We start from the raw sequence: 57,671 nt of genomic DNA on the forward strand, positions 1-57,671 counted from the left end.
GAATTGTCGATAATAACTTCCTCGCCAAAGGCATTAATAAAATGCTTTGTGCGTCCGGTGATCACTATTTTATGTGGGTGTTTTGAGGTAAATTTAACCGTGTCGCCCAGGGCATATCGCCACAATCCACCATTGGTTGATATTACAATGGCGTAGTTGGTTTCCAGTTCAACATCCTCAATAGTTAAAGCTTTAGGATGGGCTTTATCCCATTCATCGATGGGTAAAAATTCATAAAAAATTCCGTAATCGAGCATAAGCAACATGGAATGCGAACTGGGGTCGTCCTGGATAGCAAAAAATCCCTCAGAGGCATTGTACGTCTCCATGTAGTGCATTTGATCGGAGGGTATCAGTTTTTGATATTGCTCACGGTATGGGTCAAAATTGATGCCTCCGTGAATAAAAAGCTCCAGCTTAGGCCATATTTCTAATAGATTTTGTTTGCCCGTATGGGCAAGTAAGTGTTTTATCAGCACTAAAAACCAGGATGGTACACCGGTTAAGGAGGTGACGTTTTCGTTGAGTGTAGCCTCGGTCATTTTAATCAGCTTCTCTTCCCATTTATCCATAAGAGCGATAGACTGGTCCGGAGTGCGGATAAAATCAACCCAGAAGGGTAGGTTGCCAATTAATATGGCTGACAGGTCGCCGTAAAAGGTATCGTTATTGTATTGATTTAATTGTTGACTACCACCCAAAGTAAGTCCTTTTCCTCTAAACATTTCGTTTTCGGGATATAGTTCGTTGTATATGGCCAGTACATCTTTACCGCCTCTAAAATGGCAACATTCCAGCGACTCCTTTGAAACGGGGATAAACTTACTTTTTGAAGAGGTGGTACCGGATGATTTAGCAAACCATTTTATTTCGCCGGGCCACAGTACATTTTTTTCACCATGTTTTACCCTTTCGATTAAAGCTTCGGTTTGCTCATATTTATGCACGGGAACGCGCTCCTGGTAATCTTTAATGGTTTTTATAGAAGCAAAATCATACTTTTTACCCAGCTCGGTAGCGTTGGCTTTTTTTACCAATTCCATTAGTTGTTCCTTCTGTACATCTTCGGGGTGAGCCTTAAAGTGGTTGATCTGCGATAACCGGCGGCTGTTTACTAATGATATGATAGAATTCAATATTGGCATACGGTACGGTTTTAAGGGCTAAATATAAAGTATTTTTCCTGAAAAAATAAGATGTACAATAAGGTAATAATAAACCACTGTTTTGTTATTTTAGCAAAAAATATATCGTGTTGATGAATTATTTCGATATTGTTGTAGGCGTACTCTTAATTATTGCGCTCGTTAAGGGTTTTAAAAATGGTTTAATTATCGAGTTTGCCGCTCTGGCTGCTCTGGTTTTGGGTGTTTTGGGTGCCATAAAATTCTCCGCTTTTACTGAGGTATGGCTCATGCAATACTGGCAAAGTGATTATATAAATATTATCGCTTTTTTTATTACTTTTATTGCGATTGTGATAGGCGTGCACCTGTTGGCTAAGCTGGTGGATACCCTGGTTAAGGCGGTAGCATTGGGATTAGTAAACAGGGTTCTTGGAGCCGTTTTTTCCTTGTTTAAGTATGGCTTTGTTTTAAGTGTTTTATTAGCCGTATTTACTACTTTCGACAAAAGCTTTGATTTGCTCCCCGAAAAAACCAGAGAGCGTTCGTATTTGTATCAGCCCCTATCGGAGTTTGCGCCATTCATATTCCCCTATCTTAATTTTGATGAGAAACCATTGCGTAACAAAGTTGAAGAGATTATCGAGGTGTAGGTAGCATTGGATGATGAGGTGCAGTAGGTAGTGCGCGTTTTGTTACAGGGTATTATAAAAAACAGACGTAGTTATGTTATTTAGCTGCCTGCACCCTGCGATGCGTTAAGTAGCAGCTTGGCCAGTGATTGTGAGATGGCACCCGGCAGGTCCATTTGGATCTGCATAAACTCAAGGACTGCCATATGCCATGCACTTAATGTATTTCGTGATTGTATATAGTGGTCGAAGGCAGCATTGGCAATGGTTAGGGTATGGGTGCCAAAACAACGGAACAAGTGACGAAAGGTATCAGCAGGCAAGTTGGTGTGTTTGTACTGGTCGTATAAGCGATCGATAAAATCGATGAGTTGTCCCTGACTATACGTAGCACCTAACTGACGGCTAATAAATTGGGTTGTTTGCGAGGAGCTTAACGATGCCGTTGTGCCGGATACTACCTTGTCCTGTTCGCTAAGATACAGCAGCATTTGCAATAGCAAACTTAGCTTGGTGTAACTGAGTGATTTTAGATGTATAAAATTATCGTTAGCAACCGTAAAAGGTAAGCCGGCCCATTTTAGCCTTGTGCGCACATGCCAATGCGCCTTGTAAGGCGTTTTTGTGTTGTGCTCCGTAAATACAGTAGGGAACAGGCGTACATATTGTGTTTGCTGCCGGTACTGCGCTTTTATAGCAGAAATATTAAATTTTGCTGGTATGGGCGCGGTGATGGGCTCTACCGTACAGATAGTTTTTAAGGTTTCTACGAGATGATTTTTGTCCTGCAAAGCCGGATTACGTATTTGATCGAGCAAAAAAAACAGCTCGTTTTTGTTTGCAAGCGCATTATCTCTATCAGCAGACCTATGCTTATGCACTACTTTTCATTTTTTTTTATCCGTTTAAAAAGTTCTGATGCAAAAACAAAATCATTCAAGCGCTCTTCGCTTGCCGATAGTAAGTCTTCTTTATCACCTTCCCAAAGTTTTCGGCCCTCATAAATAAAAATAATCTTTTCGCCAATACCCATAACGGAGTTCATATCGTGGGTGTTAATAATGGTTGTTATTCCATATTCTTTGGTGATTTCGTAAATGAGATTATCAATTACGATGGATGTTTTGGGATCTAAGCCCGAGTTGGGCTCATCGCAGAACAGATATTTTGGATTTAAGGCAATAGCCCGTGCAATGGCAACTCGTTTTTGCATGCCACCACTTATTTCGGAAGGATAAAGATGGTTGACGTTTTCGAGTTTAACCCGCTTTAAACAGAAGTTAACCCGTTCGCGTTTTTCCTCTTTGCTTTGTTCTGCGAACATATCTAATGGGAAACGTATATTTTCTTCAACCGTTAAGGAATCGAAAAGTGCAGAGCCCTGAAAAAGCATGCCTATTTCTTTTCGTATCGATTTTTGGTCGTCAAAGTCCATTTCGGAAAAAACCTTGTCGCTGTAAATAATTTTCCCCGAGTCGATACTGTGCAATCCAACCATTGTTTTTAACAGTACCGTTTTACCGTGTCCGCTTTGCCCTATAATAAGGTTGGTATGGCCGGTTTGAAATTGGGCAGACACATCAAAGATAACTTGATTATCACCGAAGCTTTTATTTATATTTTTTATCTCAATCATGCCAATAAAAGCTGGGTTAGTAATAGGTTGAATAATAATATTTGGATGCTGCTGACAACAACCGCTCTGGTGCTTGCTGCGCCCACTTCCAGCGAACCGCCATCGACGTAATATCCGTGGTAGGCCGATATAGAAGAAATGAGAAAGGCAAATACCACAGATTTGATGATCGCATAAAATATATAAAAAGGTTTAAAACCGAACTGTACACCATAAATAAAATCGGCCGATGGTACTTCGCCTGTAACGGCACCGGCCAGCCAGCCACCAAAAATGCCTATACCCATACTGATAAGCGTAATAAAAGGTATCATGCCTACCAATGCAATTATTTTAGGGAGTACTAAATAGCTGCTGGAGTTTATGCCCATTATTTCGATAGCATCTATTTGCTCCGAAACGCGCATGCTACCAATCTCGGATGCTATGTTTGAACCGACTTTACCTGCCAAAATAAGTCCTACAATAGTGGAAGAGAACTCAAGTAACACCGATTCGCGTGCAGCCAGTCCGATGGTATATTTGGGTATGAATACCAAATCGAGGTTATAAGCCGTTTGTAAGGTAATAACGGCTCCCATAAAAAAAGAGATGATAGATACAATTCCAATGGAACCAACACCGAGGCTATCGGCTTCCTTAAATACTTGTTTTACAAAGATGCGTAACTTTTCCGGCTTAGAGAACACTCTGTTTAAAAACAGGACGTAACGGCCGAAATGATATAATAAACCCATATGAATTGATTTGGGATAAAAATACTAACTTAATTCAGGGTAAAAAAATTTAAAATAGCTCCTCAATTTTTTTATTGTGAAGCTTTTTGGGTATTTTCACCCGAACAATTTAAAAATTAAGGAAACTAAATTATAGGTAATGAATAAAAATACATACTGCGTAATTATGGCAGGCGGAATAGGAAGCCGCTTCTGGCCCATTAGTCGCGAGGAAACCCCAAAGCAGTTTCTCGATATTCTGGGAACTGGAAGGACATTGATCCAGCAGACTTTTGATAGATTTAAACCTATTTGTTCCACAAAAAACTTTTTGGTAGTAACCAGTATTGAGTACAAACAGATGGTGCTCGATCAACTCCCCGATCTTGCCCCGGAACAAGTTTTAACCGAACCTTTCAGGCGTAACACAGCACCCTGCATCGCTTATGCTAATGCATGGATTAAAAAACGCGATCCGGAAGCCTCCGTGGTGGTGACACCAGCCGACCACCTTATATTAAAGCAGGACGAATTTGTAAAGGTAATTTCAAAGGGATTGGATTTTGTTACCGATAACAACTCCCTGTTAACCCTGGGCATTAAGCCGCACCGCCCCGAAACAGGTTACGGCTATATTCAGGTTGCCGATAAATCGGCCAATATACTGGGCGAGATAGAGCCGGTAAAAACTTTTACCGAGAAACCGAACCTGGAATTGGCCAAAGTATTTTTTGAGAGTGGTGAGTTTTTCTGGAATTCAGGTATTTTTATCTGGTCTATTAGAACGGCTGAGGCAGCCTTTAATACTTATCTGCCCGACGTAAAATTGTTGTTTGATAGTATTGAGGACAAGATAAACACCAAAGACGAGGAAGCGGCCATTAAAAATATTTATTTAGAGTGTGATAACATTTCAATTGATTATGGCATAATGGAAAAAGCCGGCAATGTGTGTGTGCTTACCGCCGACTTTGGGTGGAGCGATCTGGGTACCTGGTCGAGTTTATACGAACACTCCAACAAAGATGAACATGGTAATGCCATTAATACCGGCAAGGTGCTTACCTACGATGCCAAAAACTGTGTTATCAATCTGCCAGGCGATAAGATGGCCGTAATACAAGGGCTGGAAGATTTTATTATAGCGGAATCGAAGAACTGTTTGCTCATTTGCCCTAAGGACAATGAACAACAAATCCGGCAGTTTTCAGCTGATTTAATATCGGAATTCGGAAACGGGGAATAGAGTCAAGGCGCTTTAAAAGCTACTAATGCCAATGCCGCCGAATGGCGGATAAAACCTGACCCCATAGTAATACGGGAGGGGTTGTAAATGTTAATTTCTTGTTCCCGCACATCCGGTACAAGAAATTAGGTGAACTGGTAGTGCGCATAGCTAACAGCTACATTTTTATTCAGTCCTATATAAACAAAAAAAGGAGCGCTATGCGCTCCTTTTTTATGAATTTTTTGTTCTCTTACAATAACTTACCATGGGTTCTAAAACTCCCACATGTCATGCTCGAAGTTGAATATTTCTGTTTTAATTCTTTCGGACTCAAGCATGGCTTCCATACCAACGGCATATTTATCAATTCCACGGTTATTGTACACGTTAGATTCTCTGGTGATATAACTTCCAAAATACCTTTTCATAAATATATCGTCGAAGGTGCGGCGTTGTGCATCGTTACGTGGGTTAAACACCTCATTGCGGGCAAACAGATCGCGTGCTTGCGGGAAATAAACCCAGAAGGTCTGTTTACGGGCCACTTCTTCTGATCCACCTTCACCAGAGGATTTAGAATACTCTCTGATAGGACATAATCCTATAATACGAACATCCAGGCGTGAGTAGTTACGGTCGAAGAACCAAACTTCTTTTACCAATATTTGCTTTACTTCTTCGGGGCGCAGCTCACCGGTTACTATTTGTTCTGCAAAGGTTCCATCTTCCTGTTTCACTTGCAGGGTGTCGCCAACCGCACCCATTTCGTAAAGCACCTGATCATACGACATTTCAACTTTAAATTCGTCGTCGTTTTTGGTGGAGTAAGCAGTAAGTCCTTCGTACTGTATGCCATGTATCAATAATTGGATAAGGCTATATCTTCCGTCCATTGTATTGATAGGATAGTACAAGGGCAGATTAATTTTTTCGCGCAGATCAATAACCCGCCACACTTTTTTGGCCCACATCACATCCGCCTCTCTTACGTGAGGGTAGGGGATAGGTTTACGATTTAAAACATGTTCTTTTGGGTATATCCCGTCCAGAACGTTTTGGGCTTTTACGGTAGTAGTTCCTACCATTGCCACTAACATGATTATTAAGAAGAACAATTTTTTCATTACTATATTATTTTATGCTGTCTGTTTTAGTGATAACTTATTTTTATAATTATTAATCTACCAAAAATGTAATTGTACCCAAATCTCGCGTTCCACCCGGGCCGGTAGCTCTAATTTCTTCGATAGATATTTTAGATCCTCTTGGCATTCCTTTTATCAGGTCTTTTTGCGCGGCAGTAAAGGCAGCGCTGTTGGAGGGTTCATCAACATTATATCCGTTTTTAAGCACCGATACGGTAAAGCGGCTAACTTTATATTCCAATTCAAAATCAAAGTCTTTCATTTCGGCAAATACGGCTGTTTGTGCTGTTAATACCTGTTTGGGTATTTTACCCCCAGACTGCCCGGCAACAACCGGAACCGGGTCAGGTACCCTTTTAATCCGAAATTCCTGCTTACCTATAAACTTCTTTTTTCCTCCTATTTGTGCGCTTACCGTTACCACGGATTTTTTACCTGCTGTTCCGGCATTGGGCTTTACTATATAATTACCACCACGCATGCTTCGGCTTACATTGCTCATGCTTACACTCAGGTCCTTCGTGGCCACGCCTGGCACCGAAATAGCCACCGGATTTTCCACCCCTTCGTAAAACACGTTCATTTTAATAGGCGAAATCACCGCACTTGGTTTTACAACCTGATACTCTCCTTCTATTGGATATTCAATTGTTTCCGATCCATCCGGGGTTGGCATTTCAATATATCCTTTCCACTGATGCTCACCAACACCTTTAGTTTGTTTTAATATACCCTTGCCATCCTTTATATCGTTAATTTTTTTGCCGTTTATTACAATGTTTGGTACTATCGTCGGATCGTAGGCTGCCATGAACAATTCGGCTGTATAAGTTTCGCCTTCGAGTATGGTGGTTTTATATGGTTTTACCACCTGCATCAGTTTTTCAAACTTATAGGAGTCCTTATTGATATGGGCATAAAGATTAGCTACCATATCTGCCTCTGCGCTCCTAACATCTCCCTGTATCTTACTCAGCATGGCCATAGATGCTGAAAGGGGGATATGTTCAAATTTAGTGGATTCCCAGGATTTTTTTACATCCTTCTCGCCCTTTATGTCGTCAGTATTAAACATTTCCTGATAGGCTAAAACAAAGGCGCTATCTGTAACTTCAATCTCTCCTAAGCTCTGAAGTAGCAATTCTTTGTATTTATTCATTTCGCTTTTAAGCACCTTGCTTCGTTCTCCGCCTTTTTCGGTAATCATTATCTGGGGTGCTATATCCTGATTATCGTGCCCTTTATAATTATCAGGTGTAGCTTCGGAGCCTCCTGCTGTTTGTGCCAGCAAAATTTTTAGATCCTGTATATGATTCACCAGGCTATCTGCCGCAGCTTTTATTTCATTCGCTTTCGCCCAATCCTTACCGGCTTTTTCGCGGTTGTTACTGTAGGCTGTTTCAAACTGATTGTAAAGTACTTCTGTTTTTCGTTCTACGGTTCCTCGTGATTGATTAAATCCTTCATCGAGAGAAACAAAAGCCTGAAGCAACTCCCCTGACACATTCAACGCGAGCATTGCTGTGAGAAAGAGGTACATCATACCTATCATTTTCTGCCGCGGCGTTTCTGGACAATTTCCACCACTCATATTCTAGCTTCTTTAAATTTTTACCAATATAAATTAACGGCCTCCGGCATTCATGGCGCTCAGCATATTTCCGTATATGGTGTTCAATTCACCTACGGTTTTGTTGAGGCTGGATACCTGATCCCTGTAATTTTTCGCCTCCTCAACGGATTGCTTCAGATAACCGTGTATTTCGCCCAATCCTTGGTTTACATTTTCGGTAGATTGCAACTGTGTTTGTGATCCCTTTAGCTGCAACTCATAGATAGAATTGATTGATGCCAGGTTTCCGTTGAGATCGGCTAATTGGTTGTTGTACTTTTTGCTGTTATCCGATATGCCGCTCATTTCCTGCTCCATACTTTTCGACATATTGGCGTAGGTTTCGATTAATTGCTTGCCCGATTGTGCCATATCGTTAGCCACTTTGGTGCCGGCATGCGAAATGGCATTGGCTGTAGCTGTGTAGGATTGCGTAAGTGCCTGTGTGGATTCTTCGATCGCTCTGGTAGATTTATCCTGTATATTTCCGAATTTACCTACCGATTCAGATGCGGTTTGTATATTTTTCAGATAGCTTTGGGTGGCCAAAGATGCATCGCTTAAATCGGCCAGTTGCGAGGAGGTAGTTCCCAGTTTTTTAATTCCGTCTGCCAACTCCGTTACCGTTTGTTGATCGATATTTCCGGTTTGGATAAGCGCTTGCAGCTCACTTCCGCCACCGCCACCTCCACCGTGATGCGCCGCTTTGGGTTCTAAACCTACCAATTCGGGATAAACCAGACTCCAATCCGGCATTTCATGTGGTGGCTCAAAGGCCGACAGTGCAAAAATGATTGCTTCGGTGCCTAATCCTGCGATAAGCATATATGACGCTCCCGGCAAATGAAGTATTTTCCATAAGGCTCCAAGTATAACTACTGAAGCCCCTAAGCCATACACCTTACCCATTACCTTTTTATATCCCGGGCTTTCAACAAATTCCGTTATGCTCATAATTGTATTGTGTTAATCTGTTTCTTACTCAAAGTTTACGAATAGTTTAGTTAAGATGAATTGATTTCGTTATCAATTTTTAGTCCCCAATATAATCTCTCACACATCTGAAACCGATAAACGATTTAGCGGAATCTTGATATTCGTAGGTGCGGGTACCGCATTGTAAGTAGTATCCCACATCTTTCCATGATCCACCACGTATCACTTTTCGTTTCATTACATGTGGATCGTCGGGCAGTGCATTGTATTTGTAGTCGGGGTTAAAATCGTGCGTAAAACTATAAGCCGACTCATCAAAGGCTCCGGATGTCCACTCAGCCACGTTACCGGACATATCGAACAAACCAAAATCGTTGGGTGCATAGGATGCCACTGCCATGGTTGTGTTGCCACCGTCGTCGGCATATCGGCCCCTAAGTGGTTTAAAGTTGGCCAGGAAGCATCCTTTATCGTTGCGTGTATAAAGTCCACCCCAAGGGTACATTTGATTTTCTAAACCACCCCGGGCAGCATATTCCCACTCTGCTTCGGTGGGTAAGCGATATTCCATCACTTCAGCCTCTCCTTTGTTTCGCAGAAAGTTGTTCATCAATCTTGAACGCCAAATGGTAAAGGCGGTAGCTTGCTTAAAGGTTACGCCCACCACGGGATATTCGTAGAAACCAACGTGCCAAAAATATTTTTCTGTCCAGGGCTCATTGAATGAATAGGTAAAATCGGCAATCCAGCACAAAGTATCGGGATATACGTTTACATTATCTTTCATTATAAAGTTAGAACGGTCGCTAATGGCTGATTCCTCACCTTTTTGATCATAGGTAACCCCTTCGTACTGTTTGGTTTCAAAATTATAACGATTGGTTTTTTTTGCCGCTTGTTGCATATCCACCCATTCGTACTCATAGGTTAACTTGCGGGAATCAATTTCCTTTCTGCGGAAAAATCTTTCGTTTTCCGGTAAAAACATTTCTTCCAACACCTCGGCATACTCCTCGTTGTCCCATTCCAGTCTTGCATCCCAATCCAGTATAGGCGGATCCAGTTCGTTACCTAACAGATCTTCTGTTATCACGAATTCTTCAAACTGCTCGCCTAAGAGCTGACGTGCGATAGAATCGCGCACCCAGTGAATAAACTGGCGATATTCGCTGTTGGTTATTTCCGTTTCGTCCATCCAAAAAGAACGGATAGAAACTGTTTTTGACTGTGCGGTCATGGACCAGGCAGCATCCTGATCGTTAGGCCCCATGTTAAAACTTCCTTGCGGAATAAATAACATGCCATATGGATCCGGTTCGTAAAAGGTACCCTTTAGAGGTACGCCGGTAAGTTCGCCTCCTCCAGAATTACTACATCCGCTTAAGATAGTGACAACGATGACACTAAGAGCTAGTACTTTCTTCATAATATTTCAGACTATCGGTATTTTATAATTGTGTTCTCTATCATAAATATCTAACGCTTTTATAGCGTTTTGTTCTTTTCTCGAAATTAATATCCAGGTTGTATCCTACCATTATTTCGTGTGTCCCCCCGTTTCCGGTTGCGGCAATAGCCGATGTGCTTATATCATAACTGTAGCCAAATTTAACGCCGTTTTTCATTTCTATGCCAGCCAGCAATACAATAGCATCCTGATAACGATAGGTCAGTCCGCCCCAATATCTTCCTCTGTATTTTACCAGTGCATTAATATCAAGCTGTATGCTTCTTCTGTCTGTTTTAAAGAAGAACGAAGGTAAAAATTCGTATGCCGTATCTTCTATTTTATGCTTATACCCTCCAAGTAGGTAAAATGTTCCAGTTGTTTTAAAATTAAATTCATTTTTATAGTTCGCTTCGGGACTATTGATGTGTGATAAGGAGGCTCCTGCGTAAAACTTTTTACTATTGTAATACACCCCTAAACCTGCATCAAAGGCCGAACCCGATTGATCTGTTAACGGAATGTTTCCGTCGGTGGCATCGTAAACATCGCCTTTAAGATTATCCAGATTCCACATTGCTTTTAAACTTTGATTTAGCAATCCGGCATTTACTCCCAGCGATAGACTTCCTTTGTCAAGCTCCCATTTTACTGCATAAGTTAAATGCATCGACAGATTGGTAAAATTCCCTATTTCGTCGTTTAAAATGTTAAGCCCCAATCCGGCATCTATTCCCATGAATTTGATTGGCATATCGCCACTAAAAACCGTTGTTTTTATGGCCATGTTGCCTCTCCACTGATTTCTGTTTAAGGCCACCAGATTTATCCCTTCGTTTGCACCGGCAAACGCCGGGTTAACGGCAAGTTTGTTAAACATATTTTGGCTGAACTGCGGATCGTATTGCGAATTAACATGGAACGCAGCCGCGCAAAATATAACAAAAATCAGAATTCTCCTAAACATTTGGTTCAGTTATAAAAAACTCAAAGAACGCCTGTTTTATTTGGATTGCCCATCTTGTTAATGTTGTGTTCGTTAAAACTTAAACACATAACATTTTGTGCTCATAAAACTGGGTTCGTATACTTTATTTTATTTATAAAGGTTTCGTTTTTATTCGTTAAACATGTTAATTTTACAAAAAGCTGTTTTATCCTTGGTTTTGTTTTTTATAGAACTTCCACCATTTATCGGGTAACTCACCGCTTTGTGCCTTCAAATAATCTTTTTTACTACAAGCCAGTAATTTTATCCCGTTTTTCCATGGTACTTCAATCCACCATCTATTGTTCAATCTGTTTGAATAGAAACGTATATGAACGTCAAAATCGTGTAAATGAACCACAGAAATTTTATACTCCTGCATGTGCTCTTTGGGTATCTCCCTTGTATACTGGGACTTAGCATCTAAAAAATGCCAAATTATTTCTGCGCAGAGCATGCTTCCTTTGCCCGTTTTATCAATTGTAGGGTTGTATTCGCTTAAGCAAAATGCTTTTGAAGTAGCTCCGGCACCTGCATACCAGGCCAATTGACAAGCTTCGTATCCGGTAAAACCGTTTATATTAATATTTGAATAATAGGGCAAATAGCTTTGCTGTATAGCGCCTACATCAAAACAAAACAATTCGGCATCGCGACAAAACGGTTCGGCACAATCTATGTTTTCGCCTCTTAATTCTTTTAACCGCACACATTCCCATCCCAGCCGGTTCATTTTACTTACCTGGCTTTCGCCCAAAAGATAGTTTTGTGCACCTAGTATGTTCAATTCAAATATATCTTTATTGTAATGTGCACCCAGTTCGGATAAAAAGGTGTGTGCGCTAAAATCGGTTCCGTTATGGCAAAAGTCGAGTTTTGCATCTACGATGGTTACAGATAAATCATTTTTATCCCTGGCCAATCCTTTTGTTAGCGGCAGCACGTAATCCTGTCCCCCTCCCACAAGGAGCATGCACAGCCCTGAAGCGCTTAATAATTGTGTTACTTCGGCAAGGGCAAAATACCTGTCATTTAAAGTTTTACCTTTCAGGTTGCCCAGATCCACAATCTGAATATCTCTGCTTGTTTTCCGTAAGGCCGATAAGCTATCTCTTATGGTACTTACGGCCTGACTGCAGCCTTGGTTTTGTGGCGCATTTTTATCATCTGCCAATCCCACAATAGCTACCTCAAATTTTTTAAGATCGTTGAAGTCCCAGCCATCTGCTATACCATATACGATTTGATTGCCCAAGGTATCTTCCAACGGCATTAATTGGTTGATTACTTTGGCAGGTGTTACGGTTTCGAAAAAATCACTAAGCTGCACAATCTTTACTTTTGGATGTTACTTTTTGGTAGCCTTTTTGGCAGCCGTTTTTTTTGTTGCTTTTGTCGAAGTTTTTTTAGCGCTTGTTTTTTTGGCAGCGGTTTTTTTAGCCGGGGCTTTTTTGCCGGTTTTTTTACCACCTTCTTTAATCAACTTCTGACAGTCCTCCAGGGTAAGTGCCTTGGGATCGGTGTCCTTGGGTATCTTATAATTCTTTTTTTGGTAAGAAATATAAGGACCAAAGCGCCCGTTTAAAACCTGTATTTCCGGATCTTCCTCAAAGCTTTTGATATGCTTTTCCTTGTCGGCTTTTCTTTTTTCTTTGATCAGCTCAATAGCTCTGTCAAGTTCAATTTCCAAGGGGTCGTCGATTCCTTTCTTTAAGGATACAAATTTGCCGTCGTGTCGGACGTATGGCCCGAACCGGCCTATGCCTACAACTACTTTTTTGTCTTCAAAAAGTCCTAAGTCGCGGGGAAGGTCGAACAAGCGCAAGGCCTGCTCAAGGGTGATTGTTTCCAGATGCTGGCCTTTTTGTAGCGAGGCAAATTTGGGTTTCTCTACCTCTTCATCGTCGCTGCTCTCACCCATTTGAGCCATGGGGCCATAACGACCAATTTTTACCAATACCGGTTTTCCGGTTTTGGGGTCGTTACCCAGCTGGCGTTCACCCGTATTGCGTTCAGAGTTTTCAAGGGTTTCCTCAACCTGCTGATGAAAGCTTTGATAGAACTCGTCGATAGACTCGTTCCAAACCACTTTGCCCATGGATATTTCGTCGAACTCCATTTCTACCTTCGCCGTAAAATCGTAGCTAAAGATATTGGGGAAGTACTTCATCAAAAAATCATTGACCACCATGCCTATATCGGTGGGGAAGAGTTTGTTGCGCTCGGCACCACTTATTTCGGTTTTTTCCTGACTTACAAGGGCATCGTCTTTTAGCGCTATATACCGGTAATTCCTTTTTATCCCCTCGCGCTCTTCCTTCACCACATAACCCCGGTTCTGTATGGTAGAAATGGTGGGTGCATACGTAGAAGGACGGCCTATACCCAGGTCTTCCAGCTTTTTAACAAGTGATGCTTCGGAGTAGCGGGGCGGTTTTTGGCTCCATCGTTCACGTGCCTCTATCACATTATAGGAAAGCTTATCGCCCACCTTCATCGGTGGTAATAATCCAGCATCTTCTTCCTCATCGTTATCGCCCTCATTTTCTGAAGATTGAAGATATACTTTCAGAAAGCCGTCGAACTTGATTACCTCGCCATTGGCTACAAAATGTTCTTTTACTCCATCGGCTTTTATTTGTACTGTGGTTTTCTCCAGTTGGGCATCGCTCATTTGCGAGGCGATGGTGCGTTTCCAGATGAGGTCGTATAGCTTTTGTTCCTGTTGCGAACCGCTCACCCCGGGTTTGCTTAGGTCGGTAGGCCGTATGGCTTCGTGCGCTTCCTGTGCGCCTTTGCTCTTGGTATGGTACTTTCGTATTTTCAGATACGCTTCGCCCATATTTGATGTAATTTGTTCGCTTGCCATTTTAAGGGCTGTGTCGGATAAGTTAACCGAATCGGTACGCATGTAGGTTATCTTACCCCCCTCGTACAGCTTCTGTGCTACTGACATGGTTTGTCCTACTGAAAAACCGAGCTTTCGGCTAGCCTCCTGCTGCAGGGTAGACGTAGTAAAAGGAGCTGCCGGAGATTTTTTTAAGGGCTTTTTGCTAACATCGCTAACGCTAAAGTTGGCTCCCTTACAACTTTCTAAAAAAGATGTTGTTTCTTCAGGGCTCTTAAATCGCTTCGGTAATTCGGCTTTTATTTCCGTTATTTTACCATCGTCATTGGTAATGGTAAATACCGCGGTTACACGGTAGGATGATTCGGGTTTAAAGGCAAATATTTCCCTTTCGCGTTCCACGATTAATCTTACGGTAACCGATTGCACGCGACCCGCAGAAAGCGAGGGTTTTACCTTTTTCCATAGCACGGGCGAAAGTTCAAAACCCACCAGCCTGTCCAATACGCGTCGGGCTTGTTGTGCATTTACCAAATTGATATTTATATCGCGGGGATTTTCCACTGCCTTAAGTATGGCAGGTTTTGTTATCTCGTGAAATACAATGCGTTTTGTATTTTCGGGTGTTAAGCCTAATTCTTCGTACAGGTGCCACGCAATGGCTTCTCCTTCGCGGTCTTCATCCGAAGCCAGCCAAACCGTTTCAGCATCCTTGGCCAGTTTCTTTAATTCTTTTACCACCTCCTTTTTATCGTCGGAAACCACATAATGCGGTTTGTAGTTATTGGCAACATCAACACCATAATCCTTTTTGGCCAAATCGCGTATATGCCCGTAGCTCGATTTCACTAAAAAATCCTTTCCCAGGAATTTTTCAATGGTCTTTGCCTTGGCGGGAGACTCCACAATTACCAAATTTTTTTCGCTTGCACTACTTTTTTTTGCCATCTACTCTGATCTTATATCGTTTAATTCCTTTTTTCTCAAAAAAATCTGATTTGTTTTATCAAATTGATTATTTATCAAGGAATTATTTATACGGGTTATTTTAAAGGCGTCAAATTTATAAAATAATCCTTACAATACTAAAAGGGTGATGTAAAGTAAAAATACTATTTTTACGCCATAAAAATCAACATACAACATTATGAGTTCAAACAGCAAAGGTGTAGGCAGGTTTCTAAGATGGTTTTGGGGCAGTATATTATTAGGCTTACTTTTCGTATTCCTGTTGTTTTTATTGATAGCTAAAGGCTATTTGGGTATTATGCCTTCATTTGAGGAGCTGGAAAATCCCAAAAGCAATTTGGCCAGTCAGGTTATTTCAGAAGACCACAAGATATTGGGTAATTTTGCCATTGAAAACAGGACTTACGTTGATTATTCCGATCTATCGCCCAATATTGTAAATGCACTTATAGCCACGGAAGACTTGCGTTTTTATGATCACTCGGGGATAGACCCCCGCGGATTGGCAAGGGTGGTTTTTCGCACCCTAATACTTGGCGACAAAGGCTCCGGAGGGGGGAGTACCATCACACAGCAGTTGGCCAAACTGTTATTCCACGAGCCCGCAAAAAATATATGGGAAAGAGGCTTGCAAAAGCTTAACGAATGGGTGATTGCGGTTAAGTTGGAGCGTAGCTACACCAAAAACGAAATATTAACCATGTATTTGAATAAGGTGGGATATATTTACGATGCCTACGGTATTCAATCGGCAGCACAAACATTTTTTGCGGCCACTACAGACTCCATAAAAATAGAGGAAGCGGCAGTATTGGTGGGCATGCTCAAAAATCCGTCTCTTTTTAACCCTGTCCGACGGAAAGATACCACTGAATTTAGACGTAACGTGGTTTTAAATCAGATGCGCAAGGCACAGCATATAAGTGATTCCGAATACGATTCGCTTAAAAATATACCACTAACGCTAAAGTTTGCCCGTAGGGATCATAAGGAAGGTGTAGCCCCTTATTTTCGCGAACACATTCGTCTTACCCTTACGGCCAGGAAACCCGAAAGAGAAAATTATCCCTCGTATTTGAACGATAAATTTATTGCCGACAGCATTGAATGGGAAAACAACCCTATCTATGGTTTTATAAACAAAACGCTGCAGCCCGATGGATCACGCTACAATATTTATAGCGATGGTTTAAAAATATACAGCACCGTTAACTATAAAATGCAAACCTATGCCGAGAATGCGGTGAAGGAACACTTAGCCAATGATTTGCAGAAAGCGTTTTTTAAAGAAAAAAAAGGACGTGCACGCGCACCCTTTACCAATAAAATAACACAGGAGCAATACGAAGGTATTATAAACAGAGCCATCCGCAATTCCGATAGATACCGGAACATGCAAAAGGAAGGAATAGACCGCGATTCAATAATGGAATCGTTTAAAATTCCGGTGCCTATGAAGGTGTTTACCTGGGATGGCGAACGCGACACGATACTAACTCCGTTAGACAGTATCATACATCTTAAATATTATTTGAGGGCCAGCTTTTTTTCCATCGACCCCAATAGCGGCCATGTGAAAGCCTATGTGGGAGGACCCAATTTTAAATATTTTATGTATGACATGGTATCTCAGGGTAAGCGGCAAGTGGGATCCACCATCAAGCCTTTGGTATATACCCTGGCCATGCAAGAAGGGCATACGCCTTGCGATTTGGTACCAAACATACCGCAAACATTTGTGCTCCCCGACGGAAAGACCTGGACGCCACGAGACGACGGCAGGCGCCGTAAAGGCGAGATGGTGACCCTTAAGTGGGGGCTGGCCAACTCCAATAATAACATTTCGGCATGGGTGATGAAGCAATATAATCCGAAAGCTGTGGCCGATATGATACACGAGTTGGGAATACTGAGTCCCATTGATCCCGTACCCTCGCTATGTTTAGGTACTCCGGATTTTTCGTTGAATGAAATGGTAAGTGCCTACAGTACTTTTGTTAACAAGGGTGTTCGCATTGAACCCCTGATGATTTCGAGGATAGAGGATCGGTACGGCAATGTAATTGCCCAGTTTAGTCCCAATAAAAAAGAAGTGATAAGCGAACAGACAGCTTATCTAATGTTAAACTTGCTGCAGGGGGTTGTAAATAGGGGAACCGGTATACGTTTGCGCTACACATATAATTTTACCGGGCAAATGGGAGGCAAAACCGGCACTTCGCAAAACCACTCCGATGGCTGGTTTATTGGTGTAACACCTAACTTGGTAAGCGGTGTATGGGTGGGTGGCGAAGACAGGGATATCCATTTTGATGGTATACGCATGGGGCAAGGGGCTAATATGGCCTTGCCTATATGGGCCTTATATATGAAGCAGGTTTATGCCGATGATTCGCTGGCCATAACGGAGGAGGATGTTTTTGAGGAGCCTGTTAACTTTAATATATCGCTGGATTGCAGCGACGACATAAAAACCAGCATTGAAGGGGAAGAGGTTGAAGAGGAGTATGTCAATGGCACGGAGGAAGAGTTTATGTAGTGGTAAGAAACGAGGGTTTCGTTTTAAACGAAGCTCTCGTTTTTTTAAGCAAAGTCTCTTAGTTTCTTGCAGCTAACAATCAAAAACCAAAGGGCATCGCTCCAGGCGATACCCCGGGTTAAAATACGAGCCCGTACTTCCCCTTGTTCTCAGGAACAAAGGGAAGAACCATTTACATATTACTTGCAATTTGTAAGTTACGTCAAAATGTTTTTTGACTTTTGAGACAGCCCCTTGGTTGTTTTGGTTAGGTTTTCACCAAGGGCATCTACGCTGAGCGATACCCTTGCTTACGCAAACAACAGCTTAAAAGCCTCTTCGAGTTTACTTACTTGTGTTATTTGTATATCGTATTTAGCCAAATGGGGCCCTTTGGTAAATTTGGGTATGATTATTTGCTCGAAGCCTAATTTAGCGGCTTCTCCTATCCTTTGCTCAATCCGTGTCACAGGCCGTATCTCGCCCGACAGGCCTACTTCGCCAGCCATGCAAATTTTTTGCGTTAACGGTATGTCGATGTTGGAGGAGAGAATAGCCGACACAACGGCCAAGTCGATAGAGGGATCGTTTACTTTGATTCCGCCGGCAATATTCAGGAACACATCTTTAACGGCCAGTTTAAAACCTGCTCTTTTCTCCAATACGGCCAGTAGCATGTTCAATCTCCGCAAATCGAAACCGGTGGCTGAACGCTGCGGGGTGCCGTAGGCAGCCGTGCTCACCAAAGCCTGTGTTTCTATTAAAAAAGGCCTCATCCCTTCGATGGCGGCAGAAATGGCCACTCCGCTCAAATTATCGTGGTGGTAGGAGAGGAGTAGCTCCGAGGGGTTGGCTACTTCGCGCAAACCATCACCCAACATTTCAAAAATGCCTATCTCGGCTGTTGATCCAAACCTGTTTTTTATGGAGCGGAGAATGCGGTACATGTGGTTCCTGTCTCCCTCAAACTGAAGCACCACATCAACCATGTGCTCTAACACTTTTGGCCCGGCTAAATTACCTTCTTTGTTGATATGTCCTATTAACACAACGGGCAAATTAGTTTCTTTGGCTACACGTAATATGGCGCCTGTGCATTCCCTGATTTGCGAAACGCTGCCGGGCAACGATTCAATGCTTTCGCTGCTCAGGGTTTGTATAGAGTCGATAACCAATAAATCGGGTTTTACACTTTTAATATGACCCATTATTTTTTCCAGTGAGGTTTCGCTCACCACCAAACAGTTTTCGTTACCCTTATGTATCCTATCGGCTCTGAGCTTTATTTGTTGCGGACTTTCCTCGCCCGAAACGTAGAGCACTTTTTGAGTGCCGATGCGTAAGGCCATCTGAAGGACCAATGTGGATTTTCCAATACCCGGCTCGCCACCTACCAAAATCATGGATCCCGGCACCATACCACCACCCAGCACTCTGTCGAGTTCAATGTTGGAGGTGTTTATACGGGGCAAATCCGAAACAGGGACTTCATTGATGTAAATTGGCTTTGAAGCGCTGGTGTCAAAAAAATCATGGACTATGCCCGATTTTGAAGGGGATTTATGCACCAACTCCTCAACAAAGGTATTCCATTGACCACAGGCATTGCACTTGCCAACCCACTTGGGCGAATCGGTACCGCAGTTTTGACAAACAAAAACAGATTTGGTTTTGGCCATATGTTTAAAATTAAAAGATCAGAAATAAACAGATTAGTTGCTTCTTTGTTAAAATAAACTGGAGTGAAATAACCGGGCGTTAATGGCCTGTTTATTAACAGGCAGGGCGTACGCTGTTAGTTATTAATTGTTCCCGGATTACTTAATTTTCCGATAATATCTGTCGTTGAAAAACCCGCTACAAATTCAATGGTTTCTACAGATCCTCCTTTTTGCATAACAATATCATAGCCCACAATATCCTCGGCCTTGTAATCGGCTCCCTTAACCAGCACATCGGGCTGTATAGCTTTAATTAACTCGTAAGGGGTGTCTTCATCAAAAGGCACTACTAAATCGATAAATTCAAAGGCAGCTAAAATAGTAGCTCGGCTATGCTCATCCACAACTGGACGTGTGGGCCCTTTTATGCGTTTTACCGATGCATCGGTATTTAAACCCAATACCAAGCGGTTGCCCTTTTGGGCTGCAGCCGACAAATATTCAACATGTCCACGGTGCACAATGTCAAAGCATCCATTAGTAAAAACTACCTTTTGCCTGTTTTCCTGCCACTGCTGCACTATTTCAACAGCTTGTGCAGATGAAACTATTTTTGTTTTAAACGATCTGTCTGTTCTCATTTTTATCACAAAAAAACCCCGGAAAAACCGGGGCTATTTAAATTATCAGTTGTGTTTACACCAGTTTATTTGTTTCGGTATCCGGAAACACAAATCGGGGTTTAAACTGTTTGGCCTCTTCAAAGGGCATGGAGGCATAAGTAATAATAATCACAATATCGCCTACCGCCACTTTTCGGGCAGCGGCACCATTAAGGCATATCACGCCCGAACCGCGTTCGCCTTTAATTACATAGGTCTCTATGCGTTCGCCGTTGTTATTATTTACTACCTGCACTTTTTCGTTCTCTATAATGTTGGCCTCATCCATCAAATCTTCGTCAATGGTAATGCTGCCCACATAATTGAGGTTGGCTTCGGTAACCGAAACATTGTGCAGTTTAGACTTTACAACTTCAATGTGCATCATAAAAGTTTTTTGTAAATCAAATTATCAATCAATCTTACTTTATCCGCAAATACTGCTATGCAGCCTACAATATAATCACTTTGGCTCCATTTATCAAGTGTTTGCAGTGTGTCACCATCCACAATATTAAAATACTCTACATTTAACAGGGCGGACTTATTAATGTTTTCGACCACAAAATTAACAACTTCTTTTATATTTTTAGTGTTCATCAGCGGTTTTGATTCCATTAATACCTTTGAAATTAAAGGAGCAGCTTTCCGTTGTTCGTAGTTGAGCCTTGCATTGCGCGAGCTGAGGGCTAAACCATCTTTTTCTCTAATTATTTCGCCGGCTATTATCTCTACCGGATAATTAAGCATTTTTGTCATGGCTTTAATAATGGCCAATTGCTGAAAGTCCTTTTCGCCAAAAAAAGCCTTGTCGGGCTGCACCAGGTCAAAAAATCGGCTTACTACCTGTGCCACCCCATTAAAATGTCCGGGTCTGAATTCACCTTCCATCACCTTGTCAAGCATGCCAAAGTCAAATGTTCTGGTATCTTTATTTGGGTACACCTGGTTAACTGATGGATGATACAAAATATTGCAAGCTGTGCTATTTAATAACAAGGTATCCTCGTCAATGGTTCGCGGATAATTTTTCAGGTCGTCAGGGTTATTGAACTGATTGGGGTTTACAAAAATACTTACAACCACAATATCTGTACAAGTGGCTGCTTTATTTATTAAACTTAAATGGCCTTGGTGCAAGGCGCCCATGGTTGGCACAAAGCCAATTGTTAGGCCTTCCTCCTTATGTTTGCCTACCATTTTTTTAAGCTCTTCTGACTTAGTAACGATTTCCATCAATCTAAAATTTGTTTCTCAATGAATGGTCTTTTCCGTTTTTTCCACCATGCAAGCATCCTTTCCATCATTCTATTGTATATTTAAGCACAGGCAAAATAAGATGTGGGGTTAAGATAAATACATGAATACCACTGACCTTTTTATCTTCTTAAAAAAAAACGCACAAAGTAAATAATAATAATGCTACAATAAAAGCACATAAACCCTATTACATAAGAATATATGAACTGAGAGAGGTGAAATTAACAATAAAACATATGTTTTAGATTTGATTTAGAGCCTTAAGTACCACGGTGTATATTTAATATAAAATGCTGTCGTTGTTTGAGAACAATATTTTTGCTAATTTTGTGCTCTGTTACAGTTTTCACAAAGCAATTATCATCAACAAAATATGAAGGAAAAAACAAAGGTTTTATTTATTTCCCAGGAAATCACGCCCTACCTTCCGGAAACATCGATGTCGAAAATAGGTCGGTTCTTACCCCAGGGCATTCAGGAAAAGGGAAAAGAAATAAGGACGTTTATGCCACGTTTTGGCTGTATCAACGAGCGCAGAAACCAACTACATGAAGTGATCCGACTTTCGGGAATGAATTTAATAATTGACGACACAGATCATCCGTTAATTATTAAAGTAGCATCGATACAAGCTGCTCGAATGCAAGTTTACTTTATCGACAACGAGGATTACTTTCACAGAAAGCATATATTCGTAGGAAAGGATGGAGAGGAGTTTAAAGATAATGACGAACGAGCCATATTTTTTGCCCGAGGCGTTTTGGAAACTACAAAAAAGCTGAGGTGGGCACCCAACATTATCCACTGCCACGGATGGTTTACAGGATTAGTGCCTCTGATAATAAAAAAGGCCATGAACGAAGATCCGCATTTTGCCAAATCGAAGTTGGTTTATAGCATATATAACGACGATTTTAAAAGTACTTTCTCTGATACATTCCCTGAGAAGTTTGCAATGGAAGGTATCGAAAAAAGTGATTATGCCGGTTTGACACCCTTTAATTATGAGAACCTGAGCAAATTGGCTATCAACTTTAGCGACGGAATCATTGAAGGTCATCCAGATGCCAATAAGAATATCACTGATTATGCTAAGGCCTCCGGCAAGCCATTTTTAAAATATCACGACGAAGAAACTTATATTGATGCCTATAATAAGTTCTACGACGAATTGATGAACAAATAATCCTTTAAAACTTTACAAGTGCGGATACGAAATACCATTTACTTGCGAGCAGAGAAAATGCTTGCGCTTGGCCTAATTATGCTAGTTGCTTGGTCGTGCGAAGATAAGCCGGCCGAAATAGGAGCAGAAATATTCGGTGGTAATCTGATAGATACCAGAATTTCCATTTCATCAGGCGACACCATTAGGGCTACCAATACCTCCGCTTTTGGGAAGGTTGACTTTAACGCGATAAATTACTTGATGATTGGGGAGTACAACGACTCTGTTTACGGAAGCATCAGTGCAGGGTTTGCAAGTGAATTTTCGCTGGGCAACACCCTTGATGATACGGTGAAATTAAATTATAACGAGGATTATGAGTATCTGGGAACCGAACTGAGGTTGCAGTACACTAACAACTCATGGATAGGTGACACCCTGGCTAAACAAAAAGTAACGGTGTACCGATTGCAGGAAAGATTAGATCCTGACATGGATTATCATTCGGATTTTGACCCTTTACCACTTTGCTACCCTGCGCCCATAGGAACCGATACATTTGAAATTAAAAACGGTGCCCGAGACACTTTGTGGCAAACGGCAAATTATGTGCATAATATTGCTATCGCTATTGATGATGCAGTTGGTTTAGAGCTGTTTGAGGCGGATTCGGCTATCATAACCAATTCAGAAAGCTTTAAAAACCTGTTTAAAGGTGTTTATGTAACTGCCGAAAAGATAGATGACAGAATTGGATCGGTACTCCGCATTCCGTATACCGCGGAGTCGAACCTATCGCAGCAGTTGGCCGTTATTATCAGGCGTAGGAATATTTTGACAGACGCGGACGGCCAGGAAAGTATTGCCTATGATACTATTCCTAAACTATATCCTATAAACAAGGAAGCTACGAAGACTATCCGTTATACCCACGACTATACCAATACAAATATTGATTTTACAGGTGAAAATAATGTAGATAAAATATATGTACAGGGTATGGGAGGCACAAGGGGTAAAATTAATATTACGGATGCTTTTATTTCTAAATGGAAAGAGATACTGCCTTCTCCGGACGAGGATTTAAATGGTCCTATAACCAGTGTTGCCTCGGTTGAATTGAGCTTTTATCTGGATACGCTCGCAGATAAAAATTATAAAGATAATTTACCGGAGGCACTAAACCTTTATGTTTTAAATAGCAATGGTAATTTTGTGCCACCATCATTTGACCTTAACCTAAGCAATACCAATGTGCCCGTTTTTACAGGCGGAAAAGGTGCCAATACCGAAAGTGGTGATATAAAGTATACCTTTAGCATGCAAACTGGTTTTTTTGAAGAGTTTATCCATCCGCAGATTTCGGGCAATAGTCAAAAAAAATATCAGGAGTTTTACCTGGGTATTCCTGCGCCTGAGTTTAACTTTAACCGTGTTGTTCTGCATGGTATGAACATTGAAAAAGTAAATTCGGACGAAACGCTAAAGTCATCTAACCTGGCCGTGAGGTATGTGGTAGTTGATTGATAGAGGCAAGGCAGGCAGAGAGAATTTCATAAAAACAAAGTTGAATAGCTATCTGTATGCGCATGCCAAATCGAGACGTAACACCCAAATACTTATCCGATAGAAATTAAAAAAACTGCCCTCATTAAATGTGGGCAGTTTTTTTATGCTCAAATATTTCTTAGGCCATTTAATTTGTTTTCTTATTTTTACTCTTTCATAAAACCAAATCAACAATTTTGCGCGATGTTGTACAGAAACTTAAGAGAGGAAGAAATAGTTTTACTGAAAAAACAGAATTGCCGTTCCCTTGATGGATGGGATAAAATACAGGTGACGGATAATTTCATAGCATCAAACATTAAGGATGTTGTTTTTTCGGGCATCAATTGTTTGGGTTTGTTTACCGAGCGAATAAATTTACCTTCCGGGGTTTCCGATATGGCTGGAATTTATAATGCCCATATTCACAACTGCATTGTTAATGACCAGTGCTTCATTAAAAATATAGGCACATCTGTTTCAAATTACTTTGTGGGCGAAGGTGCAATTATTCAAAATGTAGCTACCTTAATTGTGGAAGGTGAAAGCAGCTTTGGAAACGGAATTGAAGTTGCAGCCATCAACGAAGGTGGGGGCAGAGAAGTACTCATGTACGATGAGCTATCGGTGCATACAGCTTATATGATGGCATTTTATCGGTACCGCCCGAAATTAATTACGAGCCTACAACAGTCTATCCGTAGTTATGTAAATAGAGTGAGCTCATCGCAAGGAAGAATTGGTGAAAAAGCCGTGCTTGTTAACTGCGGAAATCTTAAGAATATTATTGTGGGTAATTCGGCACATCTTAGTGGGGTTACGCTATTAAATAATGGATCCGTTAATAGTTCTGCGGAGGCACCTGTTTACATAGGTGAAGGCGTAAATGCCCAAAATTTTATTGTTTCGTCGGGTTCAAGGGTCAGCGATGGGGTATACTTAAGGCAATGTTTTGTGGGGCAGGGCTGTGAAATAAGTAATTCGTTTACCGCTGATAATTCGCTGTTCTTTTCGAACAGTCAATGTTTGCAGGGAGAGGCGTGTAGTATATTTGCCGGTCCCTATACGGTTACACACCATAAGTCGACCTTACTGATTGCAGGATATTATTCTTTTTTTAATGCCGGCAGCGGAACCAACCAAAGCAACCATATGTATAAGCTGGGGCCCGTTCACCAGGGCACAATTGAGCGAGGGGGACGCACAGGAAGTAATGCTTATGTACTTTGGCCTGCGCAAATAGGTGCCTTTACCATGTTGTTAGGCAATCATTACAGTAACACAGACACCACCTCACTTCCTTTTTCGTATCTAATCGAAGATAATGGTAAAAGTGTTTTGATACCCGGTCAAAATCTGTTTAATGTAGGTACTGTCCGCGATGTTAAAAAATGGCCTAATCGTGATAACCGAAAGGGAACGCATCGTCTGGATTATTTGGTAAAGGATGCGCTAAACCCATATACCATCGATAAAATAACTGAAGGCATACGCGTGTTAGAAGAGCTTAGGCAAAAAGTAAAAGCCGAAGCCAGACATATCATGTATAAGAACATTCAAATGTCGCCTTCCTCTATCCAAAGGGGAATTAAGCTTTACGAACAGGCTTTGATTAAATATGTGGGCGATGTGTTAGTTGAATTGTTGGAGAGGGATGATTTTTTAAGCAAGAGAGCTGATTTTTCTCCGGATAACCATGTGTGGCTCGATGTGGCCGGATTAATTGTTAATAGCGCGTCTTTAGAAAATTGGATGGGTGCAGTGGAAGGGAATAAAATTGAGATTAACCAATGGAACAGCTTTTTTAAAAGTGAGGCCGAAGCATATCCGAGCTTAAAACAAGCACACGCACTGCAAATACTTCAAAGCTACTTTAGTATCGATATTGCATCGTGTGGAAGCACAGAAATTATTAATTTTCTGGAAAGGTGGATAGATAGTAACAATAAAATTAAAAGTGCTATCCTATTGGATGCCAAAAAAGAGTTTAACGTAAAAAGTAAAACGGGCTACGGTAGAGATGGGGAACATATAATGAAGGATATTGATTTTGAGGCGATACGTGGAACAATGAGCGCTAATTCTTTTGTTCAAGAAATTGAGTTGGAATACGAAAAGGACAATCAAAAAGCTCGCCAGCTTATTGCGAGACTGGGTCGATAATAATACGTGAATATGGCTGCATACTTGTCATAGTTTTTAGTGTGCTTAAGAGTGGCATATTTTGAGAGTTGATTTTACGAGTATAAAACTCGGGATATGCTTTTGTATAGATTTAAAATAAAGTATTTGTTATGTGCGGAATAGTTGCCTATGTAGGAGATAAAATGGCCTACCCGATTTTAATTAAAGGCTTACAACGATTAGAATATAGAGGATACGACTCGGCGGGTATTGCCTTGTTAAACTCGGGCATTCATACCTATAAATGTCTGGGAAAAGTAAATGATCTGGAAATGCATGCCAAGGGAGAACCTTTGTCGGGCACCATTGGTATGGGGCATACGCGCTGGGCCACACACGGCGAACCGAGCGACGCAAATGCACATCCACACACTTCTATGAATGGCAAATTTACGCTCGTACATAACGGTATTATCGAAAACTATGCGCATCTCAAAAAAGAACTTGAGCTGCGAGGGTACCAGTTTCGGAGCGATACAGACACCGAAGTGCTGGTCAATTTAATTGAAAATATCTATTTAGAGCAAAACGTATGTGCCGAAATAGCCGTACGGCTTGCTTTATCGAAAGTTGTGGGTGCATACGGTCTGGTCATTTCCTGTGCCGATGAACAAAACCAGTTGATAGCGGCACGTAAAGGAAGCCCGTTGGTAATAGGTGTTGGCGATAAGGAATACTACCTTGGCTCAGATGCATCGCCCATTATAGAGTACACCGATAGGGTGATTTACCTGAACGACGAGGACGTTGCCATTATTACTAAAGATGATTTGGTGTTAAAAAACATTCAAAACGATGCCTTAAAACCCAAAATACAAAAAATTGAACTTACTATCGACAAGATAAATAAGGGAGATTATGAGCATTATATGCTCAAAGAAATTCACGAGCAGCCTACTTCTATTGGAGATACGTTTAGAGGAAGGATAGCTATCGATAAATCAAAAATATTTTTGGGCGGCATTACCGATGTTATGCCTAAATTAACGCAGGCTAAACGAATTATTATAGCGGCCTGTGGCACCTCGTGGCATGCCGCCATGGTTGGCGAGTATCTTTTTGAAGAGTTCGCGCGCTTGCCGGTTGAAGTGGAATATGCATCGGAGTTTAGATACAGAAACCCGGTGATAACGCCTGACGATGTGCTGATAGCCATTTCGCAAAGTGGCGAAACGGCCGATACGCTGGCGGCGATAAAAATGGCCAAGGAAAAAGGCGCTACTATACTGGGCATATGCAATGTAGTAGGTTCTTCAATTCCCCGCGAAACGGATGCCGGCGTATATACTCATGCAGGACCCGAGATTGGTGTGGCATCAACCAAAGCCTTCACCTCACAGGTTACCGTTTTAGCCATGATGGCTTTTATGCTGGGACGTAAACGTGGCTCCATGTACGATCAACTATACAAAGAGCTGATACAGGAACTCACACTGGTGCCCGAAAAAATTGTTTCCATACTCAAATCGGAATCCTATATCAAAGAAATAGCCGAGAAGTACAAGGATGCTACCAACTCTTTGTATTTGGGTAGAGGTTACCTTTTTCCGGTAGCTTTGGAAGGCGCCTTAAAGCTAAAGGAAATTTCGTACATACATGCCGAGGGCTATCCCGCAGCCGAGATGAAACATGGCCCAATTGCCCTTATCGATGAAAATATGCCTGTATTTGTTTTGGCTACCAAGGATAAATCATACGAAAAAATTGTTAGCAACATACAGGAGGTGAAGGCGCGTAGTGGTAAAGTAATTGCCATTGTAACTGAAGGAGACGAAACCATCAAACAACTGGCGGATCATGTGATTGAGGTGCCCGATTCGCACGAAGCAATAGCCCCGTTACTGACCGTGGTGCCGTTGCAAATAATTTCGTATTATATTGCTGTTATGCGAGGCTGTAACGTGGATCAGCCAAGGAATTTGGCTAAGTCTGTTACGGTAGAATAAGTGACTTAATTCGGATGGCTTAACAATTGCGAACAGGCAGGAGTAGTAGGTTCAGGAAGGGAATTTCTTTACCTACTTCTTCAATAAGGGGTATGCGATTTGGTTTTTTTCCGTACGTATTGGTTAGTATTATAATTTAATGGCCTGCTTATTCCCGCGCTATCGCACGCATATAAAAGAGGCATTGTAGTCCGTAAAGAATTATTAAAAGGCAACAATTAAATTAAGTGGTACAAAACCGGAAAGAGATGGGAATGCCGGTGCAAGCTTAGATAAAAAAACACTTACAAAGCTGACGATACCTTATAAATTCTATCTTTTAATCACGAGTAGGTAGCCATTTTTATTTTTGCTTCCTCAACGCATACGATTATATTGTACGTTTCAAAAGTAATTTTGTGAAGAAATATTTTTATAGTACCACACCCTTGCAGCAGCTTTTGCTCCTTATCATTTTAACCCTCTCGTTGTGGATTTTAATTTCCGTGTTTGCTATAGCGGTGGCTGTTTTATTTTGGGGTTCCGAAGTGCTAAGCAATATGAATGTTTTAATGGCCAATAGCACGTTTTTAAAGTTCTTTCAGGTATTTCAGAGCATCGGTTTATTTATTCTTCCTCCTGTTTTTTTTGAGTGGCTCACCAAGGGTGTGTTTTTACCCCGGCACAGGACTTTAGGAAAAAATACGGGAATTTATTTGATTCTTTCGGTGTTGGTAGTTGTGGCCGCTCAGCCTTTTATTACTTTTTTGGGTGTTATAAACCATGCATTGGTTTTGCCCGACTACCTGGCAAACCTGGAAGAATGGATGCGCCAAAAGGAAGCCGCCGCACAACAAATTACTGAAATATTTTTAGTTAGCACCCATTGGTCGCACCACATTATTAACGTTGTTATTATTGCTGTTTTACCGGCCATAGGGGAGGAACTCATGTTCAGAGGTGCCCTGCAGCGGGTATTTCATGCTATTTTTAAAAATGTGCATTGGGCGGTGTTTTTTACTGCTGCGCTTTTTAGTGCCATCCATATTCAATTTTTTGGATTTTTACCACGTTTTGTTTTAGGGTTGATATTTGGTTATTTGATGGTTTTTAGTGGTAATATATGGCTGCCCATATTGGCGCATTTTACCAACAACTTTATGGCTTTTTTGGTGTATCAATGGTATATGAGCGATAATCAGACTGCAAGCAATCCTTTAGAAGCGGGTAGTGAATACCCTGATGTTTTTTGGGTTGTTACAAGTGCTGTAGTGATAACACTAAGCTTGTTGTTATGCAAACGATTAAATAACAAGGTTGCTTCCGAAGCGCAAAGGTAAATGCTGCATCAATTTATTCAGGTTTTACCTTTTCATCGGAGCGGGTAACATATACAACGCCATATTCCGTACAAGCCTGTCTTTTTTCGGTAGGGTTTAAATGATTGTAATTCTCCTCTACCCCGTTCCATAGCTTTACAATAAGCACATCTACATTGTCGCGCATTTGCTGTACTTTTTCGTGCATTTTTTGTGTTGTACCCACTAAGTCTTTATGATTGTTGTAGTATTCCAGAAATTTCTCAAACTTAATGCGTACCATGGCTATTGAAGGGTTGTAAATTCGCGATCCACCTTCCATGGTGCGTTTCTGTTCACCCTCTATTATGCGTTTCCCCCATATCATTAGTTGTTGCTCTGTGCTAAGGTCAGGTACGGTTTTATCGTTGATCGAGAGGCCAAAATATTTGCGTACAGCAGGCTTCATTTCGTTACGGATGATACAAAAATTCAATACCTGAATAAAATGCGAAACGTACAGCCGAGCCGCTTTAAAATGTTCTAGCATTTGTTTACTGCAGGTAATTTGCCGTTCCTTACTGTAATTATATTGCGATACGGCTTGCTCAAACTGAGGCAATACGCCTTGAATTTTGTGGTAGAGCTTTTGCGCATATGCAATATTATACGGATAGTTGGCCTTACCTTTCTCAAAGGCAGCCTTTAGGGCGCGTAATCGAGCCATATCTGTATTGGGCAGACGTCTGTACGGCATTCAAAACATTTTAGTGGTGAAGCATTGGCATCTAAATTAGATAAAAATATAAGTAACTGCAAATCATATTATAATACTATGAATGGGAGCCGTTGATAAAATAAAAACGGCCACTCTGAAAATCAAAGTGGCCGTTTAATATTTACATACGCAGGATGCGTAGTTTAGTCTTTTAGCTTGGCACTCAAATACTCACGGTTTAGCCTGGCTATGTTAGCTATAGATATACCTTTAGGGCATTCTACTTCGCAGGCACCGGTGTTGGTACAGTTACCAAAGCCCAGCTCATCCATTTTACTTACCATGGCTTTGGCGCGTCGGGCGGCCTCTACTTTACCTTGTGGTAAAAGAGCCAGGTGGCTCACTTTTGCCGAAACAAACAACATGGCCGATCCGTTTTTGCATGCAGCCACGCAGGCACCACAACCAATACAGGACGCTGCATCCATCGCTTCGTCGGCATCGTGCTTAGGAATGGGTATTGCATTGGCATCGGGTACCCCTCCGGTACTTACCGAAGTATAACCGCCCGCAGCAATTATTTCGTCGAATCCGTTGCGGTTTACAATTAAATCTTTAATTACCGGGAATCCGGCCGAACGCCACGGTTCAATGGTAATGGTTTCACCATCTTTAAACCTGCGCATGTGTAACTGGCAAGTAGTGATATCGTCGTCCGGTCCGTGTGGGCGACCGTTTATGTATAAGGAACACATTCCGCAGATACCTTCGCGGCAATCGTGGTCAAAAGCAACCGGTTCTTTATCTTCGTTGATGAGCTGTTCATTCAGTATGTCCATCATTTCAAGAAATGAGGAATCGGGCGATACTGTATCTAAATGGTATGTCTCAAAACGACCTTTATCTTTTGCATCGTTCTGACGCCAAATTTTTAGATCTAAACTTATATTATTATCCATTTTTCTCTGTTTAACTATTGTACCTCAATTAACTCACACCCTTATTTATAGTTTCGCTGAGCGATTTTAACTACATCAAAGGTAAGGTCTTCTTTATGCATCACAGGTGCTTTTTCTTCGCCCTGATATTCCCAGCAAGCGGTATAAGCAAACTTATCGTCCTGGCGTAAAGCTTCTCCTTCCTCTGTTTGGTATTCCTCACGGAAGTGTCCTCCACATGATTCTTCGCGTTGGAGTGCATCTCGTGCCATCAAATCGCCAATGTTGATAAAATCGGCCAGACGTGATGCCTTCTCCAGTTCCACGTTCATGCCTTCACCTGTTCCGGGTATCTTCACATTAGACCAGAATTCCTTTTTAATCTCGGCAATTTTTTCGATGGCGTGCTCCAACCCTTTTTTGTTACGAGCCATACCCACAAAGTCCCACATTACCAGGCCAAGCTCTTTGTGTAAGCTATCGACAGAGCGCTTACCTTTAACGGCCAGTAATTTTTCGAATTTGGCTTTAATTGCGTTTTCGGCCTCCACAAATTCTTTTTCTTCACCCGTCATCCTTGGTGTACGTATATCATCGGCCAAGTAATTTTGTACCGTGTAAGGCAATACAAAATACCCATCAGCCAAACCTTGCATCAGCGCAGAGGCTCCAAGACGGTTGGCACCATGATCTGAGAAGTTAGCTTCTCCGGCGGCAAATAGTCCGGGTACGGTGGTTTGCAATTCGTAATCCACCCAGATACCACCCATGGTGTAATGGATGGCAGGGTATATCATCATAGGTGTATCGTAAGGGTTGTCGTCAACAATTTTTTCGTACATCTGAAACAGGTTTCCATACCGTGCACGAATGGTGTCTTCCCCTAATCGTTCAATAGCCTCTTTAAAATCAAGGTAAACGGCTAATCCGGTGGACCCTACGCCAAAACCGGCATCGCATCTTTCCTTAGCAGCACGAGAGGCAACATCGCGGGGTACCAGGTTACCAAAGGCAGGATATCTTCTTTCCAGGTAATAATCCCTGTCCTCTTCCTTTATGTCTGTCGGCTTAAGCTTATTGGCTCGTATAGCTTCTGCATCTTCTTTCTTTTTGGGTACCCAGATGCGTCCGTCGTTACGCAATGATTCGGACATTAAAGTCAGTTTCGATTGAAATTCGCCATGTACAGGAATACAGGTGGGATGAATTTGTGCCATACAAGGGTTGGCAAAAACAGCTCCTTTTTCGTAGGCTTTAATGGCTGCCGATCCGTTAGATCCCATAGCGTTGGTACTTAGGAAGAAGGTGTTTCCGTATCCTCCTGTGGCTAAAATTACGGCATGAGCAAAGTGACGGGTGAACTCACCGGTAACCAGGTTGCGGGCAATAACACCGCGTGCTTTGCCATCTACAACTACAATGTCAACAATTTCGGTGCGGGTGTGTAAATCTACACTACCTGCATTAACCTGACGCATCAACGCTTGGTAGGCTCCTATCAAAAGTTGCTGTCCTGTTTGTCCTCTGGCATAAAAAGTACGGCTTACCTGCGATCCTCCAAAAGAGCGGTTGTCGAGCAAGCCACCGTATTCGCGAGCAAAAGGTACGCCTTGAGCCACGCATTGATCGATGATGTCGTTACTTACTTGTGCCAAGCGGTAAACGTTGGCTTCGCGGGCGCGGTAGTCACCTCCTTTAATGGTATCGTAAAATAAACGGTGTACCGAATCGCCGTCGTTGGGATAGTTTTTGGCGGCGTTAATTCCACCCTGGGCAGCAATAGAGTGTGCTCTGCGCGGAGAATCCTGGATGGTAAAGTTTTTTACTTTAAAACCCATTTCGCCTAAAGAAGCAGCAGCCGAAGCGCCTGCCAATCCGGTTCCTACAACGATTATATCCAGATTTCGCTTGTTTGCGGGGTTAACCAATTTTTGGTTATGCTTATAATTTTCCCATTTTTGAGCCAATGGCCCTTCGGGTATCCTTGAATCTAACTTCATATCTCAACTATTATTAATGGATTAAGATTGAAAAAATAAAAACTGTCCTACGGCGATGATGGAGAATCCGATGCCTACGGCCCATGCGAAGATTATACCTATAATGGTTAATCTCTTACGCCAAATATTGTTGCTGGCACCAAGAGTTTGAAATGCCGACCAAAAACCATGAGTAAGATGCAGCGCTAAACCTAAAGAGCCCAACACATAAAAAATCACCACCCATAATTGTGAAAAAGTAGCATTGACTAATGCGTAGGCATTTACCACCTGTGTTTTTACACCTGCGATGTCAATAACAGTTTCCGCTAAAAGTGGGTCACCGGTAATTTTCATCTTAACCCAGAATTGCCATACGTGAACTACCAGAAATGCAAAGATTGTAAGGCCAAGCACCCACATGTTTTTTGAGGCCCACATTACATCGGTTGTTTTGTTACCGGAGCTGTACTTATCGCTTCCGCGGGCTTTATTGTTTTGGGCAGTTATTAAGCTACCATAAAGTATGTGCACAAAAAAACCAAGCCCTAATATAGGTTCCATAATTCTAATTAAAGGGTTGGTACCCATAAAATGAGCTGCCGCATTAAATGTATCTCCGCCGTCGCACAATAAAAGCAAAGAATTCACCGCAAGGTGTATCACCAAAAAGGTAATTAAAAAAAGCCCTGATAAGCTCATCAGTAACTTCTTCCCAATCGAGGAACAAAATAAATTACTCATACAGTTTTATATTTAAATCTCTAAATTATTTTAATAATTGGCATTTATGCCTGCAAAGATAATTTGTTAACGGTGTTTTACAATGGGAATAAAGAAATAAATCTCTATTTAAAATCCTTCTAATTATGTGTTGCTAACGTTTTACATTCATTATTTTTTGACTTTGGTATGTGTTTAATAGTAAAATTACATAAGGCAATATGGCCTGGTACATTTTTTAATGTTGCCAGGTTCTGTTAGCATACCATTAATGCGGCAACGCTCCATTTTTATGGCTTACCTAAATCTAAATTACGCACTTAAAGTTACTCTTTTTAATTTAAGCAAAGTTTTATATTTTTGTCTTAAAGTTATCAGATAGCTATTCGTGTGCTAATGTTAGCTCAAATTTATAAAATAAACGCAGCAAAATACACTATCCCATGACCGAAGAAATTGAATTATTAATGGATGTGACCAAAGAGAAGATGGACAAAACCATTGAACATTTGGATCACCAACTAATTAAGGTTAGAGCTGGAAAGGCCAACCCCGGTATGTTGGAGGGCATTATGGTTGATTATTACGGATCGATGACTCCCTTGCAACAAGTGGCCAATATAAATACCCCGGATCCCCGAACAATAGTTATACAGCCTTGGGAAAAAGCAATGATTGTTCCGATTGAAAAAGCTATTATGTTGGCCAATTTAGGCCTTAACCCGGAAAACAATGGGGAGTTGGTGCGCATTAATGTGCCACCACTGACTGAGGAGCGGCGCAAAGATTTAGTGAAGCAGGTTAAAAGAGAAGCCGAAGAGGCGCGTATCAGTCTGCGAAATTTACGACGTGAGGCCAACGATGAATTAAAAAAGATGCTCAAGGACGGCTTGCCCGAAGATATGGAAAAGGATGCTGTGGCAGATGTGCAAAAGCTTACTGACTCTTATTCGGATATTATAGAAGAACGTATCAAGGCCAAGGAAAAGGATATATTAACCATATAGGTGATGCTTAAAAAAAAGGGTTTTATCCGAAATGATAAAACCCTTTTTTACTTCGTTTAATCCCTAACTATGCTTTGCTATTGCCTTCACAAAATCTACTATTTTCCAATTTTCGGCATCGGCAATTAGCTTTGCCTTAAGATAGTATGGCTCTCTTTGCGATAATTTATGCTTAATAAAGTTGAGGAGCTCTATCCCTTGCATTCCCGATATCAACGGTCGCTGTGTTTTAGAAGTTTGTAGCCGTTGGTAAATCACCTCGGGTCGCAGTTGCAGGTAAATTGTTAATCCGCTGTTGTTCATCACTTCCATGTTATCAAAAAAGCAGGGTGTCCCTCCACCAGCTCCAATAATAACCTTTTCAAAAGAACTTACCTCATTAAGGCACATAGCTTCAATTTGCCGGAAACCTTGTTCTCCTTTTTCATCAAAAATTTGAGCAATGGTTTTATGGAATTTGTTCTCGATAAAATGATCCAGATCCAAAAAAGTCCATCCTTCCATGGTATCGGCAAGCCACCGTCCCAACGTTGACTTGCCGCTGCCCATAAATCCTATCAAGTAAACCCTTTGTGTCATGTTTATATTTTTAGCTAATAGGCAATAGAGCTAAAACAAAAGAAGGAGATAGATGCAAGGGGTAAAGGTTACTTTTTCCTTATATCTATTTATTCTTAATAACTCTTTACCCTTAAAACAACGACATCTGATCTTTGTCACTATCGTTCTTATGCTCATCTGTTTTCTCTTCAGGCTCTTCAATTTCTTCGGGCTCCGGTTTGGTAATAATAGGTTCCAGCTCGTTAATTTTGGAAACCTGATAGGTCGTCAACCTTTTTCCTCTTGCTTTAACACTCTTTACCCCGATAAACTCATCTACTTCAACAATCATCTTATCCCGATTCTTATCATCGCCACCAAATTTCACCTCTAAACGGGGATAATCTACTGTAGTAACCTGCACAGGGTACGACTTGCTATTTTCACCGATAAAGCTCAATGGCTTGGTGGATGGCTCCAGTTGAAAGCGTTTTAAATAGAAAAACTTTTGGTCAGCATCATAATAGGCTACTGACCATACCTTGTCGGCTTTAAATTTTTCAATAATAAGGATATTGTCTTCGTAATGGTTGGTGAGGTCGAACCCGGTATGGTAAAACTGGCCGTCTTTGGTGATTACCAAAATAAGGTCGTCGGCATGGAACTCGCCCAAATAATCGCCTCTGTTGTCGGAGTTCAGGCGGAGTACATCTTTGTCGAACCATATTTTTCGCCCGCCCAGCGTTGAGCCTCCTTTTTTGCGTAGACTAACCTTTTGTACGGTATGTTTTGTGAGTATGTTGCCAATGGCACTGCGCCCTTTTATGGCAAGATCGGCCATGTCGTAGTCAAAAACCACGTTACGCATCCGCGCTTTTGGTTTCAGCGTTACTTTGAGTACCTCGGCCTCACCATTGGGGTTTACGCTAAAGTAAATTACATCCGACCCCTTGGTGCCTTTGGTAATATTATATTCCCTGTCGCGGGTAATACCGGTAACAGCAAAGCGCTTAACATATACCGGACCGGATTTTCCATCGCGGTATACCGCATTGTAAATGGTTCGTTTGTCGGCTTTTTTAAATACCGCCAGGTGCATTACTCCTTTGCCAATAAAAGCTTTATCGCTTACCTTGGTTATGAGGTAACGACCATCTTTGTAGAAAATAATAATATCGTCTATGTCGGAGCAATCGCAAACAAACTCATCACGACGTAGCGATGTGCCCATGAATCCCTCATTTCGGTTTATATACAGCTTTTCGTTTTTAACCACTACTTTGGAAGCTTCTATACTTTCAAAACTTCTAAGTTCCGTCTGACGGGGATAATTTTTTCCGTATGTTTTTTTTATGTGCTTAAAATAGTTGATGGAATATGGCACGATGTTTTCCAAATTGTAGGCTATTTGCTCCATCTCCTCCTCCAGCGACGATATATATTCATCGGCTTTGTGTGCATCAAAGCGAGAAATACGCTTTATTTTAATTTCGGTTAGTTTAATAATATCGTCGCGGGTAACCTCGCGGCGCAGATTGGCCGTAAAGGGTTTCAATCCATTGTCGATGGTTTGAATTATGGCCTCCATCGTTTCACAGTCTTCTATCTTCTGGTATATTTTATTTTCGATAAAAATACGTTCAAGTGATGCAAAGTGCCATGATTCAAGCAATTCGTCACGCCTTATCTCCAACTCTCTGGTGAGTAGATGTACTGTTTGGTCGGTGTTTTGTTTTAGTATTTGCGAAACGGGCAAAAACTTAGGGGTATTGTCTTCTATCAAACAAGAGTTAGGCGATATTGATATCTCGCAATCGGTAAAAGCGTAAAGCGCATCGATGGTTTTATCGGTAGACACACCCGGGGGCAGATGAATTAATATTTCTACTTTTTCTGCCGTGTTGTCGTCAATTTTTTTGATTTTTATTTTACCCTTTTCGTTGGCCTTGATAATGGTTTCAATAAGGGTAGAGGTGTTTTTGCCGTACGGAATATCAGTGATATTAAGGGTGCGGCTATCCTCTTTTACAATGCGGGCACGTATTTTAACGGCGCCTCCACGTAAGCCATCGTTGTAACGCGAAACATCGGCCATGCCACCAGTAGGAAAGTCAGGGAAAAGCTCAAAATCTTTGCCTTCGAGATGACGGATTGAAGCATCTATGAGTTCGTTAAAGTTGTGGGGCAATATTTTTGATGCCAGCCCTACAGCAATACCCTCCACACCCTGCGCTAGTAGCAAAGGGAACTTAACCGGAAGTGTGATGGGTTCTTTGTTACGCCCATCGTAACTCATCTTCCAGTGTGTTGTTTTGGGATTAAACACTACTTCGTGGGCAAACTTGGTGAGTCGTGCTTCTATGTAACGTGCTGCAGCAGCTCCATCTCCGGTGGCTACATTACCCCAGTTTCCTTGTGTGTCGATGAGCAAATTCTTTTGCCCCAATTGTACCAAAGCATCCCCAATAGAAGCATCGCCATGCGGATGAAACTGCATGGTGAAACCAATAATATTGGCCACTTTATTGTATCTGCCATCGTCCATGCGTCGCATGGCATGCAGGATGCGTCGCTGAACGGGCTTTAACCCATCGTGGATATGCGGTACGGCACGTTCAAGGATTACATACGAGGCATAATCCAAAAACCAACTTTTATACATGCCGCGTAGGTGCGAAATTCGTGTGTCGGCCACCGGCGTGTTTTCGCTGCCCTCCTCTCCGTGGCCATGCGACTCATGATCGGGTTCCAATGCTTCGTTGTTTGGTGTGTTTATGTCGTCCTTCATTTCTTTTGTTAGCGTTTCCTTGTTTATTTGGTCAACTGCTTATGATAGCTTTTCAAATTACCTTTGTGCACTTTTTAGCTACTGTTTACACAGGATCTTCTTCAATAACCAGATTCTCAATAATAAACTCTTGTCTATCGGGGGTGTTTTTGCCCATGTAAAAGGTTAGCAGTTCTTGCACCGGGTCTCCCTTTTTCATACGTACAGGTTCTAAGCGGATATCTTTGGCTATAAAATGTTTGAACTCATCGGGGCTAATCTCACCCAATCCCTTAAAGCGGGTTATCTCCGGATTTGTACCCAGTTTTTTCATCGCTTTCTGACGTTCTTCTTCGGTGTAGCAATATATGGTTTTCTTTTTGTTTCGTACCCTGAATAAGGGGGTCTGCAATATGTACAAGTGACCGTTTTTAATTAATTCGGGAAAGAATTGCAAAAAGAAAGTAATTAACAACAGACGGATGTGCATGCCGTCCACATCGGCATCGGTAGCAATAATAACGTGGTTGTAACGCAATGTTTCCAGGCCATCTTCAATATTAAGTGCCGCCTGTAAAAGATTAAACTCCTCGTTTTCGTATACCACCTTGCGCGAAAGGCCATAGGAGTTTAAGGGTTTTCCTTTTAAGCTAAAAACGGCTTGTGTATTTACATTGCGCGCTTTGGTTATTGATCCACTGGCTGAGTCGCCCTCAGTAATAAAAATGGATGAGTGTGGCGCATCTTCGTGTTTAGAGCTATAGTGAACACGGCAGTCGCGCAGTTTTTTATTATGTAAGCTTACCTTTTTTGCGCGCTCCCTGGCCAGCTTTTTTATGCCCGATATGGCTTTGCGTTCTTTTTCGGAGTCCAGGATTTTACGCATAAGGGCATCTGCCGTTTCCGTATTACGGTGTAAAAAGTTATCCAGCTCTTTTTTAATAAAGTCCACTACATAATTTCGTACTGTAGGGCCTTCAGGTCCCATATCTTTAGAGCCCAGTTTTGTTTTAGTCTGGGACTCAAACACAGGTTCTTCAATTTTTATGCTGATGGCCGCAACAATACCCGAACGAATATCTGACACTTCAAAGTTTTTGTTGTAGAACTCGCGGACAGTTTTTACCAAAGCCTCTCTGAACGCCACTTGGTGCGTACCGCCCTGGGTGGTGTGTTGTCCGTTAACAAAGGTATAATACTCCTCGCCATACTGGTTTCCGTGCGTAAGTGCTACCTCAAAATCGTCGGTGGTAAGATGGATGAGCGGATAAAGACCCGGAGAAGTCATGTTGTCGTTCAGCAAATCCAGCAATCCGTTTTTCGATTTGTACAGGGTGCCGTTATAATAAATGGATAGTCCGGCATTCAGATAAGTGTAATTTTTCAGGAGCGGTTCGATGTACTCGTCACGGTAGTTGTATTTTTTAAAAATATCAGCGTCCGGAACAAAGGATACAGAGGTGCCGTTGGGTTCTGCACTGCTTTCAACGTCGTGTTCTATTACTACATTGCCTTGCGAAAAATCAACTTTTTTACACTCTCCCTCGCGAAATGCCGTAACTGAGAATTTTGTTGACAGTGCATTTACAGCTTTTATCCCTACTCCGTTAAGGCCTACGGACTTTTTAAATACCTTGCTGTCGTACTTCGCTCCTGTGTTCATTTTAGATGCTACATCCACCACCTTACCCAGGGGAATGCCGCGTCCGTAGTCGCGCACGGTAACCACACCGTCCTGCACGTTTACCTCAATTTTTTTGCCATGGCCCATCATGTACTCATCTATGGAGTTGTCCATTACTTCTTTCAACAGTACATATATTCCGTCGTCGGGATAGGCGCCATCACCCAGCTTGCCGATGTACATGCCCGGACGCTTTCGGATGTGCTCTTTCCAGTCCAGAGTTCGGATGGTTTCTTCTGAATATTGCTGCGACATAGCTTTTTGTGTTTTTAAATGAGTTGATCTTACTCCAACAATACTGAATTGTTTGGCATTAAAAATTCTTCAAATATAATAAAAGCGAATCTTGTTTGGCAATTCTTTTATCAACACCTCAAACGGGATAGGCCATAAGCAAAGAGAATAGTCATGTAAAACAGGGGGTTGGCTCTGTTTTGCTTAGTACATGATGCAACCAAGGTTTCGTTATTATTCGTACCGTGATAGTGTATTCAAATGCAATAGAATATCGATAAGAAATAATATTACTTACTCTACCCAAAATAAAATATTACTTTTGCGCCTCAATACTTCCCGGTTTATAAACCGGCACTATAAGTTTGGCCAAGCAACCCACCTGTTTTCCGACCATTGTTTAATAATATCATTAATTGCATGTTTAAAAAATATTTAAGAAAATCTGAATTTACATCACTTGAAGATTTTCAGAAAAATTTTGAAATAATTGTACCTGATCGTTTTAATTTTGCATACGATGTGGTGGATAAATACGCCAGCGTTGCCCCGTGTAAAAGGGCCATGTGTTGGGTAAATGATAAGGGTGAAACCCATGAATTTACTTTTGCCGATTTAAAAAAGGCAAGCGATCAAACCGCTTCGTATTTTCAATCCTTAGGTATTCAACGCGGAGATAAAGTGATGTTGATACTCAAAAGGAGATATGAATTTTGGTTTTCGATTTTGGCTTTGCATAAAATTGGGGCGGTTGGCGTGCCGGCAACCCATCTTTTAACCCATAAAGATATCCGCTACCGGAATAATGCGGCAGGAATTAAGATGATTGTTGCGGTTGCGGAACCGAATATAGTGAACAATATCAACCAGGCAATGGCTAAATCTCCAAGCGTAGAAAAGCTTGTGGCGGTGGGAGATGCTACACCTCCGGGTTGGTTGTCGTTGCATAAAGGGATGGAGAAAGCAGTTCCTTTTGTGAGGCCAGAGGGAAATGAGGCACAGGAAAACACCGACATATCCTTGTTGTATTTCACATCGGGCACCACCGCCGAGCCAAAGATGGTTGCACATAATTTTACTTACCCTTTAAGTCATATAGTAACGGCCAAATATTGGCAGAATGTACAGGATAACGGGCTCCATCTTACGGTATCAGATACCGGATGGGCCAAGTCAGTTTGGGGCAAGCTGTATGGACAATGGCTGGCTGGATCGGCCGTATTTGTTTACGATTTTGAGAAATTTACACCAGCCGATCTTTTAGAGAAAATAGATACTTTTAAGATTACCAGCCTTTGTGCTCCACCTACCATTTACCGCTTTTTAATTCGCGAAGATCTCACGCAGTATAACTTGTCAGCTCTGAAATCGGCTTCGGTAGCCGGTGAGCCCTTAAATCCAATTATCTACGATACTTTTTATAAACAAACCGGATTAAAACTTAAAGAAGGTTTTGGACAGACGGAGACGGCCGTACAAATTGCCAACTTCCCTGGCATGGAGCCCAAGCCCGGGTCAACGGGTGTTCCATCACCCATCTTTGATATTAGACTGGTCAATAATGAAGGCATGCCGTGCATCGATGGTGAGGTGGGAGAGATTACTATTCACACGGCAGAAAAAGTGCCGGTGGGCCTATTTATGGGTTATTATCGCGACCAGGAAAAAACCGCTTCGTGTTATTATGGGGGTAATTACCATACCGGCGACCTTGCATGGCGCGACGAAGATGGATATTATTGGTTTGTTGGCCGCCTGGACGATGTGATAAAAAGTTCAGGTTATCGTATCGGTCCTTTTGAAGTGGAAAATGCGCTGATGACTCACCTCGCCGTGGTGGAATGTGCCATCACTGCAGTTCCGGACGAGATTCGCGGACAGGTAGTAAAAGCCACCATCATATTGGCTCCCGAATATCGACCGGGGGATGAGGACTTGGTTCAACAAATTCAGGATCACGTTAAATCGGTGACGGCACCATATAAATATCCCAGAATTATTGATTTTGTAACCGAGTTGCCTAAAACCATTAGTGGTAAAATACGCCGTGTGGAGATCAGGGAAGGTATTGTTTAAACATGTCCGACAGCCATTTGATGGCATTATTTGTTAAATTATTATCCGGCATATTTGTTTTTTAGGTCAATAGATGATTTTTATCGTAAAATCTCATTATCTTAAATGCCTATCTTTTTATTCTAAATCATTTAGAAAAAACAACTATGTCAGACTCCAAAATCAGAATTCAAGACGCATTAGATTATCATACCAAAGGCTTACCCGGTAAAATTGAAGTAATCCCCACCAAGGCCACTAAAACACAGCGCGACTTAGCATTGGCCTATTCACCGGGCGTGGCAGAACCCTGCCGGAAAATTGCCGACAATGTAGATGATGTGTATAAATATACTGCTAAAGGAAATCTGGTAGCCGTTATATCCAACGGAACAGCCGTGCTGGGACTTGGAAATATTGGGGCGGAGGCTTCTAAACCTGTAATGGAGGGCAAAGGTTTATTGTTTAAGATATTTGCCGGGATAGATGTTTTTGACTTAGAGATCAACTCTACGGATATTGAAGAATTTATTACAGTAGTTAAAGCTTTGGAGCCTACTTTTGGGGGGATTAACCTGGAGGATATAAAAGCGCCGGACTGTTTTGAGATAGAACGCCGCCTGAAAGCTGAGCTTAATATTCCCATTATGCACGATGATCAGCACGGTACTGCCATTATATCGGGGGCAGCTTTAATTAATGCTTTAATTGTATTAGATAAAAAGGCAAGCGATGTTAAGGTGTTGGTTTCAGGGGCGGGTGCTTCGGCCATATCGTGTATTAAAATATTTATAGAGCTGGGGGTAGATAAAAATAACATAGTGGTATGCGATTCTAAGGGGGTGATTCGGTCGGACAGAGAAAACCTGCAGCGTAGCAAAAAGGAATTTGCCACAGATAAGGATTTGCATCAAATGGAGGATGCTATTGAGGGTATGGATGTTTTTCTTGGTCTTTCGCAGGGTAATGTGATGACACCGGAAATGCTGAACAAGATGGCACCTAACCCTCTTGTTTTTGCACTCGCTAACCCGGACCCCGAAATAAACTACGAACTGGCCATGGCAACACGCAAGGATGTTTTGATGGCTACCGGACGTTCCGACCATCCCAATCAGGTGAACAATGTGCTGGGGTTTCCTTTTATATTCAGAGGAGCTTTAGATGTAAGGGCCACGGAAATTAACGAAGAAATGAAGCTCGCAGCGGTAAAAGCGATTGCCGATTTAGCCAGACAAAATGTTCCGGATGTGGTAACCAAAGCCTACAATTTGGAAACCATGTCCTTCGGGCGGGATTATATTATTCCCAAGCCTTTGGATCCACGTTTGCTTACCGAAGTGGCACCGGCTGTAGCCAAGGCGGCTATGGAGAGCGGTGTGGCAAAAAATCCCATTAGCGACTGGGACGATTACAAGGCCAGCCTGGTGAAACGACTGGGCAACGACGATCAAATTATTCGTCGCCTTACTAACAAGGCCAAGCAAAATCCCAAAAGGGTGGTATTTGCCGAGGCGGAGGACTACAGAGTGCTCAAAGCGGCACAGATTGCCTTGGACGAGGGTATCGCTATACCTATTCTATTAGGGGATGAGGATAATATACAAAAGCTCATAAAAAAGCATCAGTTGGATTTGGGCGATACACAGATTATTAACCCGCAAAGCAAGGCATATGGTCAGATGGTAGAGAGATATGGTAAGCTGTTTCACGAAAAACGAAAGCGTAGAGGTTACAATCCGTACGAGGCAGCCAACGAAATGAAAAAACGAAATTTCTTTGGTTGTATGATGGTGGAAACCGGCGAAGCAGATGCCATCATTTCCGGTATCAGCCGTAAGTATACACAAACCATTAAGCCGGCACTACAAATAATTGGCACCGACGATCCCGACAAAAAAGTTTCGAGCATGTATTTGATGCTTACCAAACGGGGGCCGCTGTTTTTTACCGACACCACCATGATTCCTAATCCTACCTCGGAAGAGCTGGTGGACATCGCCTATCAGGCAGCCAGTGCCGTCCATAAAATGATGAATATTGTGCCTAAGGTGGCTTTTTTGGCATATTCTAATTTTGGCTCATCAGACGATGCAGAACCCAAGCTGGTGCGCAAAGCAGCAGCCCTGATGAAGGCCAAACACCCACACATTATTTCCGATGGCGAAATACAGGCTAACTTTGCGTTCAACCAACAGGAGCTCAAGGATAATTATCCCTTTACCACTTTAATTGATAACGAGCCCAATGTGCTGGTGTTTCCTACGCTTAGCTCCGCCAATATTGCCTATAAATTATTACAAGTGATGAAAAGTGCAGAAGCCATAGGGCCTATTATCCTGGGCATGAAACGTCCGGTGCATATTTTACAGATGGGTAGTTCGGTGCGCGAGGTGCTCAATATGATTACTATAGCCACCATCGATGCCCAGATAAAAGCGGGCAAAGGCAGTGGCCAATAGTTGAGTTGTTATTGTTATGCAATCGTATCTTAAATGATGTAAGCCAATTGTTTTGGCTTTAAATTTAAACCATCGAGAGCCATGAGGCGGAGTCTTTATACAGCTCCACGGGCTGAACGCTGTTTGTAAATTTATATGAGCTCACGAGCATGGCTACATCGTGTTTGAGGTTTTCGATGGCATTCAAAACTAAATCCTGTCTAAACCCTTTAACACCCATATCAAACACAAGATTGGCAGAAACAACGCGACTGATTATTTTTCCCAGATCCACATATTTACGCTGAACCATTTTGGGTTTTAAAACAACATCTAAGCTACTTGCAAATTGCTTTGCCACTTGTTTAGTCAGAGAATAGTCCATTAAAAATGCCAAAAGATTAGTTTGCTTTTTGCGTTGCATCAGTTTGTTTACCAATTCGGCTATTTGGGTGTATAGCATATCGTTTGATCCTTCAAAAATCTGAAAGGGTCGCGAATCGATGATGCCCCTTGAGCTAACACTCTCGGCTTTGTAGCCATTGGCGCCTTTTAATTGAGTGAGCGTTTGTGCAGATTCTTGCATCAAATCGGTTACATAGGCCTTCATGCTGTTGGCCTCTACGGCATCCCCCGAGAGGTTATTTTCTACACCGGCATAATCTGCACTGCGGGCACACATGGCCGAACAAACGGTGAAGGCACTTTGAATTTTTGCAATTTGTTGTTTTATCTGGTCTAAAGCAATCAAGGGTTTGCCTGCTACAAAGCGGGTTTGGCAATGATTAATGGCTTCGTCAAGCATTCTGCGGATAAAACCCATACCCATGCCGGGAAATTGATAGCGGCTGCGGTGTAATAAATCCATCATTAGGTTAAGTCCTGTAGAAACGGGCTGTAATTTAAATTTTTCGGGTATTATTACATCCACTTTGTTTTTCCCGTAAGGGATGGGGTAAAGTCCCAGGTTGTTGTAGTACTCTTCTACAATAATACGCTGATGGGGTTGTTGCACATCGCAAACAAAAAATTCGATATCGCGTGCCAATTTACCATCACCGTTTTTTAGGCGGGAGGTAATGAGCCAGTAGTCGGCCAAACCGGTTAAGCCTTGCCAATGTTTTGTTCCCTGTAAATGATAATTATTGCCTTGTTTTACACAAGAAGTATGCATGGATAGCGCATCGCTTCCGTAATCGGGTTCAGTAATCATCAGGCCACCCATGTTTTGTTTGGTCAAAAACCGCTTAAATATACTTTTCTTGGCCTCGTCGCCGGCATACTTACCAACGGGTTCCAGAAAAAGGGCGATATTGATACCAAAGGTTAAGGATAAAGGCAATGACTCGTAGGAGGCGGCATCCATCATACCTATACATTCTTTCATCACCACCCCTCTGCCTCCATATTCTGCAGGTATGCCTACCGAAAGTGGGTTTTGTGCCATGATATCGCGCAGTACCAAAGCAGGGAACCCCCTTTTTTGTACGAACTGTTCAATGTTGTCTCGCTCGTAAAATACACTTTTCAGTGTTTTATTAAATGTATCCAGATATTCTGAAAAGGGTACTTGTTCTTTACTCATCTGTTGATTGTTTATATTTTTTCCTACAACTATGGGATACTAATACCATAGAATTAAACAAATGTTCATTTGGTATGATTATTTTAAACTTATGCTATAAATAGTCGAGGGCTTCCCGTTGCAGTTTATTGCAGTTTATAATGCTAAGGTTTGACGTTGCATAACCAGCCCTGTTGGTTGCGTACGCGGTTGATGATTACTTTGGCATAGACTGCGTCCACCGTAGAAAGCTTTAGTGTTCGAGGCCGAATACTGTTTTATAAATTATATAAATTGGCAATGAAAAGGTTATATAGCAAAGGCAAAATGGAGGGTTAAACCTTTGTAAAAGTTTATCTTTTCCGGAGCGTAACAAAATCGCTTTTTCAATGCATATTTTAAGTTGATATTCTATGGCCTACTGGACTATTTAGCCGTACTTGCTTTTCCTGATCCTTTTATTATTTGTGCGTATTTAAATTATTGGTTTCCGGTAAACTTTTCATTTAACTCTTAAACGCCATGTTTTGATGGGGAAGAGAGATTTTTAATTAGCGCAGGGCTTACATCCGCCTCAGATAATTTCCGTGAATAAAATCAGGTTAGGTGCCGTTAACAAAGCCGATAAAATAATTGTAATTAGCCAGAGCCTGCCAGCTATTCACTACCCGCCATCCGAAGGGATGAGACCTCCCGCTGCCAATCATTTAATTAGGCCGGAAGCCGCCAATTATCGGCCATCAACTGCACTATCCTTAACCAGACTCAATATAAATTACATAAATCTACGTATCTGGCCTTAAATATATCTACATAATTGTATACTTTTATACTGGCAATACGTATTACATGGAGAAACAAATTTTAGATTGTTTAATTGTTTCTCTTTAATCCGTACAAACCGGCTCATAAAAAATAAATTATACGTTTATGAACAGATTTATAAGCTACGTAATCGTGATAACTATTCTGGTATTGGTGTTGGTGAATTTACTTCACCGCCCTGAACCTTTAAATTTATCGCAGTACCAATTAAAGCAGGAATATGCCAGCAAAAAAAAGCCTTCGGTGGATCACACGCAATTTGAGATTTTGAACGGGGAGTTTTCCACGCCGCAGGAAGTTACATTAGCCTGCTTAAGTTGTCATAACACAACGCACGAGGAAATTATTCATAGTAGCCATTGGAACTGGGAACGTGTGGCCTATGTAGAAGGCAAGGGCATATCCAAAATTGGTAAAAAAAACGTGATCAACAACTTTTGTATCGGCTCTAACAGTAACGAGCAATCGTGTGCCGCTTGCCATATTGGATTTGGAATGACCAGTAACAGTTTTGACTTTACCAATGCACAAAACGTAGATTGCATGGTTTGCCACGATGGTAGCGAGGAATACATTAAAGGCACTGCCATGGCAGGTTATCCGGACAGAAGCGTGAACCTGGAAAAAGTGGCACAAAGCGTTAGCCGTCCTAACAATATAAACTGTGGCAGTTGCCATTTTTACAGTGGAGGTGGAAATAACGTAAAGCACGGCGATTTGGAGGAGGCACTGCTGGCTTGCGACAGAACTACAGACGTGCACATGGCACAAAATGGTATGAACATGACCTGTGTGGATTGCCATACGGCCGAAAATCACAATATTAAAGGAAAGCTTTACTCAGTATCGTCAAATGATGTGAATCGTTTGAATTGCGAAGATTGTCATACCTCGCGTCCTCACCTCAACGACCTGCTTAATCGTCATTACAATAAAATCTCGTGCCAAACATGCCATATCCCTACCTATGCAAAGGTTAATTCTACTAAAATGGCCTGGCGTTGGTCTAAATCGGGTAAATTGAAAGACGGCAAACCTTATTACGAGGTGGATTCATTGGGTAACCAGACCTACCTCTCGAAAAAAGGTGAGTTTGATTGGGCCAAAAATGTAGAACCGGAATACTTTTGGTTTAACGGTCATGCGCAGCATTATGTGATAGGCGATCCCATAGATACCATTCCTGTGCAGATTAATAGGCTATTGGGCGCTGCGGATGATATTCACTCCAAAATTTATCCGGTAAAAGTGCATCGTGGCGACCAGATATACGATCCCGAAACCAATATGCTCATACAACCCAAGCTGTATTCTCCCGAAAAAGGCGACAGTGCCTTTTGGGTGGATTATGACTGGAATCTGGCAGCCGAAGCGGGCATGAAAAGGATGGGACTGCCCTACAGCGGTAAATACGATTTTATAGCAACTGAAATGTACTGGCCTATCAATCATATGGTGGCACCCAAAGCTCAGTCATTGGCTTGCGTGGATTGCCATACCAGAGAAAATGGTCGCCTGGCAAATCTATCTGGTTTTTACATGCCGGGTCGCGACCGAAATTACTGGCTGGATTTATTTGGGAATTTGCTTTTTTGGGGCTCGCTTATTGGTGTTTCCATACATGGCCTGGCCCGCATCATTAATTCGATACGCAAAAATGAAGTGGATGCCGAAGAGATAAATACAGACAGTTAGATAATAGATTTATAGATTAAGGATTAAAGATGAGAGATAAGAGGCTGTTATATTTTAAGATAAAAAATGAGTTTAGCGCTTTAACATATGGCGGCTGATACCATCTTCTGACGGGAATAAAGGTACACGGCAACATACCCCGGAGGGGTAAAATATGAATAGCCCCGTATGCAATGCGGGGCAGCTTACAAAATTAGGATTAGAACCCTGTAGGGGTTCAACTTTATGCTCATAATTCAATAAAACTTATAAACACCACACCCATGGCTAAAGTATATATTTACAAACAGTTTGAGCGGTTTTGGCATTGGAGTCAGGCCGCGCTTATCTTCTTTTTAGCACTTACAGGCTTTGAGATACATGATTCCTTTCACTTGTTCGGGTTCGAGAAGGCAGTGGCTTTCCACCGCTCAGCCTCCTATCTGCTGCTGGGGTTGATTGTTTTAAGTATCTTTTGGCATTTTACCACCGGCGAGTGGAAACAATATATTCCTACCTTCTCTAAACTCCGGGCACAAATACAATATTATACCGTAGGAATGTTTAAAGGAGCTCCACATCCCACCATTAAATCGGTACGTAAAAAGCTAAACCCTTTACAGGCCGTTGTTTACCTGGGCTTTAAATTGGTGATGGCACCCATGATTATCCTGTCGGGTTTGCTTTACATGTTCTATAAATCCTTTGATGTGAACGATATGGTTGTAGCACTAAACATCCCTCTGGAGTGGATAGCATTGGTGCATACCCTGGGGGCATTTTTGTTGATGGCCTTTGCTGTTGTACATATTTATATGACCACTACAGGCCATACCGTTACTACCAACATCAAGGCTATGATTACCGGTTGGGAGGCCGTTGCGAACGGAGCGGATAATGAAGTACATGATGCAAATATGCCGATTTGCGATAAAAAAGAATTGGAAACATCTAAAAATAAAAACCATGCGTGAAGCACCAAAAAAATATATGAACCCGTATTTGGCCGGATTTTTTTTAGGATTTGTGTTGCTGGCCACTATTTATGTTACCGGCCGGGGTCTCGGCGCCAGTGGGGCGTTTAAAAGCGTGATGATACAAACCGTAAATACCGTGGCACCCGAGCATGCTGCCAGCACCGCTTACTATGCCGATTATAATGCCGCCAACCCCGAAGGCCCCATGAAATCGTGGCTTGTTTTTGAGATGCTGGGGGTATTTATCGGTGCCTTTTTATCGGCGGTAGCGGCCAATAGGGTTTCGCTCAAGCTGGAAAAAGGTCCGGGCGTGCGCAACCGCACACGGATTATTGCAGCCATTGCAGGCGGTGCCCTATTTGGTTTTGGCAGCCAGCTGGGGCGCGGATGTACCTCGGGCTCAGCACTGAGCGGAATGGCGGTAATGTCGTTCGGTGGTATCATTACCATGTTGGCCATATTTGGCATGGCCTATACAATGGCGTATTTTTTTAGAGGTTTATGGATTAAAAAACAATAGCTATGGGACCTTTAGTACCAGATATTATAAGCGGCGAGTTTAATTTTATGATAGCCCTGATTGTGGGGATAGGATTTGGATTTGCACTGGAGCAGGCCGGTTTTGCTTCCACAAAAAAATTGGTGGGACTGTTTTACGGATACGATTTTACCGTTCTCAGAGTGTTTTTTACAGCCGGCATTACTGCCATGGTGGGCGTCATCGTTTTAAACCACCTTAACCTGCTGGATGTGAGTGTTATTTATATTAACCCCACCTTTTTGTGGGCCGCACTTGGGGGAGGAGCCATCATGGGTGTGGGTTTTATTATAGGCGGCTTTTGCCCCGGAACCAGCGCTTGTGCCGCAGCCACCGGACGTGTTGACGGATGGGCATTTTTATTGGGCGGCGGCATTGGTATCTTTGCCTTTGCCGAGGGATTCCCTTTGTGGGAGAATTTTTATCTGGCCGAGAATTGGGGGCCGGTTTTAATGTTTGAGCAATTGGGGCTTAGTCGCGAAGCGTTCGGCGTTATCATGATATTGGTGGCAGCAGGAGCGTTTGTGCTAACCCAGCTTATCGAAAACAAAGTCAACAATAAGGAAACCCGGTGGTTTAAACCCGTTCTTATCAAAAACACCATTATTGTTGCCACCCCTGTGCTTGTGGTAATCATGGTGCTGATAACTCCCAATCGCACGGAGGTGATGAACGCCCGTATCGACGAAAAGATTGCCGCCGGTGAGTGCAACCCCAAGATGATGGACGGGGATAAATTGGCCTACGAGCTGATGAATCAATATTACAAATACAATGTAATTGATGTACGCTCGCCCGAGGAGTATAAAGCCTTCCACATCCCTACAGCCATCAATATACCGCTGGATGATATGGCCAAGCACGAAAACCTGGATATAGTGATCCAAAACATTAAAACCAATGTTTTTTATGGTGCCAATATCAATCAGTCGCAGCGGGCATGTATGGTGTCCAAGTATTTTGGCAAATCGGATAACTTTGCGCTTAAGCTGAGCGCCACCGAGTTCAATAAGCAGTATTTTCAACTGGGTGAGGTAAATTTTGATCTTTCAAAATCAGAAGTAGATTTATTTAAGTTTCGCAAGGAGGCGGGTGAAAAAATGAAAGAGATTGGCGAAGCCGTTGCCAACCTGGACAAACCGGTACTTAAAAAGGCTACGCGGGTAAAAGGTGGGTGTAGTTAGATAAGTGGTACGCTTTATTATTCGGTATTGTTAGGTTGCCCATGGTAGCAAAGGCTCTTGTGCTTTCGCCGAAGTTTCACCATGTTGACATAAAGCTTTCTCCGATGGCACGCTGTTGCTGAAGCTATAGCGTAAGAGACCGCAGCCTTTAGCAAAGGAATTAACGGTTAAGAAGCGCAGTAGCATGGCGAAGGACTCGGCGGCATGCGGATAGGATATGGGCCCGACGCGAGGATACTATATCAATTTTTTTGTCCACGAATTACACAAATTTGAGTCGCACTTGATGTGCGACTTTATCAATGGCTGGTTTTCGCTCAAAACATAATCGAAATACTTCCGCACCGGCTCGGGGAGTGAATCGTTTTCAATATTCGAATATCTCGCGATGAAGGAGGCAACTGTCACAAATCTACCCGAAGAATTTTTTGTCCATTCGTTATACTGACCATTTATATGGTTTTATCACTTACAGACATATATTACCTTAATAAAGATTGAGGAGTACACATTTTAGATTATTAATATTATTAGTTAAATCTATCATATTATTCTGTTGATACATCTACATAATAAATTATTCAATTTACACAATGAAAACTATTATCTACAAATATAAATCACTTATCAACATAATTAACAGCCTCATCTACAGTAACAAATTTCCTATCTTTATATCATATTTATTCGTCTACGATGTAATATGATCTATCAATTAGTATTATTAGTCCTTCCCAACTTGGCCAAGCCAAAACCAAACAAGGTAGTCATGCAAACACTTAAGGCATTTCTGTTTTGGTTTGTCCAAGCTAATTATTTTTTTTGGTTCTGGTGGCTCTATTGTTCTTTTGCCTGAGGTACGAACTGCGATACCCCTTTAAGCGATCCGGATCATTATGAAACACATACTTTCCACATGCCCTTATTTCATCCACCTTCGATTTTAAAAGAGAAAATATTTGATCGCGTTTAATTTTATTGGGGTTGGATTGGGAGGCCACGTATTTATATCCGTGCAAATTAGGCAATTCCTCGGCCAGCTGCGCTACCCTGCTCATTATGGCAAAATCAAAACCAATGGCATCCAGAAGGTCGGTATGTCCGTTACCCATATGGATAAGTAAATCTAAATTAGAAATCAGTTCGTGAACCTTACATGGAAATTTTATTTCCCCCATTATTGCCGATAATTCCTTATTGTGGCGGAAAGCGTATTTGAAGTGATGAACCAATTGTTTGCCCAGGTCAATACCCTCTTTCTTTTTTCGATTCCAATTAGCGACTTCCTCTTTAGTCGATTTTGATTCATTCGCCCTTAAGGCATGAATATTTTGAGCTTCTTCTAACAGAAATTCCGCTTCCTGGATAATGCCAATATTAAGTCCGGCTTTACTCAGCTTATCTCTGTCTTGCTGTGCCCACAAAATAAATTCGCTGCATTCCTGTAAAAAGATGCCATAAGACAGTCCCAGCCGCTTAATGGATTCCGGTGTTATAGAATAAGCTTGTTTTAACAGCATATCTTTGATTGATGAATGGCCCATAGTTATTGCTTCGTTTATTATGCCTAAAATTAATTAATACCTGTTTAATTCCCACATTATATTTTCCAATAATTAGTTTTTGCAAGAATAATAGATACTTCTCCAGCCACTGCCGTATCCGAATTACAGGGTATTGTTGATCCGCGACATACAAATTTTTAACACATGATATAAGCGATTATCAATAAAAGCCGTTAATTTTATGCTTGATAACCCATCGAAAAAATTAAGCCATGTCAATGATATACCATCCACAAAAATATAAGATAGCCGACAAAGCCATGCACCCTTTTATTGATGACGGCGAAATCGATGAAATTCTGCAGGAAGCACAGGAACCAAGTAAAGCACAAGTACGCGCGGTGATTCAAAAATCGTTGGATAAAAACCGTCTCTCGCTGCACGAAACCGCTATTTTGGTGAATGCCAACGAGCCCGAACTGATACAGGAAATAAAAAGCGCTGCCAAAGTGCTTAAAGAGCGGGTTTATGGCAAGCGTATTGTTCTTTTTGCCCCCCTGTACATCGGCAACTTGTGCATCAACAACTGCACCTATTGCGGCTTTAAAGCAGATAACAAAGCCCAAAAGCGAATTACGCTCACGGAGGATGATTTAAGAGAAGAGGTAAAATCGTTGGAAGATGCCGGACACAAGCGACTCATATTGGTGTATGGTGAGCACCCCAGATACAATGCCAAATTCATAGCCGAATCGGTGAAAACGGTGTATTCGGTAAAATCAAACAAAGGAGAGATACGCCGTGTGAACATCAATGCGGCTCCCTTAGATGTGGAAGGATTTAAAATAGTGAAAGCAGCAGGTATTGGAACCTACCAGATATTTCAGGAAACCTATCACCACGAAACCTACCTGAAAGTACATAAAAGTGGAGTTAAAAGAGATTATGACTGGCGTATCACAGGGCTCGACCGTGCCATGGAGGCAGGTATCGATGATTTGGGTATTGGGGCTTTGCTTGGCTTGTATGATTGGCGCTTTGAGGTGCTGGGTTTGTTACGTCATGTAAATCACTTTGAGGCGGTGTATAATGTAGGACCACATACCATCTCCTTTCCACGGATTCAAGCTGCCTCCGGTATCCAGGTGAATAAAAAATGGGCGGTGTCTGATGCCGATTTTACCCGACTGGTGGCCATTCTGCGGCTTGCCGTTCCTTACACCGGGTTAATTCTTACCGCCCGCGAGCCTGCCCAAATACGCGATGAGGTGCTGCAATATGGTGTTTCGCAAATTGATGGTGGTACCCATATTGAGCTGAAGGGATATTCACAAACCGAACAAGGGCAGGATATGGATAAGGAGCAATTTGAAATAAAAGACGATCGCTCGCTTAACGAAGTGATGGAAGAACTGGTGAACACGGGTTTTATCCCCTCTTTTTGCACGGCCTGCTATCGCCTCAACCGCACCGGCGAACACTTTATGGAGTTTTCAGTGCCCGGATTTATCAAGCGTTTTTGCCAGCCCAACGCCATGCTCACCCTGGCCGAATACCTGGAAGATTATGCACCTCCATCCACCAAAGAAAAAGGCTATCGGCTGATTGAAAAAGAACTGCATAACTACGAAGATCCTAACTTTAAAGAAAAACTGATGGAGCGTCTGGACAAAATAAAAACAGGCGAACGCGATTTGTATTTTTAAAGGACTTTCAGCGGGAAGGATATAGTGGCTTGGTTACTGTCCGCTTGTCAGTTAGCTTGTTTATTGTATTGCGCTAAGTTATAACCCGGCGATAGCCATATACAATAGAAGAAAGTTCGCTTAACCGGATGCGGCACCTGCAGATGGCATAGATCAGATCACCCGCTTTTATTTTTCATCCTTATTTTCTGCCGGAAGATGGTGCAGGGGAACTCTACGTCCGTCTTTGGTAGCAACAATAAAAGAATCGGCAAAACCCATGTTTTTGATATTACTCCAAAATTCCAACGCTTTCTCGTATTCGTCGAATTTACCCAGGGTATATTGGTAAATGCTGTCGTAGGTTTCTTGATTTATCGTACCGAGGTTATCCGCAAATTCTGTTAAATCAATTTCTTTAAAGGCGCCAATCTGAATGCGATATTTATAGCCACTTTCACCACGCTCAACAAGGTTTTCGTTTTTTATATTGCTTAAGCTGTCGCGATATAAATTTAGTGTAGCCGATTGTATTCTTTGTTGCGCTAATAATTGATTATATTGTTCGGTTAGTGGGTTTATGCCATCCTCTTGCGTATTGCCCGAAAAATTAATCATTCCTTTTACCAGCAAAACCAATAGCAATGATATAAAAAAGAAAGCCTGAAATAACAGGGCTTTTCGGAGTTTGGTGAGTTTAGCAGATTGTTTGCGATTGATGTTTCGTAGTCGTCGCACTTCTTTGTCAACCGCCTTAAGCCGCATCTTATCTTTCTTGCTTTCAAATTCTAATTCCTGCGTTGTCATGTGTGTTGTGCTTGATCGGATGAAATATAAGCCGAAAGTAAAAAAAAATAATGTGTAAGCCGAAAAATAGGCGGATTTTATAGGTTAAAAAAAAAGGCCGGATAGTCATCCGGCCTTTTCTGATAATTTGCGTCAATATTATTTTTTTGAGAATTCGGCCAACTTATTGTCGAGGTTTAAATAGTAATCTCCTTTTTTTAGTCCTGAAACATTGACCGTTTGTCCGTACCCCTTAAAAATAATTCCTCCGTATTCATCATATATTTCGTAGAGCGTTGGTGCAGTAAATTCAAGTGTGTCATCTACCTTTTTAGGCGAAAAGTTTACCTCCGGTTTTGTAGACATATAGGTAATTTCCTTGGAGTATTTTGGTTTGCCTCTAAAATCAGTTTGCTTAATCCTGAACTTATTCTGGCCTGAATTAAAGCGAACCTTTGTTTCGTAAGTATTTCGGCTCGCCGTTCCGGAACCATTAACCCTACCCACTTCTATCCATTTATTCCAGCGGAATTGTTCCACTACAAACGGCAGACTGCCTGCTTCTTTTGTTGTAGCCCATTCTATTTTATCACCGGATATTTTTAATTCGTCTATCTCAAAAGTTGCACGTGCGTTCAAAACTTCTGGATTTAATACTATGGGTTGGCAACCTTCCTTGTACTTAATCGTTACCGTAAGTGGTTCGCCCGGCACAAAACCGTATACAGAAAGATCCACCTCGAAAGCACTGGAATTAATTTCATCGGTGGAGGTGAGGCCGTTTACGGTTACTTCATAAACACAAAAACCTACACCACTTGGAGCAAACGGGTTTTTAACATATAAATTATCTCCCTGAAATGTGCCATTCAGTACAATGTCTTCGGCCCGGATTGGGAAGGCCATCATCGCAAAAAGCAGTATAAAGTGTATAAGTCTTTTCATTGATTTAAGTATAGGGTGTTGTCAACAGTTTTGCAATTTAAAAAAACATAGTCATTCCAGCAATAAAAGTAACAATATCTCATTGTAAAAATACACTATTTTTGATTAGTGCCTGATGAAAGCATATATTTAAAAATAAATTATCAACAACTAGGAAAGACGACTTTGTTAAACGGGCTCTTTCCAGTCGTTATTTAGTTTAATAAGATCAATAAGCTCGTTTACGGCATCTTTTTCGTCAATGTTCTTTTTTACCACTTTACGCTGATAATACAAAGTTATTTTTCCGGGGCCCGAACCTACATATCCATAGTCAGCATCTGCCATTTCACCCGGGCCATTCACGATGCAGCCCATCACGGCTATCTTTAGACCTTTTAAATGGGCGGTGCGTTCTTTAACTCGGGTTGTAGTTTCCTGAATACCAAAAAGTGTTCTGCCACATCCGGGACACGATATGTAATCGGGCTTCTCGAAACGAACTCTGGCAGCCTGCAAAATAGCATAGGCCGTTTTGTTTACCATGCCCGGCTTGCTTTCTTTATTATAATCTATCCAGATGCCATCACCGAAACCATCCAGAAACAACGGGCCAAAATCGCATGCTGCTTGTATCTGTGTATTGCGATCGAACACTGGGTTGTATTTATTGTAGATTATCACCGGATGATTTACTTTGTTTGAAGCCAACCATAAAAATGCAGCTCTTTGTTCGGCTATGTTATTTTTATTTGTGGAGCTTAATACTAACACAAGGTTCGTACATGATTTTATTCTCTCGTAAAAAGCGGGGTTAAATTCTGAATAACTGACTTTGAGAAAAATCTTAGCAGCATTTAATTCCTTCAATTGATTTAACTCTTTGATTTTTAAAAGAGGGAAATGGCGTGCTTTGTCCTTGAGCTTATTCCACTGATTCAGTGGTAATATGTTGGCTGCCGATTCATCCCCGGACGAAAAAATGTAATCGGGCGCATCTTTTAGTGTTTTTTTATTGCCAAGGACTACCGGAAAGTTGCCGCCACCAATATTACCCACAGCCTCAGACTTGCGCCTGGCATATTCAAAAGGAGAATAGGACGCATCGTTTACCGGCTTAATAGTATCGTGATCGGCTTTTGAAGACGTGTATCTGATTAATTCCCTGGCTACCGGAATTTCTTTTTCAGGGTCTTCGGTGAGTGATACTCTTATGGTATCACCTATGCCATCGGCCAATAGGGCACCAATACCCACTGCCGACCGGATACGCCCATCCTCGCCTTCGCCAGCTTCTGTTACCCCTAAATGTAAAGGATAGCTGATGTTTTCTTCCTGCATCTTTTGCACCAATAACCTAACGGTATGCACCATTACACGCGCATTGCTGGCTTTGATACTCAATACTATGCGCTTAA

The 57,671-nt window shown here is 41.8% G+C and carries 43 protein-coding genes (2 of these 43 running past the window's edge); 16 read left to right on the plus strand and 27 right to left on the minus strand.

The genetic code is table 11. From position 1 onward, the window contains the following. Nucleotides 1-1,145: the 5' portion of a GH3 auxin-responsive promoter family protein gene (locus tag FN809_RS08660; RefSeq protein ID WP_142533100.1), read on the minus strand. Its footprint begins 382 nt before the window's first position; only the first 1,145 of its 1,527 coding nucleotides appear in the window; its start codon is at nt 1,143-1,145; the stop codon falls past the left edge of the window. A 113-nt stretch (nt 1,146-1,258) separates the two neighbouring features. Between FN809_RS08660 and FN809_RS08665 the strand changes: the two genes are divergently transcribed. Continuing rightward, a complete protein-coding gene (locus FN809_RS08665) occupies nt 1,259-1,777 on the plus strand; it encodes a CvpA family protein (RefSeq protein WP_142533101.1) in 519 nt (172 codons plus the stop codon). 80 nt (nt 1,778-1,857) lie between these two features. On the opposite strand, the gene FN809_RS08670 is transcribed toward FN809_RS08665, so the two are convergent. From FN809_RS08670 to FN809_RS08680, 3 genes are read right to left on the minus strand one after another with little or no spacing between them, the layout of a single operon-like run. Then, on the minus strand, nt 1,858-2,637 hold the full coding sequence (locus tag FN809_RS08670) for a hypothetical protein (protein WP_142533102.1): 780 nt from the start codon (nt 2,635-2,637) through the stop codon (nt 1,858-1,860). Beyond that, complete coding sequence (locus tag FN809_RS08675) at nt 2,637-3,392, minus strand: ABC transporter ATP-binding protein (RefSeq protein ID WP_142533103.1); 756 nt, start codon at nt 3,390-3,392, stop codon at nt 2,637-2,639. The genes FN809_RS08670 and FN809_RS08675 overlap by 1 nt, the downstream gene beginning before the upstream one ends. Then, nucleotides 3,389-4,129 carry an MlaE family ABC transporter permease gene (locus tag FN809_RS08680; RefSeq protein WP_142533104.1) on the minus strand — a complete coding sequence of 247 codons (741 nt, stop codon included), beginning with the start codon at nt 4,127-4,129 and terminating at the stop codon, nt 3,389-3,391. The genes FN809_RS08675 and FN809_RS08680 overlap by 4 nt, the downstream gene beginning before the upstream one ends. Nucleotides 4,130-4,268: 139 nt before the next feature. Between FN809_RS08680 and FN809_RS08685 the strand changes: the two genes are divergently transcribed. Continuing rightward, complete coding sequence (locus FN809_RS08685) at nt 4,269-5,354, plus strand: mannose-1-phosphate guanylyltransferase (protein ID WP_142533105.1); 1,086 nt, start codon at nt 4,269-4,271, stop codon at nt 5,352-5,354. A 254-nt stretch (nt 5,355-5,608) separates the two neighbouring features. Here FN809_RS08685 and porN read toward each other — a convergent pair whose 3' ends face one another. The 7 genes from porN to topA all read right to left on the minus strand — a co-directional run bounded on the left by porN (nt 5,609) and on the right by topA (nt 15,260). Further along, nucleotides 5,609-6,460: a type IX secretion system ring subunit PorN/GldN gene (gene porN, locus FN809_RS08690; RefSeq protein ID WP_142533106.1), complete on the minus strand. Its 852-nt coding sequence runs from the start codon at nt 6,458-6,460 to the stop codon at nt 5,609-5,611. Nucleotides 6,461-6,512: 52 nt separating this feature from the next. Beyond that, nucleotides 6,513-8,072 carry a type IX secretion system motor protein PorM/GldM gene (porM, locus tag FN809_RS08695; RefSeq protein ID WP_142533107.1) on the minus strand — a complete coding sequence of 520 codons (1,560 nt, stop codon included), beginning with the start codon at nt 8,070-8,072 and terminating at the stop codon, nt 6,513-6,515. A gap of 33 nt (nt 8,073-8,105) precedes the next feature. Beyond that, a complete protein-coding gene (gene porL / locus FN809_RS08700) occupies nt 8,106-9,047 on the minus strand; it encodes a type IX secretion system motor protein PorL/GldL (RefSeq protein ID WP_142533108.1) in 942 nt (313 codons plus the stop codon). A 79-nt stretch (nt 9,048-9,126) separates the two neighbouring features. Continuing rightward, complete coding sequence (gene porK / locus FN809_RS08705) at nt 9,127-10,455, minus strand: T9SS ring complex lipoprotein PorK/GldK (protein WP_142533109.1); 1,329 nt, start codon at nt 10,453-10,455, stop codon at nt 9,127-9,129. A gap of 40 nt (nt 10,456-10,495) precedes the next feature. Further along, entirely contained in the window at nt 10,496-11,443 is a 948-nt protein-coding gene (locus FN809_RS08710) for a PorP/SprF family type IX secretion system membrane protein (protein ID WP_142533110.1), read from the minus strand. 187 nt (nt 11,444-11,630) lie between these two features. Then, complete coding sequence (locus tag FN809_RS08715; RefSeq protein ID WP_142533111.1) at nt 11,631-12,794, minus strand: arginase family protein; 1,164 nt, start codon at nt 12,792-12,794, stop codon at nt 11,631-11,633. A gap of 18 nt (nt 12,795-12,812) precedes the next feature. Next, the gene (gene topA, locus FN809_RS08720; protein WP_142533112.1) at nt 12,813-15,260 is read right to left on the minus strand and encodes a type I DNA topoisomerase; all 2,448 of its coding nucleotides are present in this window, start codon (nt 15,258-15,260) and stop codon (nt 12,813-12,815) included. Nucleotides 15,261-15,459: 199 nt separating this feature from the next. On the opposite strand from topA, the gene FN809_RS08725 reads away from it, so the two are divergent. Beyond that, nucleotides 15,460-17,820, plus strand: a complete 2,361-nt coding sequence (locus FN809_RS08725) for a transglycosylase domain-containing protein (RefSeq protein ID WP_142533113.1) — start codon at nt 15,460-15,462, stop codon at nt 17,818-17,820. Nucleotides 17,821-18,110: 290 nt separating this feature from the next. On the opposite strand, the gene radA is transcribed toward FN809_RS08725, so the two are convergent. The 4 genes from radA to panC all read right to left on the minus strand — a co-directional run bounded on the left by radA (nt 18,111) and on the right by panC (nt 21,358). After that, nucleotides 18,111-19,478, minus strand: a complete 1,368-nt coding sequence (gene radA, locus FN809_RS08730) for a DNA repair protein RadA (protein ID WP_142533114.1) — start codon at nt 19,476-19,478, stop codon at nt 18,111-18,113. A 116-nt stretch (nt 19,479-19,594) separates the two neighbouring features. After that, entirely contained in the window at nt 19,595-20,101 is a 507-nt protein-coding gene (gene rfaE2, locus FN809_RS08735; RefSeq protein ID WP_142533115.1) for a D-glycero-beta-D-manno-heptose 1-phosphate adenylyltransferase, read from the minus strand. Nucleotides 20,102-20,156: 55 nt separating this feature from the next. Further along, the gene (gene panD / locus FN809_RS08740; protein ID WP_317131255.1) at nt 20,157-20,510 is read right to left on the minus strand and encodes an aspartate 1-decarboxylase; all 354 of its coding nucleotides are present in this window, start codon (nt 20,508-20,510) and stop codon (nt 20,157-20,159) included. Beyond that, nucleotides 20,507-21,358, minus strand: a complete 852-nt coding sequence (panC, locus tag FN809_RS08745; RefSeq protein ID WP_142533116.1) for a pantoate--beta-alanine ligase — start codon at nt 21,356-21,358, stop codon at nt 20,507-20,509. The genes panD and panC overlap by 4 nt, the downstream gene beginning before the upstream one ends. A 397-nt stretch (nt 21,359-21,755) precedes the next feature. Here panC and FN809_RS08750 point away from each other — a divergent pair, with 397 nt between their 5' ends. The 5 genes from FN809_RS08750 (at nt 21,756) to FN809_RS08770 (ending at nt 29,547) form a co-directional block, all read left to right on the plus strand. After that, complete coding sequence (locus tag FN809_RS08750) at nt 21,756-22,568, plus strand: glycogen/starch synthase (protein ID WP_142533117.1); 813 nt, start codon at nt 21,756-21,758, stop codon at nt 22,566-22,568. A gap of 78 nt (nt 22,569-22,646) precedes the next feature. Further along, nucleotides 22,647-24,077, plus strand: a complete 1,431-nt coding sequence (locus FN809_RS08755; protein WP_185957509.1) for a DUF4270 family protein — start codon at nt 22,647-22,649, stop codon at nt 24,075-24,077. Nucleotides 24,078-24,302: 225 nt separating this feature from the next. Continuing rightward, on the plus strand, nt 24,303-26,261 hold the full coding sequence (locus FN809_RS08760; protein ID WP_142533119.1) for a DUF4954 family protein: 1,959 nt from the start codon (nt 24,303-24,305) through the stop codon (nt 26,259-26,261). A 131-nt stretch (nt 26,262-26,392) separates the two neighbouring features. Then, nucleotides 26,393-28,228 (plus strand): glutamine--fructose-6-phosphate transaminase (isomerizing), encoded by a 1,836-nt coding sequence (gene glmS, locus FN809_RS08765; protein WP_142533120.1) that lies wholly within the window; start codon nt 26,393-26,395, stop codon nt 28,226-28,228. Nucleotides 28,229-28,626: 398 nt separating this feature from the next. Next, nucleotides 28,627-29,547 carry a CPBP family intramembrane glutamic endopeptidase gene (locus FN809_RS08770; RefSeq protein WP_142533121.1) on the plus strand — a complete coding sequence of 307 codons (921 nt, stop codon included), beginning with the start codon at nt 28,627-28,629 and terminating at the stop codon, nt 29,545-29,547. Between the two features lie 13 nt (nt 29,548-29,560). Here FN809_RS08770 and FN809_RS08775 read toward each other — a convergent pair whose 3' ends face one another. From FN809_RS08775 to FN809_RS08790, 4 genes are all read right to left on the minus strand, one after another. After that, a complete protein-coding gene (locus tag FN809_RS08775; RefSeq protein WP_142533122.1) occupies nt 29,561-30,262 on the minus strand; it encodes a hypothetical protein in 702 nt (233 codons plus the stop codon). A 164-nt stretch (nt 30,263-30,426) separates the two neighbouring features. Continuing rightward, complete coding sequence (locus tag FN809_RS08780) at nt 30,427-31,182, minus strand: succinate dehydrogenase/fumarate reductase iron-sulfur subunit (RefSeq protein WP_142533123.1); 756 nt, start codon at nt 31,180-31,182, stop codon at nt 30,427-30,429. 41 nt (nt 31,183-31,223) lie between these two features. After that, on the minus strand, nt 31,224-33,161 hold the full coding sequence (locus FN809_RS08785) for a fumarate reductase/succinate dehydrogenase flavoprotein subunit (protein WP_142533124.1): 1,938 nt from the start codon (nt 33,159-33,161) through the stop codon (nt 31,224-31,226). A 21-nt stretch (nt 33,162-33,182) separates the two neighbouring features. Continuing rightward, entirely contained in the window at nt 33,183-33,884 is a 702-nt protein-coding gene (locus FN809_RS08790; protein WP_142533125.1) for a succinate dehydrogenase cytochrome b subunit, read from the minus strand. A 422-nt stretch (nt 33,885-34,306) separates the two neighbouring features. On the opposite strand from FN809_RS08790, the gene frr reads away from it, so the two are divergent. Next, a complete protein-coding gene (gene frr, locus FN809_RS08795; protein ID WP_142533126.1) occupies nt 34,307-34,870 on the plus strand; it encodes a ribosome recycling factor in 564 nt (187 codons plus the stop codon). A gap of 63 nt (nt 34,871-34,933) precedes the next feature. On the opposite strand, the gene FN809_RS08800 is transcribed toward frr, so the two are convergent. From FN809_RS08800 to FN809_RS08810, 3 genes are all read right to left on the minus strand, one after another. Then, complete coding sequence (locus FN809_RS08800; RefSeq protein WP_142533127.1) at nt 34,934-35,449, minus strand: shikimate kinase; 516 nt, start codon at nt 35,447-35,449, stop codon at nt 34,934-34,936. A 112-nt stretch (nt 35,450-35,561) separates the two neighbouring features. After that, a complete protein-coding gene (locus FN809_RS08805; protein ID WP_142533128.1) occupies nt 35,562-38,198 on the minus strand; it encodes a DNA gyrase/topoisomerase IV subunit A in 2,637 nt (878 codons plus the stop codon). 85 nt (nt 38,199-38,283) lie between these two features. Then, the gene (locus FN809_RS08810) at nt 38,284-40,116 is read right to left on the minus strand and encodes a DNA topoisomerase IV subunit B (RefSeq protein ID WP_142533129.1); all 1,833 of its coding nucleotides are present in this window, start codon (nt 40,114-40,116) and stop codon (nt 38,284-38,286) included. A 399-nt stretch (nt 40,117-40,515) separates the two neighbouring features. Between FN809_RS08810 and FN809_RS08815 the strand changes: the two genes are divergently transcribed. Together FN809_RS08815 and FN809_RS18255 are read left to right on the plus strand one after the other, a co-directional pair. Beyond that, entirely contained in the window at nt 40,516-42,171 is a 1,656-nt protein-coding gene (locus FN809_RS08815) for an AMP-binding protein (protein WP_142533130.1), read from the plus strand. 146 nt (nt 42,172-42,317) lie between these two features. Beyond that, nucleotides 42,318-44,612, plus strand: coding sequence for an NADP-dependent malic enzyme (locus tag FN809_RS18255; RefSeq protein WP_142533131.1), 2,295 nt, complete (start codon nt 42,318-42,320; stop codon nt 44,610-44,612). 64 nt (nt 44,613-44,676) lie between these two features. Here FN809_RS18255 and FN809_RS08825 read toward each other — a convergent pair whose 3' ends face one another. Then, nucleotides 44,677-46,176: an acyl-CoA dehydrogenase family protein gene (locus FN809_RS08825; protein WP_142533132.1), complete on the minus strand. Its 1,500-nt coding sequence runs from the start codon at nt 46,174-46,176 to the stop codon at nt 44,677-44,679. Between the two features lie 909 nt (nt 46,177-47,085). Between FN809_RS08825 and FN809_RS08830 the strand changes: the two genes are divergently transcribed. The 4 genes from FN809_RS08830 to FN809_RS08845 all read left to right on the plus strand — a co-directional run bounded on the left by FN809_RS08830 (nt 47,086) and on the right by FN809_RS08845 (nt 51,353). Beyond that, nucleotides 47,086-48,675 carry a tetrathionate reductase family octaheme c-type cytochrome gene (locus FN809_RS08830; RefSeq protein WP_142533133.1) on the plus strand — a complete coding sequence of 530 codons (1,590 nt, stop codon included), beginning with the start codon at nt 47,086-47,088 and terminating at the stop codon, nt 48,673-48,675. Nucleotides 48,676-48,938: 263 nt separating this feature from the next. Next, nucleotides 48,939-49,628: a cytochrome b/b6 domain-containing protein gene (locus FN809_RS08835; protein WP_142533134.1), complete on the plus strand. Its 690-nt coding sequence runs from the start codon at nt 48,939-48,941 to the stop codon at nt 49,626-49,628. Beyond that, complete coding sequence (locus tag FN809_RS08840) at nt 49,621-50,151, plus strand: YeeE/YedE thiosulfate transporter family protein (RefSeq protein ID WP_246095543.1); 531 nt, start codon at nt 49,621-49,623, stop codon at nt 50,149-50,151. Before FN809_RS08835 ends, FN809_RS08840 begins: the two co-directional genes overlap by 8 nt. A gap of 2 nt (nt 50,152-50,153) precedes the next feature. Then, nucleotides 50,154-51,353: a YeeE/YedE thiosulfate transporter family protein gene (locus FN809_RS08845; protein ID WP_142533135.1), complete on the plus strand. Its 1,200-nt coding sequence runs from the start codon at nt 50,154-50,156 to the stop codon at nt 51,351-51,353. 809 nt (nt 51,354-52,162) lie between these two features. Here FN809_RS08845 and FN809_RS08850 read toward each other — a convergent pair. Next, nucleotides 52,163-52,897 (minus strand): hypothetical protein, encoded by a 735-nt coding sequence (locus FN809_RS08850; protein ID WP_142533136.1) that lies wholly within the window; start codon nt 52,895-52,897, stop codon nt 52,163-52,165. Nucleotides 52,898-53,130: 233 nt separating this feature from the next. On the opposite strand from FN809_RS08850, the gene hydG reads away from it, so the two are divergent. Continuing rightward, nucleotides 53,131-54,564, plus strand: coding sequence for a [FeFe] hydrogenase H-cluster radical SAM maturase HydG (gene hydG, locus FN809_RS08855; RefSeq protein ID WP_142533137.1), 1,434 nt, complete (start codon nt 53,131-53,133; stop codon nt 54,562-54,564). Between the two features lie 168 nt (nt 54,565-54,732). Here the strand turns inward: hydG and FN809_RS08860 are convergent, their stop codons facing one another. From FN809_RS08860 to ispG, 3 genes are all read right to left on the minus strand, one after another. Then, entirely contained in the window at nt 54,733-55,350 is a 618-nt protein-coding gene (locus FN809_RS08860) for a hypothetical protein (protein WP_142533138.1), read from the minus strand. Nucleotides 55,351-55,488: 138 nt separating this feature from the next. Next, complete coding sequence (locus FN809_RS08865; RefSeq protein ID WP_142533139.1) at nt 55,489-56,274, minus strand: hypothetical protein; 786 nt, start codon at nt 56,272-56,274, stop codon at nt 55,489-55,491. Nucleotides 56,275-56,442: 168 nt separating this feature from the next. After that, nucleotides 56,443-57,671, minus strand: the 3' portion of a protein-coding gene (ispG, locus tag FN809_RS08870; RefSeq protein WP_185957510.1) for a (E)-4-hydroxy-3-methylbut-2-enyl-diphosphate synthase. 610 nt of this gene lie beyond the right edge of the window; only the last 1,229 of its 1,839 coding nucleotides appear in the window; the start codon falls outside the window, past its right edge; its stop codon occupies nt 56,443-56,445.

Origin of the sequence: Saccharicrinis carchari (assembly GCF_900182605.1) — a bacterium.
GTDB lineage: Bacteria > Bacteroidota > Bacteroidia > Bacteroidales > Marinilabiliaceae > Saccharicrinis > Saccharicrinis carchari.

Excerpts from the sequence above, each read along its gene's own strand:
- FN809_RS08665 (WP_142533101.1), top strand. The coding sequence starts at position 1,259 with ATGAATTATTTCGATATTGTTGTAGGCGTACTCTTAATTATTGCGCTC.
- FN809_RS08675 (WP_142533103.1), bottom strand. The coding sequence starts at position 3,392 with ATGATTGAGATAAAAAATATAAATAAAAGCTTCGGTGATAATCAAGTT.
- FN809_RS08680 (WP_142533104.1), bottom strand. The coding sequence starts at position 4,129 with ATGGGTTTATTATATCATTTCGGCCGTTACGTCCTGTTTTTAAACAGA.
- FN809_RS08685 (WP_142533105.1), top strand. The coding sequence starts at position 4,269 with ATGAATAAAAATACATACTGCGTAATTATGGCAGGCGGAATAGGAAGC.
- porN (WP_142533106.1), bottom strand. The coding sequence starts at position 6,460 with ATGAAAAAATTGTTCTTCTTAATAATCATGTTAGTGGCAATGGTAGGA.
- porM (WP_142533107.1), bottom strand. The coding sequence starts at position 8,072 with ATGAGTGGTGGAAATTGTCCAGAAACGCCGCGGCAGAAAATGATAGGT.
- porL (WP_142533108.1), bottom strand. The coding sequence starts at position 9,047 with ATGAGCATAACGGAATTTGTTGAAAGCCCGGGATATAAAAAGGTAATG.
- porK (WP_142533109.1), bottom strand. The coding sequence starts at position 10,455 with ATGAAGAAAGTACTAGCTCTTAGTGTCATCGTTGTCACTATCTTAAGC.
- FN809_RS08710 (WP_142533110.1), bottom strand. The coding sequence starts at position 11,443 with ATGTTTAGGAGAATTCTGATTTTTGTTATATTTTGCGCGGCTGCGTTC.
- topA (WP_142533112.1), bottom strand. The coding sequence starts at position 15,260 with ATGGCAAAAAAAAGTAGTGCAAGCGAAAAAAATTTGGTAATTGTGGAG.
- FN809_RS08725 (WP_142533113.1), top strand. The coding sequence starts at position 15,460 with ATGAGTTCAAACAGCAAAGGTGTAGGCAGGTTTCTAAGATGGTTTTGG.
- radA (WP_142533114.1), bottom strand. The coding sequence starts at position 19,478 with ATGGCCAAAACCAAATCTGTTTTTGTTTGTCAAAACTGCGGTACCGAT.
- rfaE2 (WP_142533115.1), bottom strand. The coding sequence starts at position 20,101 with ATGAGAACAGACAGATCGTTTAAAACAAAAATAGTTTCATCTGCACAA.
- panD (WP_317131255.1), bottom strand. The coding sequence starts at position 20,510 with ATGATGCACATTGAAGTTGTAAAGTCTAAACTGCACAATGTTTCGGTT.
- panC (WP_142533116.1), bottom strand. The coding sequence starts at position 21,358 with ATGGAAATCGTTACTAAGTCAGAAGAGCTTAAAAAAATGGTAGGCAAA.
- FN809_RS08750 (WP_142533117.1), top strand. The coding sequence starts at position 21,756 with ATGAAGGAAAAAACAAAGGTTTTATTTATTTCCCAGGAAATCACGCCC.
- FN809_RS08755 (WP_185957509.1), top strand. The coding sequence starts at position 22,647 with ATGCTAGTTGCTTGGTCGTGCGAAGATAAGCCGGCCGAAATAGGAGCA.
- FN809_RS08760 (WP_142533119.1), top strand. The coding sequence starts at position 24,303 with ATGTTGTACAGAAACTTAAGAGAGGAAGAAATAGTTTTACTGAAAAAA.
- glmS (WP_142533120.1), top strand. The coding sequence starts at position 26,393 with ATGTGCGGAATAGTTGCCTATGTAGGAGATAAAATGGCCTACCCGATT.
- FN809_RS08775 (WP_142533122.1), bottom strand. The coding sequence starts at position 30,262 with ATGCCGTACAGACGTCTGCCCAATACAGATATGGCTCGATTACGCGCC.
- FN809_RS08780 (WP_142533123.1), bottom strand. The coding sequence starts at position 31,182 with ATGGATAATAATATAAGTTTAGATCTAAAAATTTGGCGTCAGAACGAT.
- FN809_RS08785 (WP_142533124.1), bottom strand. The coding sequence starts at position 33,161 with ATGAAGTTAGATTCAAGGATACCCGAAGGGCCATTGGCTCAAAAATGG.
- FN809_RS08790 (WP_142533125.1), bottom strand. The coding sequence starts at position 33,884 with ATGAGTAATTTATTTTGTTCCTCGATTGGGAAGAAGTTACTGATGAGC.
- frr (WP_142533126.1), top strand. The coding sequence starts at position 34,307 with ATGACCGAAGAAATTGAATTATTAATGGATGTGACCAAAGAGAAGATG.
- FN809_RS08800 (WP_142533127.1), bottom strand. The coding sequence starts at position 35,449 with ATGACACAAAGGGTTTACTTGATAGGATTTATGGGCAGCGGCAAGTCA.
- FN809_RS08805 (WP_142533128.1), bottom strand. The coding sequence starts at position 38,198 with ATGAAGGACGACATAAACACACCAAACAACGAAGCATTGGAACCCGAT.
- FN809_RS08810 (WP_142533129.1), bottom strand. The coding sequence starts at position 40,116 with ATGTCGCAGCAATATTCAGAAGAAACCATCCGAACTCTGGACTGGAAA.
- FN809_RS08815 (WP_142533130.1), top strand. The coding sequence starts at position 40,516 with ATGTTTAAAAAATATTTAAGAAAATCTGAATTTACATCACTTGAAGAT.
- FN809_RS18255 (WP_142533131.1), top strand. The coding sequence starts at position 42,318 with ATGTCAGACTCCAAAATCAGAATTCAAGACGCATTAGATTATCATACC.
- FN809_RS08825 (WP_142533132.1), bottom strand. The coding sequence starts at position 46,176 with ATGAGTAAAGAACAAGTACCCTTTTCAGAATATCTGGATACATTTAAT.
- FN809_RS08830 (WP_142533133.1), top strand. The coding sequence starts at position 47,086 with ATGAACAGATTTATAAGCTACGTAATCGTGATAACTATTCTGGTATTG.
- FN809_RS08835 (WP_142533134.1), top strand. The coding sequence starts at position 48,939 with ATGGCTAAAGTATATATTTACAAACAGTTTGAGCGGTTTTGGCATTGG.
- FN809_RS08840 (WP_246095543.1), top strand. The coding sequence starts at position 49,621 with ATGCGTGAAGCACCAAAAAAATATATGAACCCGTATTTGGCCGGATTT.
- FN809_RS08845 (WP_142533135.1), top strand. The coding sequence starts at position 50,154 with ATGGGACCTTTAGTACCAGATATTATAAGCGGCGAGTTTAATTTTATG.
- FN809_RS08850 (WP_142533136.1), bottom strand. The coding sequence starts at position 52,897 with ATGGGCCATTCATCAATCAAAGATATGCTGTTAAAACAAGCTTATTCT.
- hydG (WP_142533137.1), top strand. The coding sequence starts at position 53,131 with ATGTCAATGATATACCATCCACAAAAATATAAGATAGCCGACAAAGCC.
- FN809_RS08860 (WP_142533138.1), bottom strand. The coding sequence starts at position 55,350 with ATGACAACGCAGGAATTAGAATTTGAAAGCAAGAAAGATAAGATGCGG.
- FN809_RS08865 (WP_142533139.1), bottom strand. The coding sequence starts at position 56,274 with ATGAAAAGACTTATACACTTTATACTGCTTTTTGCGATGATGGCCTTC.